Annotated in this window: 52 protein-coding genes (1 of these 52 cut by a window edge); 25 read left to right on the forward strand and 27 right to left on the reverse strand. The window is 71.7% G+C overall.

All coding sequences use genetic code 11. The features are described 5' to 3' along the window. Positions 1-1,032, forward strand: partial view of a bifunctional metallophosphatase/5'-nucleotidase gene (locus APR04_RS11205; RefSeq protein WP_253870203.1) — the 3' portion only. Its footprint begins 504 nt before the window's first position; only the last 1,032 of its 1,536 coding nucleotides appear in the window; its start codon lies beyond the left edge, outside the window; its stop codon occupies positions 1,030-1,032. A 78-nt stretch (positions 1,033-1,110) separates the two neighbouring features. Here APR04_RS11205 and APR04_RS11210 read toward each other — a convergent pair whose 3' ends face one another. Beyond that, positions 1,111-2,223, reverse strand: a complete 1,113-nt coding sequence (locus APR04_RS11210; RefSeq protein WP_253870205.1) for an LLM class F420-dependent oxidoreductase — start codon at positions 2,221-2,223, stop codon at positions 1,111-1,113. Positions 2,224-2,415: 192 nt separating this feature from the next. On the opposite strand from APR04_RS11210, the gene APR04_RS11215 reads away from it, so the two are divergent. Next, on the forward strand, positions 2,416-2,847 hold the full coding sequence (locus APR04_RS11215) for an MmcQ/YjbR family DNA-binding protein (protein ID WP_253870207.1): 432 nt from the start codon (positions 2,416-2,418) through the stop codon (positions 2,845-2,847). Between the two features lie 27 nt (positions 2,848-2,874). Here the strand turns inward: APR04_RS11215 and epsC are convergent, their stop codons facing one another. The 3 genes from epsC to APR04_RS11230 form a co-directional block, all read right to left on the reverse strand. Continuing rightward, positions 2,875-3,471 carry a serine O-acetyltransferase EpsC gene (gene epsC, locus APR04_RS11220; RefSeq protein WP_253870209.1) on the reverse strand — a complete coding sequence of 199 codons (597 nt, stop codon included), beginning with the start codon at positions 3,469-3,471 and terminating at the stop codon, positions 2,875-2,877. Further along, positions 3,471-4,406, reverse strand: a complete 936-nt coding sequence (gene cysK / locus APR04_RS11225) for a cysteine synthase A (protein ID WP_253870211.1) — start codon at positions 4,404-4,406, stop codon at positions 3,471-3,473. The genes epsC and cysK overlap by 1 nt, the downstream gene beginning before the upstream one ends. A gap of 566 nt (positions 4,407-4,972) precedes the next feature. Continuing rightward, the gene (locus APR04_RS11230; protein WP_253870214.1) at positions 4,973-5,737 is read right to left on the reverse strand and encodes a lytic polysaccharide monooxygenase auxiliary activity family 9 protein; all 765 of its coding nucleotides are present in this window, start codon (positions 5,735-5,737) and stop codon (positions 4,973-4,975) included. Positions 5,738-5,909: 172 nt separating this feature from the next. On the opposite strand from APR04_RS11230, the gene APR04_RS30485 reads away from it, so the two are divergent. After that, a complete protein-coding gene (locus APR04_RS30485) occupies positions 5,910-6,041 on the forward strand; it encodes a hypothetical protein (protein ID WP_301312357.1) in 132 nt (43 codons plus the stop codon). A gap of 180 nt (positions 6,042-6,221) precedes the next feature. Here APR04_RS30485 and APR04_RS11235 read toward each other — a convergent pair whose 3' ends face one another. The 3 genes from APR04_RS11235 to erm form a co-directional block, all read right to left on the reverse strand. Then, positions 6,222-6,620 (reverse strand): DUF4345 domain-containing protein, encoded by a 399-nt coding sequence (locus APR04_RS11235; RefSeq protein WP_253870217.1) that lies wholly within the window; start codon positions 6,618-6,620, stop codon positions 6,222-6,224. Positions 6,621-6,662: 42 nt separating this feature from the next. Further along, positions 6,663-7,259 carry a hypothetical protein gene (locus APR04_RS11240; RefSeq protein ID WP_253870220.1) on the reverse strand — a complete coding sequence of 199 codons (597 nt, stop codon included), beginning with the start codon at positions 7,257-7,259 and terminating at the stop codon, positions 6,663-6,665. Between the two features lie 73 nt (positions 7,260-7,332). Beyond that, the gene (erm, locus tag APR04_RS11245) at positions 7,333-8,193 is read right to left on the reverse strand and encodes a 23S ribosomal RNA methyltransferase Erm (RefSeq protein ID WP_253870223.1); all 861 of its coding nucleotides are present in this window, start codon (positions 8,191-8,193) and stop codon (positions 7,333-7,335) included. 321 nt (positions 8,194-8,514) lie between these two features. On the opposite strand from erm, the gene APR04_RS11250 reads away from it, so the two are divergent. Next, positions 8,515-12,075, forward strand: a complete 3,561-nt coding sequence (locus tag APR04_RS11250; RefSeq protein WP_253870226.1) for a family 43 glycosylhydrolase — start codon at positions 8,515-8,517, stop codon at positions 12,073-12,075. Between the two features lie 61 nt (positions 12,076-12,136). On the opposite strand, the gene APR04_RS11255 is transcribed toward APR04_RS11250, so the two are convergent. The 3 genes from APR04_RS11255 to APR04_RS11265 are packed head-to-tail and all read right to left on the reverse strand — an operon-like array spanning position 12,137 to position 15,687. Beyond that, a complete protein-coding gene (locus APR04_RS11255) occupies positions 12,137-14,437 on the reverse strand; it encodes an FtsX-like permease family protein (RefSeq protein ID WP_253870229.1) in 2,301 nt (766 codons plus the stop codon). Next, positions 14,434-15,117 (reverse strand): ABC transporter ATP-binding protein, encoded by a 684-nt coding sequence (locus APR04_RS11260; RefSeq protein WP_253870232.1) that lies wholly within the window; start codon positions 15,115-15,117, stop codon positions 14,434-14,436. The genes APR04_RS11255 and APR04_RS11260 overlap by 4 nt, the downstream gene beginning before the upstream one ends. A 48-nt stretch (positions 15,118-15,165) precedes the next feature. Then, positions 15,166-15,687: a PadR family transcriptional regulator gene (locus APR04_RS11265; protein ID WP_253870235.1), complete on the reverse strand. Its 522-nt coding sequence runs from the start codon at positions 15,685-15,687 to the stop codon at positions 15,166-15,168. A gap of 237 nt (positions 15,688-15,924) precedes the next feature. Here APR04_RS11265 and APR04_RS11270 point away from each other — a divergent pair, with 237 nt between their 5' ends. Further along, positions 15,925-17,517, forward strand: a complete 1,593-nt coding sequence (locus APR04_RS11270) for a peptide chain release factor 3 (protein WP_253870237.1) — start codon at positions 15,925-15,927, stop codon at positions 17,515-17,517. Between the two features lie 67 nt (positions 17,518-17,584). After that, positions 17,585-18,763: an AI-2E family transporter gene (locus APR04_RS11275; RefSeq protein ID WP_253870240.1), complete on the forward strand. Its 1,179-nt coding sequence runs from the start codon at positions 17,585-17,587 to the stop codon at positions 18,761-18,763. A 17-nt stretch (positions 18,764-18,780) separates the two neighbouring features. Here APR04_RS11275 and APR04_RS11280 read toward each other — a convergent pair whose 3' ends face one another. After that, complete coding sequence (locus APR04_RS11280) at positions 18,781-19,173, reverse strand: MerR family transcriptional regulator (protein WP_253870242.1); 393 nt, start codon at positions 19,171-19,173, stop codon at positions 18,781-18,783. A gap of 182 nt (positions 19,174-19,355) precedes the next feature. Between APR04_RS11280 and APR04_RS11285 the strand changes: the two genes are divergently transcribed. The 3 genes from APR04_RS11285 (at position 19,356) to APR04_RS11295 (ending at position 23,640) form a co-directional block, all read left to right on the forward strand. After that, a complete protein-coding gene (locus tag APR04_RS11285; protein WP_253870244.1) occupies positions 19,356-20,906 on the forward strand; it encodes a SulP family inorganic anion transporter in 1,551 nt (516 codons plus the stop codon). Between the two features lie 142 nt (positions 20,907-21,048). Continuing rightward, a complete protein-coding gene (locus APR04_RS11290) occupies positions 21,049-22,734 on the forward strand; it encodes a ribonuclease J (RefSeq protein WP_253870246.1) in 1,686 nt (561 codons plus the stop codon). 144 nt (positions 22,735-22,878) lie between these two features. Further along, positions 22,879-23,640 carry a DUF427 domain-containing protein gene (locus tag APR04_RS11295; protein ID WP_253870248.1) on the forward strand — a complete coding sequence of 254 codons (762 nt, stop codon included), beginning with the start codon at positions 22,879-22,881 and terminating at the stop codon, positions 23,638-23,640. A gap of 11 nt (positions 23,641-23,651) precedes the next feature. Here APR04_RS11295 and APR04_RS11300 read toward each other — a convergent pair whose 3' ends face one another. Then, complete coding sequence (locus APR04_RS11300; RefSeq protein ID WP_253870250.1) at positions 23,652-24,029, reverse strand: MerR family transcriptional regulator; 378 nt, start codon at positions 24,027-24,029, stop codon at positions 23,652-23,654. An 85-nt stretch (positions 24,030-24,114) separates the two neighbouring features. On the opposite strand from APR04_RS11300, the gene APR04_RS11305 reads away from it, so the two are divergent. Beyond that, positions 24,115-24,843 carry an SDR family oxidoreductase gene (locus APR04_RS11305; protein ID WP_253870252.1) on the forward strand — a complete coding sequence of 243 codons (729 nt, stop codon included), beginning with the start codon at positions 24,115-24,117 and terminating at the stop codon, positions 24,841-24,843. A 32-nt stretch (positions 24,844-24,875) separates the two neighbouring features. On the opposite strand, the gene APR04_RS11310 is transcribed toward APR04_RS11305, so the two are convergent. The 3 genes from APR04_RS11310 to APR04_RS11320 all read right to left on the reverse strand — a co-directional run bounded on the left by APR04_RS11310 (position 24,876) and on the right by APR04_RS11320 (position 26,938). Further along, positions 24,876-25,487 carry a class I SAM-dependent methyltransferase gene (locus tag APR04_RS11310; RefSeq protein ID WP_253870253.1) on the reverse strand — a complete coding sequence of 204 codons (612 nt, stop codon included), beginning with the start codon at positions 25,485-25,487 and terminating at the stop codon, positions 24,876-24,878. A gap of 71 nt (positions 25,488-25,558) precedes the next feature. After that, on the reverse strand, positions 25,559-26,182 hold the full coding sequence (locus APR04_RS11315; RefSeq protein WP_253870256.1) for a class I SAM-dependent methyltransferase: 624 nt from the start codon (positions 26,180-26,182) through the stop codon (positions 25,559-25,561). Positions 26,183-26,251: 69 nt separating this feature from the next. Beyond that, positions 26,252-26,938, reverse strand: a complete 687-nt coding sequence (locus APR04_RS11320) for an SDR family NAD(P)-dependent oxidoreductase (protein WP_253870259.1) — start codon at positions 26,936-26,938, stop codon at positions 26,252-26,254. 140 nt (positions 26,939-27,078) lie between these two features. Between APR04_RS11320 and APR04_RS11325 the strand changes: the two genes are divergently transcribed. Together APR04_RS11325 and APR04_RS11330 are read left to right on the forward strand one after the other, a co-directional pair. Then, positions 27,079-27,969 (forward strand): helix-turn-helix transcriptional regulator, encoded by an 891-nt coding sequence (locus APR04_RS11325; RefSeq protein WP_253870261.1) that lies wholly within the window; start codon positions 27,079-27,081, stop codon positions 27,967-27,969. A gap of 89 nt (positions 27,970-28,058) precedes the next feature. After that, a complete protein-coding gene (locus APR04_RS11330) occupies positions 28,059-28,622 on the forward strand; it encodes a hypothetical protein (RefSeq protein WP_253870263.1) in 564 nt (187 codons plus the stop codon). A gap of 138 nt (positions 28,623-28,760) precedes the next feature. Here the strand turns inward: APR04_RS11330 and APR04_RS11335 are convergent, their stop codons facing one another. Next, positions 28,761-29,747: an NAD(P)/FAD-dependent oxidoreductase gene (locus APR04_RS11335; RefSeq protein WP_253870265.1), complete on the reverse strand. Its 987-nt coding sequence runs from the start codon at positions 29,745-29,747 to the stop codon at positions 28,761-28,763. A gap of 91 nt (positions 29,748-29,838) precedes the next feature. On the opposite strand from APR04_RS11335, the gene APR04_RS11340 reads away from it, so the two are divergent. The 5 genes from APR04_RS11340 (at position 29,839) to APR04_RS11360 (ending at position 35,471) form a co-directional block, all read left to right on the forward strand. Beyond that, on the forward strand, positions 29,839-30,429 hold the full coding sequence (locus APR04_RS11340; RefSeq protein ID WP_253870267.1) for a helix-turn-helix domain-containing protein: 591 nt from the start codon (positions 29,839-29,841) through the stop codon (positions 30,427-30,429). Positions 30,430-30,544: 115 nt separating this feature from the next. Continuing rightward, entirely contained in the window at positions 30,545-31,828 is a 1,284-nt protein-coding gene (locus tag APR04_RS11345) for an MFS transporter (RefSeq protein ID WP_253870269.1), read from the forward strand. 48 nt (positions 31,829-31,876) lie between these two features. After that, positions 31,877-33,052, forward strand: coding sequence for a sensor histidine kinase (locus tag APR04_RS11350; RefSeq protein WP_253870271.1), 1,176 nt, complete (start codon positions 31,877-31,879; stop codon positions 33,050-33,052). Continuing rightward, the gene (locus APR04_RS11355; RefSeq protein WP_308292343.1) at positions 33,049-33,738 is read left to right on the forward strand and encodes a response regulator transcription factor; all 690 of its coding nucleotides are present in this window, start codon (positions 33,049-33,051) and stop codon (positions 33,736-33,738) included. The genes APR04_RS11350 and APR04_RS11355 overlap by 4 nt, the downstream gene beginning before the upstream one ends. Before the next feature lie 80 nt (positions 33,739-33,818). Beyond that, positions 33,819-35,471 (forward strand): alpha/beta hydrolase, encoded by a 1,653-nt coding sequence (locus tag APR04_RS11360; RefSeq protein ID WP_253870273.1) that lies wholly within the window; start codon positions 33,819-33,821, stop codon positions 35,469-35,471. 47 nt (positions 35,472-35,518) lie between these two features. Here APR04_RS11360 and APR04_RS11365 read toward each other — a convergent pair whose 3' ends face one another. Then, positions 35,519-36,118, reverse strand: coding sequence for a hypothetical protein (locus tag APR04_RS11365; RefSeq protein WP_253870275.1), 600 nt, complete (start codon positions 36,116-36,118; stop codon positions 35,519-35,521). Positions 36,119-36,482: 364 nt separating this feature from the next. On the opposite strand from APR04_RS11365, the gene APR04_RS11370 reads away from it, so the two are divergent. Continuing rightward, a complete protein-coding gene (locus APR04_RS11370) occupies positions 36,483-36,959 on the forward strand; it encodes a hypothetical protein (protein WP_253870277.1) in 477 nt (158 codons plus the stop codon). On the opposite strand, the gene APR04_RS11375 is transcribed toward APR04_RS11370, so the two are convergent. Together APR04_RS11375 and APR04_RS11380 are read right to left on the reverse strand one after the other, a co-directional pair. Next, positions 36,938-37,861 carry an NAD-dependent epimerase/dehydratase family protein gene (locus tag APR04_RS11375; RefSeq protein ID WP_253870280.1) on the reverse strand — a complete coding sequence of 308 codons (924 nt, stop codon included), beginning with the start codon at positions 37,859-37,861 and terminating at the stop codon, positions 36,938-36,940. The genes APR04_RS11370 and APR04_RS11375 overlap by 22 nt on opposite strands. A 1-nt stretch (position 37,862) precedes the next feature. After that, complete coding sequence (locus APR04_RS11380; protein ID WP_253870283.1) at positions 37,863-38,273, reverse strand: nitroreductase/quinone reductase family protein; 411 nt, start codon at positions 38,271-38,273, stop codon at positions 37,863-37,865. Between the two features lie 266 nt (positions 38,274-38,539). Between APR04_RS11380 and APR04_RS11385 the strand changes: the two genes are divergently transcribed. Further along, positions 38,540-42,535, forward strand: coding sequence for a S8 family serine peptidase (locus tag APR04_RS11385; protein ID WP_253870286.1), 3,996 nt, complete (start codon positions 38,540-38,542; stop codon positions 42,533-42,535). A 1,097-nt stretch (positions 42,536-43,632) separates the two neighbouring features. On the opposite strand, the gene APR04_RS11390 is transcribed toward APR04_RS11385, so the two are convergent. Continuing rightward, positions 43,633-44,361 (reverse strand): aminotransferase class IV, encoded by a 729-nt coding sequence (locus APR04_RS11390; protein ID WP_253870288.1) that lies wholly within the window; start codon positions 44,359-44,361, stop codon positions 43,633-43,635. A 107-nt stretch (positions 44,362-44,468) separates the two neighbouring features. Here APR04_RS11390 and APR04_RS11395 point away from each other — a divergent pair, with 107 nt between their 5' ends. Next, positions 44,469-45,488: a LacI family DNA-binding transcriptional regulator gene (locus APR04_RS11395; RefSeq protein ID WP_253870290.1), complete on the forward strand. Its 1,020-nt coding sequence runs from the start codon at positions 44,469-44,471 to the stop codon at positions 45,486-45,488. Between the two features lie 30 nt (positions 45,489-45,518). On the opposite strand, the gene APR04_RS11400 is transcribed toward APR04_RS11395, so the two are convergent. Both APR04_RS11400 and APR04_RS11405 read right to left on the reverse strand, forming a co-directional pair. Then, a complete protein-coding gene (locus tag APR04_RS11400; protein ID WP_253870292.1) occupies positions 45,519-46,163 on the reverse strand; it encodes a response regulator in 645 nt (214 codons plus the stop codon). Then, positions 46,160-47,311 carry a sensor histidine kinase gene (locus tag APR04_RS11405; RefSeq protein WP_253870295.1) on the reverse strand — a complete coding sequence of 384 codons (1,152 nt, stop codon included), beginning with the start codon at positions 47,309-47,311 and terminating at the stop codon, positions 46,160-46,162. Before APR04_RS11405 ends, APR04_RS11400 begins: the two co-directional genes overlap by 4 nt. A 62-nt stretch (positions 47,312-47,373) precedes the next feature. On the opposite strand from APR04_RS11405, the gene APR04_RS11410 reads away from it, so the two are divergent. Further along, the gene (locus tag APR04_RS11410) at positions 47,374-48,111 is read left to right on the forward strand and encodes an ABC transporter ATP-binding protein (RefSeq protein WP_253870298.1); all 738 of its coding nucleotides are present in this window, start codon (positions 47,374-47,376) and stop codon (positions 48,109-48,111) included. Continuing rightward, positions 48,108-48,875: an ABC transporter permease gene (locus tag APR04_RS11415; RefSeq protein ID WP_253870301.1), complete on the forward strand. Its 768-nt coding sequence runs from the start codon at positions 48,108-48,110 to the stop codon at positions 48,873-48,875. Before APR04_RS11410 ends, APR04_RS11415 begins: the two co-directional genes overlap by 4 nt. Before the next feature lie 23 nt (positions 48,876-48,898). Here the strand turns inward: APR04_RS11415 and APR04_RS11420 are convergent, their stop codons facing one another. Beyond that, positions 48,899-49,795 carry a helix-turn-helix transcriptional regulator gene (locus APR04_RS11420; protein ID WP_253870304.1) on the reverse strand — a complete coding sequence of 299 codons (897 nt, stop codon included), beginning with the start codon at positions 49,793-49,795 and terminating at the stop codon, positions 48,899-48,901. Continuing rightward, positions 49,792-51,039 (reverse strand): multidrug effflux MFS transporter, encoded by a 1,248-nt coding sequence (locus APR04_RS11425; protein WP_253870307.1) that lies wholly within the window; start codon positions 51,037-51,039, stop codon positions 49,792-49,794. Before APR04_RS11425 ends, APR04_RS11420 begins: the two co-directional genes overlap by 4 nt. A gap of 101 nt (positions 51,040-51,140) precedes the next feature. Here APR04_RS11425 and APR04_RS11430 point away from each other — a divergent pair, with 101 nt between their 5' ends. Further along, positions 51,141-52,034, forward strand: coding sequence for a helix-turn-helix transcriptional regulator (locus tag APR04_RS11430; RefSeq protein ID WP_253870310.1), 894 nt, complete (start codon positions 51,141-51,143; stop codon positions 52,032-52,034). Between the two features lie 52 nt (positions 52,035-52,086). Here APR04_RS11430 and APR04_RS11435 read toward each other — a convergent pair whose 3' ends face one another. Continuing rightward, entirely contained in the window at positions 52,087-53,109 is a 1,023-nt protein-coding gene (locus tag APR04_RS11435) for a zinc-dependent alcohol dehydrogenase family protein (RefSeq protein WP_253870313.1), read from the reverse strand. 179 nt (positions 53,110-53,288) lie between these two features. Here APR04_RS11435 and APR04_RS11440 point away from each other — a divergent pair, with 179 nt between their 5' ends. Continuing rightward, the gene (locus APR04_RS11440; RefSeq protein WP_253870316.1) at positions 53,289-53,993 is read left to right on the forward strand and encodes a sulfotransferase family protein; all 705 of its coding nucleotides are present in this window, start codon (positions 53,289-53,291) and stop codon (positions 53,991-53,993) included. 41 nt (positions 53,994-54,034) lie between these two features. On the opposite strand, the gene APR04_RS11445 is transcribed toward APR04_RS11440, so the two are convergent. Then, positions 54,035-54,376, reverse strand: coding sequence for a type II toxin-antitoxin system prevent-host-death family antitoxin (locus tag APR04_RS11445; protein ID WP_253870318.1), 342 nt, complete (start codon positions 54,374-54,376; stop codon positions 54,035-54,037). Beyond that, positions 54,373-54,717 carry a glycoside hydrolase family 125 protein gene (locus APR04_RS11450; protein WP_253870321.1) on the reverse strand — a complete coding sequence of 115 codons (345 nt, stop codon included), beginning with the start codon at positions 54,715-54,717 and terminating at the stop codon, positions 54,373-54,375. Before APR04_RS11450 ends, APR04_RS11445 begins: the two co-directional genes overlap by 4 nt. A gap of 10 nt (positions 54,718-54,727) precedes the next feature. Here APR04_RS11450 and APR04_RS11455 point away from each other — a divergent pair, with 10 nt between their 5' ends. Continuing rightward, on the forward strand, positions 54,728-55,171 hold the full coding sequence (locus tag APR04_RS11455; RefSeq protein WP_253870324.1) for an amidohydrolase family protein: 444 nt from the start codon (positions 54,728-54,730) through the stop codon (positions 55,169-55,171). The last annotated feature ends 270 nt before the right edge of the window (positions 55,172-55,441 follow it).

Here is a 55,441-nt window from a genome sequence, read left to right on the forward strand (position 1 = left end):
AAGGTCCGCGTCGGGTTCGTGGGCCTCACGGACGCGATCGAGACGACGTCGGCCGCCGGGGACCTCGTCGAGACGGACCCGGTCGAGGCGACGCGCGCCGCCGTCGCCGACCTGACGGCCCACGCCAAGGTGGACGTGGTCGTGGCCGTCACCCAGTACCCGCTGGACGAGAACCGCGAGCTCGTCCGGGCGGTTCCGGAGCTGGACGCCGTGTTCGGCGAGGAGATGGCGGAGTACGACTCGGTGATCGAGTACGAGGGCGACGTGCCGCTCATGGCGTCGGAGGGGAACATCGGCTCGCTCGTCCGCCTGGACATCACCAAGCGCCGCGGGGCGCACGTGGTGGCGCCGTCCGTGGTCGAGGTGGACCACACGGTCACGCCCGACCCGGAGCTGCGCCAGGTCGAGGAGCGCTACGCGGCCGAGATGGACGAACGGCTCTCCGAGGTCCTGGCCGACGTGCGGACGCCCCTGCTCAACCCGGGTCAGATCAGCCGGTCCCAGGAGACCGCGCTGGGCAACTTCGTCGCCGACGCGTTCAGGGAGCGGCACGGGGCCGACGTCGGCTGGGTGAACGGCGGCGGACTGCGGGCCGAGGCGCCCGGGCCCGTGTTCACGCTGCGCGACGCCTACTCGATCGCCCCGTTCGCCAACCGGGTGCTGAAGGTACGGGTCAGCGGAGCGGGCCTGCGCCAGTCCCTTGAGGACGCGGTCTCCCGCGTGCAGGACGCCGGCGGCGGGTTCCCGCAAGTCTCCGGCATGGTGTACTCCTACTCGCCGTCCGCCCCGGTGGGAGCGCGCGTGCGCGAGGTCAGCGTCGGCGGTGCTCCGCTCGACCTGGCCGCCACCTACACCGTCGCCGTGACCGCCTACGTGGCAGGGGGCGGCGACGGCGTCAGCGGGTTCGGCGACGCCGAGGTGCTCGTACCGCTCGGCGACGCTCCGGTCGACGCGGAGGTGATCGCGGGCCACGCCCGCACGCTGGCCACGATCGACGTCGCGACGGAGGGCCGCATCACCGTCCTGCCATAACCCTCGCTGAGTGCTGGCCATGTGTGGAGCCGACGGCCCTGGACGCACAGATACCCAGCACTCGACGGGGCCCGCGGGTCAGACCTTCTTCGGGGCGACCCTCGACAGGAGGGCGCCCGTCGTCGAGCGGACGCGGCCGCCGAGCGACGCGTCCTGCGACGCCGCGAGCAGCGCGAGCATCGAGGCAGGGTCGCCCTGCACGAGCAGGGTGGTGATCGCGGTGCGCTCCCAGGTGGGCAGCTCGCGGCGGATCTTGTCGATCGGCCCGACCAGCGCGATCTCCTCGACGAGCTGCGTCGGCACGGCAGCGGCCGCCTCCTCCTTGCGCCCGGCGAGGTACAGCTCCTGCACCTTGTCGAGCGGCTCCTTGTAGCCGAGCCGGTCGAGCGACTGCTTGTGGAAGTTCGCCTCCTTGGCCCCCATCCCGCCCGCGTACAGCGCGATGTGCGGGCGGATGACGTCGGCGGCGGCCTCGACGTCGTCCCGCACGACGACGGGGACGGTCGCCGCTACCTCGAACTCGTCGGCCGGTGAACGCTCCTCCGCGCGGGCGTCGAAACCCTCGGCGAGCAGCGCGCGGAACTCGTCGTCCATGCGGGGCGCGTAGAAGCCGGCCATCCAGCCGTCGGCGATCTCGGCGGCGAGGGCCACGTTCTTGGGGCCCTGCGCGGCCAGGACGATGGGGATCTCGGGGCGGAACGGGTGCACCGTCGGCTTGAGGGCCTTGCCCAGCCCCATCGCACCCGGTGTCTCCGTAGGCAGCGGCAGCTGGTAGAAGGAGCCGTCGTGGGCGACGGGCGCCTCGCGGCGCATCACCTGCCGGACGATGTCGACGTACTCGCGTGTGCGGGCCAGCGGCCGCTTGTACGGCTGGCCGTACCAGCCCTCGACGACCTGCGGACCCGAGGCGCCGAGCCCCAGCACGAACCGGCCCTTGGACAGGTGATCCATCGTGAGGGCCTGCATGGCGGTCGCCGTCGGCGTGCGGGCCGACAGCTGGGCGATGCCCGTGCCCAGGCGCACGTTCCTGGTGCGGGAGCCCCACCAGGCCAACGGGGAGAAGGCGTCGGACCCGTAGGCCTCGGCGGTCCAGACCGAGTCGAGGCCGAGCCGGTCGGCGGCCTGGATGAACTGCTGGATGCCCTTGGGGGGCTTGCGGGACCAGTAACCGGTCTGGAATCCGATGCGCATGGGGGTCACCTCGTCGTGGGAACGTCAGTATCTGAGACGTCACGTCCCAGGTACTGCCACACCCTACCGGTCTCCGCCGTGTGGTCGGCAGGTGGGCGGCAGACGGTCGGCAGAACGTCAGGAGATCGGCACCTTGGGCTGCCGATCTCCTGACGTACTACCGACCATCCGCACCCTGAGTACCGTGGGGGCGTGGCCATCTACGACGACGTCGCCCGGCTTGTCCTTGCGCTGCCCGAGACCACCGAGGGCACGAGCTACGGCCACCGCGCCTGGTCCGTGGCGGGGAAGAGGTTCGCGTGGGAGCGCCCGTTCAGCAAGGCCGACCTCAAGCGGTTCGGTGACGAGCCCGTCCCGGCGGGCCCGATCCTCGGCGTCGTGGTCGAGGACCTCGAGGAGAAGGAAGCCGTTCTGGCCGAGGCGCGGCCGGGATTCTTCACGATTCCGCACTTCGCCGAATTTCCGGCGGTGCTGGTGCAGCTCGACGTCGTGGGCGAGGACGAGCTGCGCGAGGCCCTGGTGGACGCCTGGCTCGCCAAGGCGCCCCGTGCGCTGGCGGAGGAGCAGAGCGGAGTGGTCGGCAAGAAGTCAGGAGATCGGCAGCCCGAGCCGCCGATCTCCTGACTTTCTACCGACCACACGGTCGCTGCGTCAGATCACGTACTCGATGAGCTCCGACGGGTCCTCGTTGCGGGGGCGCTCCGCCACGGGTGCGTCCGGGACGCGGATCCGCGCGGGGATCCCCACCGCGACGGCTCCAGCGGGTACGTCCTTCACGACGACGGCGTTGGCACCGATCTGCACGTCGTCACCGACCCACACCGGGCCCAGCACCTTCGCGCCGGCGCCGACGGTCACCCGGTCGCCGAGGGTCGGGTGCCGCTTGCCCCGGTTCAGCGACCGGCCGCCCAGCGTGACGCCGTGGTAGAGCATGACGTCGTCGCCCACCACCGTGGTCTCGCCGATCACCACACCCATGCCGTGGTCGATGAACAGCCGGTGCCCCAGCCGGGCGCCCGGGTGGATCTCGATCCCGGTCGCCGCCCGCGCGAGCTGCGAGAGCAGTCGCGCGGGCAGGCGCATCGGCGGCATCCGCCACAGGCGGTGCGCCGCGCGGTAGGCCCAGAGGGCGTGCACTCCCGGGTAGGCGAGGGCGACCTCCAGGCGGGACCGCGCGGCCGGGTCGTGGGCGCGCGCGGCGTCAAGATCCTCGGCGAGGACCTGGAACAGCCCGCGCACCCCCGTCATCAGTCGACCAGGCCCTCGAACAGCGGGGTGGACAGGTAGCGCTCGCCGAAGTCGGGGACGACCACGACGATCGTCTTGCCGGCGCTCTCCGGCCGCTTCGCGACCTCCAGGGCGGCGAACAGCGCCGCACCCGACGAGATGCCGACGAGCAGGCCCTCCTCCCGGGCGGCGCGGCGCGCGAACTCGAGGGCCGACGCGATGTTCACGTCGAGGACCTCGTCGTACACCTTGGTGTCGAGGATCTCGGGCACGAAGTTGGCGCCGAGACCCTGGATCTTGTGCGGGCCGGGGGCGCCGCCGTTCAGGATGGGCGACTCCTCCGGCTCGACCGCGACGATCTTGACGTCGGGGTTCCGCTCCTTGAGCACCTGGCCGACGCCGGAGATGGTGCCGCCCGTGCCGATGCCGGCCACGACGATGTCGACGGCGCCGTCCGTGTCGGCCCAGATCTCCTCGGCGGTGGTCTCGCGGTGGATCCGCACGTTCGCCTCGTTGGCGAACTGGCGGGCCAGGACGGCGCCCGGGCGGTCAGCGGCGATCTTCTCCGCTGCGGCCACCGCACCCTTCATCCCCTCGGCGCCCGGCGTCAGGATGAGCTCGGCGCCGTACGCGCGCAGCAGGGCGCGACGCTCCTTCGACGCCGTCTCCGGCATCGCAAGGACGACCTTGTAACCGCGGGCAGCGCCCACCCAGGCCAGGGCGATGCCCGTGTTGCCAGAGGTGCCCTCGACGATCGTGCCACCCTCCTCGAGCTCACCCGAGGCCACTGCGGCGTCGATGATGGACACGCCGATGCGGTCCTTCACGGAGTTGGCCGGGTTGTAGAACTCGAGCTTGGCCAGGACGGTGGCCTCGAGGCCTTCGGTCAGCTTGTTGAGCTTCACGAGCGGCGTGTTGCCGATCAGCTTGGTCGCGTCGTCGTAGATGCGGGCCATTGTTCTTCCTTCGCTGTGTGACGGGTGTGGCTGGTGCGGGTCGTGCTTGTCCGACGTCGTCGTCCCGGGGTCGCGCGAACGTGTGCCTCGGGACTGGCGTGGAGCGTCTGGGGCTGGGTCGGGGCCGGAGCATCGCGCTGGCGCCTGGCCACGCTCGGCGGTGCCGGCGCGGTCGGACGCGGAGACGGACGCTCTACAGACAGCCTCGGGTGCAGCGGGCTGCTACGCACATCCAGTGCGCGGTGACCCGGAAGGACGACGAGGTGGGGAGTGCGGAGCGCACGGTGCTCAAGACGTCCTCCCTGCGTGGGGCGGCCGAGTGGCCGCGCGGCTGCGTGTTCCGGGCGAGCGAGCCGCCCGCCTGGTGCAGATTACGTGCGTAACGACTCTGAGACAAGGTCTGTCTCAGGTATCGATCATGTCGATGCTTTGGGCTGGTCGCCGAGCGGCCAGGGACGGGTTCCGGACCGCGCCGGACACCGCCGGACACCGCGTCGGCCCCGGCCCATTGAAGGGCCGAGGCCGACGGGTGGCTCAAGGGTGCTGCTGGTCCTGCCGTGTTCCGATCAGAAGGCGAGCCGGCCGAGGCGACCGGCGGGGGACGCCGTCGTCCCGGCCGTCTCGACGGGTGCGTCGGCCGCGGCCGCACCACCGCCGATGTTGATGTCCGAGCACAGGTAGTAGGGCTGGTCGAGGTGGGAGGCCTGCCAGATCGTGTACAGGACGGCGCGGCCGCTGCGCCCGGACAGGTTGACGTCCGTCTCGTACGTGCCCTGCGCCGGGTACGAGCCGGTCTCCTTGACCAGGTCGACGTCGTCCCAGCCGAGCGCCTCCGTCGTCGGGTCGAAGCCCGGCTCCGAGACGTAGATGCGCAGGTAGTCGGCGCCGTGCTGCGCCTGGTCGGTCAGGGTGAGGTGGAACTGCTGCGGAACGTCCTTGGCGATCCACGCGCCGGGGGTGTCCATGTAGTCGTACCGGGGCGACTGGGTGCGTCCGCCCGAGCAGAGCTGACCGTTCGGGATGACCGCCTCGTGGTTGCCGCCCACGTTCTCCCGGTACAGGCCGTTCCAGTTCCACATGGCGTTGGGGTCGTGCTGCCAGGCTCCCCAGCACATCGGGTCGAGGTCGGCCATCTCGGGGTTCAGGTGGTCGCTGCCCCAGCGCTCGAGGCACCCGTAGTTGCGGGTAGGCGGGTCGGTCACCGACCCGTGGGCGGCTGCCGGGGGTGCGGTGACGGTGTCCGCGGCGACCGCCGCGACCATGGCGAGCGGAGCGACCAGCGCCGCGGTGACGGCCAGCGTGAGACTGCGCTTGTGCGCACGGATGGGCATGGGTTCCTCCAGGTGCTCGGGCGGGTGCGCCTGGCGGAGCCCGCCACAGCGCGTGCAGGAACACTGTGCGGAGGCCGGCCGGGCGAAAACTACCTGGTGAAACGATTAGGGTTTCGGCCACGGCCTGGAAAGGAACGCGCGTGCTGAACGAGCTCAGGATCCGCGAGGCGTCATGCGCGGGGCCCACCGGCTCTACGAGTCGTGCGGGTTCACGGAGCGCCCGCCCTACGACGGCTCCGAGATCCCCGCGGACCTGCAGCACCTCTGGCGGTTCTACGAGCTGCGGCTGCGGGGCGAGCCGTAGGGCCACTCGGTAGAGCCAGGTCACGAGCAACCGGTTCAACGGGAGCTCGAGCTGTGTGACGAGAAGATCGCGAGCCTGGTCCCCGGCTGAGGGGGCCGCCCGGAACTGACTCTCGTTCAGCAGGCTGCTGGCGACCGTTCACGAGGTCATTCCGGTCCGGATGCGCCTGCTGAACCAACCTCAGGAGCGGTCGCGGACCCGCCGCGGGAACGTGCGCACGTGCCACCAGATCACCAGCGGCACCACCAGCAGCTCCAGGACCAGCGCGCCGACGAACACCGGGTGCGGCCAGCCCGTCACGGCCACGGAGACGAGTCGCGGGACGGCGCCGAGCGACGCGATCGCGAGGATCACCCGTGTCACGTCGGCGCGCTGCTCGGGCCTGCGCAGGCTCCACCAGATGAGCAGCCCCGCGGCGAGCCAGAACACGTTGATGAACCGGTACTCGCTGTCGATCGTGGCGTTCACCGGCTCACCGCCGGGCAGCGCCCCCGGCCCGCCCACGATGCCCAGGAGCCCGCTCAGCACCGGCACCGTACCGAGCACGGCGATGACCACGAGCAGTGTTCGTCGACCCATGTGGGCAGTGTGGCACGCGCGCCCTCCGTGTCATCGCGTCGGTCACCACATAGCCACCTCGGCCCCCAGCTCCAGTCCCTCATCGGTTGCCTGCGCCGACGAGATCTCGACCGGGCTCTCGCCCTCGGGGAACTCCACGCCCTCGACGAGCTGGTCCAGCTCGGCGACGTCGAGCTGTTCCGCCAGCGTGTCCACCGGGAGGGTGAGCCCGCCGAGCCGGACGCTTTCAGCCCGCAGCACGGCTCGGCCACCCTCGGCCGCCACGGACAGCAGCACGTCGACGGTCTGCTCGCTCCCCGCGACGGACAGCGGCATCTGGGCGACCAGGCCGTCCGACGCCGACGTGACCTCCATGTCGGGCAGGTCGGTGGCCTCGCGCGCGGCGTCGCCGAGGGCCTGGGCCGGCACCTCGACCCGCAGCGTGGCTCGTCCGGTAGCCACCTGCCAGAGGGCCGGGGTGTCGTCCCGGGCGACCGACACTCCGGGTGGCAGCTCCGCCGCCGCGCTCTCGATCCGGTCATCGATGATGTAGCGCAGGACGAGCTCACCGATCACGCCGAGAACGACCAGCACACCGACCACCGAGGTGACAGCTACGATCCAGCGACGGCGGGGGCGGCGAGGTGCGCTCTCAGTCATGGGGACCATTCGACCGTACCGACATGACGATTCACTGAGGATCGCGTGACGGCCCTGGTCAGCTCGGTGCAGATCACCGGACGGCCAGGCGGTACGCCCCCACCCAGGCCCCCGCGTCCAGGTCGTGAGGCAGCGCGCTCGGCCCGACGCCGTGCTCGCGCGCCCACCGCCGGACGTCGCCCCGCGCGAGCCCGTGCCGCACGAGGATCTCCTGGAGGCCACGGCCACGTCCGTTGAACACGGCCGCGGCGAAGCGCTGATAGGCCCGCTGCTCTCGCACGGGCAGCAGTGGGTCAGCCCGGCGGTCGATCACGAGCAGGCCGGCGTCCACGCTCGGCCGTGGCCGGAACGCCCCGGCGGGGATGCGCCGGTCCAGGCGGGGCGCGAACCACGGCCACCACTGCACGGTAAGGAGCGTGGTGCCGCCGACGGCGGCGCGCTTGCGCGCGACCTCCCACTGCGTGATCAGTACGGCACGCTGCCAGCCGGTCAGGGTGAACAGGCGCCGCAGCACCGGGGTGGTCAGGTGGAACGGCACGTTGCACACGAGGTCGTAGTGAGCCGACGGCGGCGCGTGGCGCAGGATGTCGTCCCGCGTCACGGTGACGTTGCCCGGCGCGACCCGGCCCAGGCGACCGACCGAGCGCGGGTCGATCTCGACCGCCTCGAGCGGGCGGCCCAGCCGGGCGAGGGGCAGGGTCACGGCTCCGCGGCCGGCGGCCCATTCGACCAGGGGGCGGTCGCCGTCGGCGACGAGCGTGACCACCCGGTCGATGACCTGCCGGTCGACCAGGAGGTTCTGGCCGAGCTCGTGGGCGCCGCCGGGCAGGTGCCCGACGTCGGCGGTGCCGGGGGCACGGTCGGCCGAGGCCGTACGGGCGGGGGTTCGGGCAGTGCTGCTGGCATGGGTACGGGAGGAACGATTGCGCGACATGGTGTGCTCCGGAGGTCGTCGGTTTCTTGAGCTCCGGGCAGCACAAAGGCGCCGCCCGGCGGGAGCCGGCGGCGCGGGGCACGCGCTGGGTGTGAGGGTGCGTTCCGCGCCGCTAGCGGGCGGAACGCTCTCTGATCATCGCGTTCATGGTCGCGTTCATGGTCATGGCATTCATCGCGGCCGACCCTACGAACGAGCCCCCGGAGCGCGCCAGGGTTTTCTGCCCTGAGGTCGCCGCGGACTGTTGAGAGGGCTTGACAGGGCGATCCGCCGATGGTCGTATGGCGCCACTGTTAACGCTCACATTCTCGCGAGGTCACCGTGCAAAGAAGCACCAGTCCTTCCCGGCTGCCCCTCCGTACGGTCGCCGTGGGCGCCGTCGTGGCACTGCTCGGGAGTATCTTCCCGTTCCTTCCAGCCAGCGCCGCGACGTCCCAGGAGACGTCGGCCGCCCCGGAGCTCACGATGTCCGAGAGCACCACCTCCGCCGGCTCGGCCGCGCAGTCGGAGGCACAGTCCGAGGCACAGTCCGAGGCCGACGCCGCGGCGGCCGCGCTCGGCGTCGTCCACGCCGACGACGTCCGCGGGCACCTGACCCTGCCGTCGTCCGGTCTGAACGACGCGGCGGTCACCTGGACGTCGTCGGACCCCGCCGTCGTCGCCACGGACGGCGTGGTCGACCGCCCCGCGCACGGCACCGGGGATGCCGCGGTGACCCTGACCGCTACCGCCGACGTCGGCGGCGCGACCGCCACCCGCGAGATCCCCCTCACCGTGCGGGAGCAGCAGGCCGCCGCGCCGTACGAGGGCTACGCCTTCAGCTATTTCACCGGGAACTCGGTCGCCGGCGAGAAGATCTACTTCGCGGCGAGCCGCGGCAACGACGCCCTGACGTGGGACGAGCTGGGCGGGGGGCAGCCCACGCTCGAGTCGACCGAGGGCACCCTCGGGCTGCGTGACCCGTTCCTGATCCGCTCGCCCGAGGGCGACCGCTTCTTCCTGATCGCCACGGACCTGTCCATCGGTCGCAACGGCGACTGGGACGCCGCACAGCGGCAGGGCAGCAAGCACCTGGAGATCTGGGAGTCCACGGACCTGATCAGCTGGTCCGAGCAGCGGCACGTCAAGGTCTCGCCCGACAACGCAGGCAACACCTGGGCGCCCGAGGCGTACTGGGACGAGTCGCTCCAGCAGTACGTGGTGTTCTGGGCGTCGAAGCTGTACGCGGAGGACGACCCGGACCACACCGGGAGCGCGTACAACCGGATGCTCTACGCGACCACGCGCGACTTCGTGACGTTCAGCGAGGCGAAGATCTGGCAGGACCGCGGCGAGTCCCGGATCGACTCCACGGTCATCAAGGAGAACGACACCTACTACCGCTTCACCAAGGACGAGGGTGGCGGCGGCACCGGCTGCTCGGACATCATCCAGGAGAAGTCGCCGACCCTGACCGCCGTCGACCTGCCCGGTGACCCGGCGTGGGAGTTCATGGCCGGCTGCATCGGCCGCGACGCCGGCACCTCCGCCGTCGAGGGGCCGACCGTCTTCGAGGCCAACCCTGGCGACACCTCCGGCTCGCCGTACTACCTGTTCGTCGACGAGTACGGCGGCCGCGGCTACATCCCGCTCGGCACGGACGACCTGGAGAACCCGGACTGGCAGGTCGCCCCGGACTACGACCTGCCGGCCAGCCCGCGCCACGGCACCGTCATCCCCGTCACCGCGACCGAGCTCGCGGCGCTGCGCGAGGGCATCGTGCTCCCGGAGGAGCCCACGCCCGTCGTCGCCGACGAGAACGGCCTGGTCGCGCAGTACGACCTCGACGCGGACTCGGGCACCGTCGCGACGGACGCCACCGGCCACGGGTACGACGGCGCCGTCAGTGGCGACGCCACCTGGGCCGACGGCGCGCTGGACCTCGGCGGCACCGACGGCCACGTGAAGCTGCCGAACGACATGATGGCGGGGCTCGACGCGATCACCGTCTCGACGGAGGTCTGGCTGGACCCGGCTCAGGCGACGCCGTACTTCGTCTGGGGCCTCGGCAACACGGACGGCGCCGGCGTCGGTAACGGCTACCTGTTCACGACCGGCAACAGCTACCGGACGTCGATCGCCACCGGGAACTGGAGCACCGAACAGACTGTGACCTCCGGGTCGGCCCTGCCCCGCGGTGCCTGGAAGACGCTGACCTACACGCTCCAGGACGGCACCGCCACGCTCTACCTCGACGGCGTGCAGGTCGGCGAGAAGACCGGCGTCACGATCGAGCCCGGCGACATCGGGGACGGCCGGACCACCGCCAACTACATCGGCCGCTCCGTCTACGGCGCCGACAAGTACCTCAAGGGCAAGGTGCGCGACTTCCGCATCTACAACCGGGCCCTGCCGGCCGACGAGGTCCGGGAGCTCGGGGCGGACCCGACGGCCATCACCGGCGTGCAGCTCGACAGTCTCAAGGTCCCGGCGGTGATCGACGCCGCGACGTCGACGGTGACCCTGCCGGTCACGCCCGGCACCGACCGGACGGCGCTGGAGCCGGCCTTCGAGGTCGTGTCCACGTCGACGGTCTCGCCGGAGCCCGCTGGCCCGACCGACCTGTCGGCACCGACGACGTTCACGGTCACGGCCGAGGAGGGCACCACCCGGGACTGGACGGTGCGTGCTGTCGAGATGCGGTCGCCGGTGCTGCCCGGCCTGTACGCCGACCCGAACATCGCGAAGTTCGGCGACTACTACTACCTCTACGTGACCACCGACGGCGTCGCGGGCTGGGGTGGCAAGGACTTCTACGTCTGGAAGTCGAAGGACCTGGCCGACTGGGAGCGCTCGGACGAGCCGTTCCTGACCCTGGACGGCGAGAACGGCAACGTGCCGTGGGCCAGCGGCAACGCCTGGGCGCCCACCATCATCGAGCGCAACGGGAAGTACTACTTCTACTTCTCCGGCCACAACCCGACGTACAACCGCAAGACGCTGGGCGTCGCGGTGGCCGACAGCCCTGAGGGGCCGTTCACCGCGCAGCCGGAGGCGATGATCCTCAACAACGAGGCGGTGACGTCGGGCCAGGCGATCGACCCGGCCGCGTTCGAGGACCCGGAGACCGGGAAGTTCTACCTCTTCTGGGGCAACGGCGGGCCGTCGAACGGACCGGTCTACGCCGAGCTGAGCGACGACATGCTCTCGATCAAGCAGGACACGCTCGCGCGGATCAGCGGCCTCACCGACTTCCGCGAGGGCCTCTTCCTCAACCACCGCGACGGGCTCTACCACCTGACCTACTCGATCGACGACACCGGGTCGGCGAACTACCGGGTCGGCTACGCCACGTCCACCAGCATCCACGGACCGTGGACGTACCGCGGCGTCATCCTGGAGAAGGACCCGAGCCAGGGCATCCTCGGGACCGGGCACAGCTCGATCGTCCAGGTGCCGGGCACCGACGAGTGGTACATCGCGTACCACCGGTTCGGGATGCCGGGCGGCGACGGGACGCACCGGGAGACCACCATCGACCGGCTGACGTTCAACGACGACGGCACGATGAACGACGTGGTGCCGACGCTCACGAGCGTGGACCCGCTCACCTACGACGGCGAGCGGCCGGAGCCCGTGCGTCCGCCGAAGGTGCGGGGCAGGGCGGCTGTCGGCGGCACCCTGGCCGGGACGCCCGGCACGTGGGACAAGGACGGGCTGACGTTCAGCTACCAGTGGCTGCGGGACGGTGAGCCGGTGGTTGGTGCGACCCGCCAGACGCTGCGGGTGACGGCCGCCGACGTCGGGCACCGGATGTCCGTCGAGGTGACCGCGGCGCGGCCGGGCGCGTTCGCGGGAGTGGCGCTCTCTGCGGAGAGCGACACCGTGAGGGCGAAGAGGTAGCGAAGGCCTGCGGCCCTGACTGGTGTACCCGGTACGCCGAGTCAGGGCCGCAGACCAACTCCTACTCGCTGCGGAGACCCCCCGGACGGGTCAGGTGCCACAGCAGCGGCAGGCCCGCGGCCGTCGTCAGGAGCACCATGAGCGCGGCAGCCCCGGAGGTTACGCCCACGGTCAACCAGTCGAAGGCCAGCGGCGCGTCGACCGCCGCCTGCAGCGCCAGTGCGAGGACCGAGCCGGTGACCACCGCGATCGCCAACCCGAGTACCACGGGGATGGCCACCTGAAACAGCACCGAAGCGCCGAGCGTCCGGCGCCGCGTGCCGAACGCGACGAGCACCGCGAGCAGCTGACGGCGCTCTCGGAGCTGCTCGATGACGTTGACCAGCATGCTCGCCCCGATCAGCACCAGCAGGGCCACCGTGCCGACCAGGAGCGCGCTCTGGACGTTGCCCAGGATCAAGGTGGTGCGTTCCGGGGCGATCGGCGACTCGTAGGCGGCCGGGTCGACCTGGGCCGCCGCGGTCCGCATATGGTCCGCCGCGTCCAGGACGGCAGGATCGAGCGCGACGTAGACGGTCATCCCCTCCGGCTCGACGTCTATGCCGCCCAGCGCCCCAGGCGTGACCATGATCCGCGCGGACATGCCGCCCATCGAGCCGACGGTGCCCGGCGCCGGGCCCACGACCTCGGCAGATGCCGGCAGCGTCCACCGCGTGTCCTGGCCGGTGCCCAGCAGGTAGACGCTGCCCGACGCCGGGGTGGTCGTACCGTCCGGCGCGACGACGAACGCGTCGCCGTCGTCGCACGAGTCGAGCTGGGCCTCCTGGGCCAGCACCTCGCACGTGCCGATGTCGATCAGCGTCTCGTCGCTCGAGGCGGGCTGCCCCGCCGTTGCCGGCGTGGGCCGTGCCCACATCGAGGTCAGTAGACCGACCCTCGTCACCCCCTCGGCACGGGACAGCTCACGCTCCCACGTCTCCGCGGAGTCCGCTTCCGGATCGATGTCCAGCACGGTGGCCTGGAACGTGCTGGTGTCGGCCTGCGACCAGGGACTGAGCTCGCCGATCGTCGCGACCAGTCCCTGCATCGCGATCAGGCCGGCCACCGAGACGGCGATCCCGGAGACCGAGCGCACCGCCGTCCCGCTGTCGAGCTGCAGACGGCGTACCGCGAGATCCCACGCGACGCTGCACCCGTTCAACCGGTGCACCGTCGCCTCGACCAGCCACGGAAGGATCAGCGCCACACCCACCAGCACGAGGATCAGGCCCGCCACGACCATGACCTGGCTGCCCGGCGAGGTGTCGAGCCCATCGATCAGCGGGGTGAGCAGAGCCAGGCCCACCACCGGGACGACGAGCCGCCACCAGAACCGCCGCCGACGCTCGCTGCCGCGCCGAACGACACCCAGCGGCTCGACCAGCACCTGCTTGAGTGCCGACAGGGTGACCAGCACCGTCGTTGCCGGCACCAGCACCACCGTCAGCGCTGCGAGCACCGGGGCGGGGCGCAGGTCCTCCGGGTAGAAGCTCAGCTCCGCGGGCACGGCGTAGGCCGCCAGGCGCCCGATCGCAAGGAAGAGCAGCGTTCCGACGGCCAGCCCGCCCGCGGCACCGGCGAGGGTCTCACCCGCGGCGATCCGGCGCGTCATACCGACGTCCGCCCCGACCAGCCGCAGCGCCGCGAGCCGACGGTCCCGGTTCTCGCTGCCGAAGCGCACGGCCGTGCTGATGAAGATCGCGACGGGGAGCAGCAGCACGACCATGCCCACCAGGGCGAGCAGCAGAAGGACGGGGCCGAGGCCCGCGCTGCTCCCGTCGGCCCCGCCGAACGACTGGATGCGATCGACGTACTCCGATCCGGCGGTCAGCTGGTCGGTGCCCAGGTAGAACCTGAGCTCGTCAGGCCCGGTCAGGCCCTCGTCCCCGATGGTGCCGACGACGCGGTCGCCCCACCGGTCGCGCAGCGCGGCGCCGTTGTCGGAGGCAAGCAGGTCGCCGAGGGCGGGGGAGACGACGAGGTCGCCCGGCTCGAGCTGCCGGGGCACGCCCGGGGGCAGTGGCGCGTCGTCGTGCTCCGGCTGGAGCAGCAGCCCGACGACCGGGGCATCGCGGAACGACGACTTGACCTCCTGGGTCAGCATCGTCGGCTCGCCCGGGGTCAGCTGCTGGTCCCAGGTCACGGAGCGCGCGTCGGCCCGCTCGGTGCGGGCGTCGAGCACCGTGGGGATGCTGGCGGCGACCAGCAGCATCGTGACCCCGAGCCCCACGCCGACGGCGATCAGGGCCAGCCGGACCCAGCCGGACCGTCCGCCGCCGACGCTGAGCCGGATGCCGAGCGCCAGCTCGCTGATCCGCCTCATCGGACGTGCTCCCGTGCGCGCACGCGGCCGTCGCGCACGACTGCCTCGTGGTCGGAGTACGCGGCGACGCGCGGCTCATGGGTGACGAGCACGACGGCGGCCCCGGTCTCCCGGGCGGCCGCGACGAAGAGCTGCATGACCCGCTCGCCGTTCAGGGTGTCCAGCGCGCCGGTCGGCTCGTCGGCGAAGACGACCCTGGGCCGGGTCACGAGGGCACGGGCGACCGCCACCCGCTGCCCCTGTCCGCCGGACGCCTGGCCGGGGCGCTTGCCCGCGACGTCGGACACCTCGAGCCGCTCCAGCCACGCCGCGGCGCTGCGCAGCGCCGCGCGCCGGGGCGCACCGCCTAGCCGCAGCGGCAGGGCCACGTTCTCCAGGCAGGTGAGCTCGGGGACGAGCTGCCCGAACTGGAAGACGAACCCGAACTCGGTGCGCCGCAGGGCGCTGCGCTCGTCGTCGTGCATGGCGGTCAGGTCGCGCCCTGCGTAGGTCACGCGGCCCAGGTCGGGGTGGAGGATCCCGGCCAGGCAGTGCAGCAGGGTGGACTTGCCGGACCCGGACGGGCCCATCAGCGCGAGGATCTCCCCGGCGTGCACCTGCACGGAGGCCGAGTCCAGCGCCGTGGTGGCGCCGAAGCTGAGGTGCAGGCTCTCGGCGGTGAGCAGTGGTTCGGTGGGCATCGGGTCTCCAGGATTCGGGTCGCGTGGCGGGGGAGCTGGGGTGACGCGTTACGCGCGGACCTGCGCGGCGAGCTGCTGCATGCGCGCGGCGGTGAGCTCGAGCCAGCGCAGGTCGGCCTCGAGGTGGAACAGGGCGTGGTCGCAGACGAGCTGGTCGGCCAGGTCGCCGCCGTCCCTGCGGCGCGTGAGCTCACGCATGAGGCGCAGGTGCTCCGAGCGCTGCGTGTCGAGCACGTCGTTGGCGTCGTACCCGGTCAGCAGGGCGAGCACGACCTTCGTGTACAGCGTGCTCTGCAGGTACGGCTCGGGCTTCTCGGGCACGGCGAGCCAGCCGGCGACGTCGGACACGCCGGCGTCCGTGATCGCGTACTTCTTGCGCTCCGGACCCGCACCGGGCTCGGCCTCGACCTCGACGAGCCCGTTCTTCAGCAGCCGGGCGAGCGTCGAGTAGACCTGGCCGTAGTGCAGCGGCCGGTCGTGCCCGAAGCGCTCGTCGTAGGACCGCTTGAGGTCGTACCCGTGGCGCGGCCCGGCCTCGAGGAGCCCGAGCAGGGTATGTGCGACAGTCATGCTGGTAACTATACACACGCTGTATACACCGAAAGTCTAGCGGGTGGGTGCCGGTGCCGGCAGGCCCTGCCAGGTCGTCCGTTGCCCCGAGATCGGCCCAGGCCTGTGCCGACATCGAGGCAAGCTCACGACTCCGTGGCGCAAGCTGCCGACGGCGTGCGGGAAGATAGGGTGGAGGACTGTCGAACGAGAGATGGGCATGGCGTTGTTGCAGCACGAACAGATCGGTGAGTCTCGGTGACAGTTCTTACTTCCGACGCCCGCTCCGTCGAGGCACAGGCGGCGCGTCGACGCAGCATCGCCGTGATCTCCCACCCCGACGCCGGCAAGTCGACCCTGACCGAGGCGCTGGCGCTGCACGCGCACGCCATCGACGAGGCCGGGGCGGTGCACGGCAAGGGCAACCGCGCCGGCGTCGTCTCCGACTGGCTCGAGATGGAGCAGAAGCGCGGCATCTCCATCACGTCCGCGGCGCTGCAGTTCGCCTACGGCGACGTCGTGATCAACCTCCTGGACACGCCGGGCCACGCCGACTTCTCCGAGGACACCTACCGCGTCCTGACCGCGGTCGACGCCGCCGTCATGCTCCTCGACTCGGCCAAGGGCCTCGAGCCGCAGACGCTCAAGCTGTTCGAGGTGTGCCGCCGCCGTGGGGTGCCGGTCATCACGTTCGTCAACAAGTGGGACCGCCCCGGCCGCGAGGCGCTCGAGCTGTGCGACGAGCTCGGGGAGCGCATCAATCTGCGCCCGACTCCGCTCACCTGGCCCATCGGCGAGGCGGGCCGCTTCCTCGGCCTCCTGGACCGGGCCAACGGCGAGGTGCGCACCTACCGCCGCACCCCGGGTGGCGCGTCGATCGCCGAGGAGAGCCTCCTGACGCCCCAGGCCGCCGCCGACACCCTTGGCGACGACCACACCGAGGCCGTCGAGAGCGTCCAGCTGCTCGACGCCGTCGACCGCGCCTCGTTCCTCGCCGGCACCACGACGCCCATGCTCTTCGGCGCGGCGCTCGCGAACATCGGCGTCCGCCAGCTCCTCGACGCCGTCGTCGACCTCGCCCCCGCTCCGGGCGCGCGGCCCGACGTCGGCGACGGCGAGCGCGCCGTCGACCAGCCGTTCAGCGGGTTCGTGTTCAAGATGCAGGCAGGGATGGACCCGAACCACCGCGACCACGTCGCGTTCATCCGGGTGTGCTCCGGCCGCTTCGAGCGCGGCATGGTCGTCACGCACGAGCGCACCGGCAGGCCGTTCGCCACCAAGTACGCCCTGTCGGTCTTCGGCCGGGAGCGTTCGACGGTCGAGGACGCCTACCCCGGCGACGTCGTCGGCCTCGTCAACGCCAGCACGCTCGCGGTCGGCGACACGGTCTTCGACTCCTCGGGTCCGAAGGTGCGCTTCCCGCCGATGCCGGTGTTCGCGCCGGAGCACTTCGCCGCGGCTCGCGTTGCCGATCCCGGCCGCTCCAAGCAGTTCCGCAAGGGCATCACCCAGCTGGAGCAGGAGGGCGTCGTCCAGGTCCTGATCAACGAGGCGCGCGGCGACGGCAACCCGATCCTCGCCGCGGTCGGCCCGCTCCAGTTCGAGGTGGCGGCCTTCCGGATGGAGCACGAGTTCTCGGCGCCGATCCGCATGGAGACGCTCGGCCTCTCGCTCGCCCGTGAGGCGGCTCCCGGTGACCTCGACACCATCGGCGGCTACCCGGGCCTGGAGATCGCGCGGCGCGGCGACGGGACCCCGCTGGTCCTGCTCCGTGACGTCTGGCACGCGCGAGCGTTCGAACGTGCGCACCCCGACGTCCCGTTGATCCCGCTGGTCGCGAGCGGGGTCTGACACCCACGCGGGCACGACCGGCGTGGGAGTGCCGGCTCGGGGCCGGTCGGAGCACTACGGTCTTGGCATGACGTCGCCCAGCTCGTCCGAGACCGGCGAGGCCGGCCCCGGCTCGCCGACCGGGACCGCGCAGCCCCCTACGGACGAGCCCGTCGCGCCGCCCGGTGCGCACGACTCCCCACGCCCGCCGCGCTGGCTGCCCCGTGCGCTTGCCATGGCCGTGGCGGCCGTCTTCGTCGCGATCTTCGCGTGGAACGCGCTGGGAGACCTCGAAGGGCTCTTCGTGAACGTGCTCATCGCGTTCTTCATCGCCCTGGCGCTCGAACCGAGCACGGTCTGGCTCGTGCGGCACGGGTGGCGGAGAGGGCTGGCGGCGGCGGTCACGCTGCTGGGGTCGCTCGTCGTGGTTATCGTGCTCATGACGCTGTTCGGCAACCTGTTCGTGCAGCAGCTCGTCGAGCTCGCGCAGTCCGTCCCCCGGCTCTACGCGGGCCTGCAGGGCTTCCTCGTCGACCGCTTCGACGTCGTCGTCCCCGACACGCAGAACTTGCTGCGGCAGGCGCTGGACGAGTTCGGTGACGACGTCGCCTCCGGGGCGCTGCTGGTGGGCACCACCGTGGTGGGCGGGCTCCTCGCGACCCTGACGATCCTGCTCGTCGCCTACTACCTGCTCGCCGCGGGGCCCCGGTTCCGCGCCGCGGTGTGCGGCTGGCTGACGCCGGCGCGGCAGCAGGAGATGCTGCACCTGTGGGAGGTCACCCAGCGCAAGGTGTCGGACTACATCGGCTCCCGCGTGGTCCTGGCAGCGGTCTCGACGGCGGTCACCTTCGCGCTCCTGGCGTTCCTGCAGACGCCGTACGCCGTGCCGCTCGCCGTCTTCGTCGGCGTGGTGTCCCAGTTCGTGCCGACGATCGGCGCCTACCTCGGTGGCGCGCTGCCCACCATGGTGGCCCTGACCGCGCAGGGCTGGCCCCAGGCGCTGGGCGTGCTCGCCTTCGTGGTGGCCTACCAGCAGTTCGAGAACCTGTACCTGGCCCCGAAGGTGTCCGCCCGGGCGCTGGAGATGAACGCGGCGGTGAGCCTGCTGGTGGTGCTGGCGTTCGGCGCGGTCTTCGGGGTGCTCGGTGCGTTCCTGGCGTTGCCCGTCGCCGCGACCGTCCAGGCGGTGGCGACCACCTACTTCCGGCGCCACGAGCTCGTCGAGTCGCACATGCTGCGCGACCCGGAGTCCGCGGCCAGGGCGTGATCTGCCCGACGGTGCGGTCAGACCGCGCCGAGCAGGGTGATCAGCTCGTCGGCCATGTCGAGCTTGCGGGCCAGGTCGGCCCGGCGCGCGCGGGACGTGGTGGTGAACTCGTCCAGCCGAGCGCGCAGGTCGGCGCCGTCCGGGTCGGTGGTCTCGCCGGCGCCCAGGCGGTGGACGACGTCGAGCAGGTCGGCCATCTCGTCGAGCGAGAAGCCGAGCGGCTTCATGCGCCGCACCAGCAGGATGCGGTCGACGTCGGAGTCGGTGTAGAGCCGGAACCCGCCGTCGGTGCGCCCTGACGGGGTGACCAGGCCCACCTCGTCCCAGTGCCGCAGGGTGCGCAGGGACAGGCCGGCGCGCTCGGCGACCGCGCCGATGCGCATGGTGGTCGAGGTGCCGGGGGTGCCCATGTTGCAACTCTACCCTTACGTAAGGGTAGAGTTGTGCTCGGCGCACCACCGGTCTGCGGTGGATCGGCGCCGACCCTCATCTTCGTACGCAGCGTCGCGTGCTCAGTCCTGTCCGATCGGACCGGGTCCCGCGACCTCGGTCCTCGGGACGTGCCGCGTCCCAGAGCCCGAAGGAACACCGCGTGCCACAGCCTCCCGCCGGCCTGCCCGATCCCGCCCCGGCGCCGATTCCCGTCACGGGCGCCCCTGAGGCCACGGCCTCCGGCTCGTTCAGGGCCGCGTTCAGCTCGGTCCGGACGTTCCGCACCGAGGTCCTCGGCGGGCTCGTGGTGGCGCTGGCCCTGATCCCGGAGGCGATCGCCTTCTCGATCATCGCGGGCGTCGACCCGCGGATCGGACTGTTCGCGTCGTTCACGATGGCCGTCACCATCTCGTTCCTCGGCGGTCGCCCGGCCATGATCTCCGCCGCGACGGGCGCGATCGCCCTGGTCATCGCCCCGGTGGTGCGCGAGCACGGGCTCGACTACCTGATCGCCACCGTCATCCTCGGCGGGATCATCCAGGTGGTCCTCGGCCTGCTCGGCGTCGCGAAGATCATGCGGTTCATCCCGCGCTCGGTGATGGTCGGCTTCGTCAACGCGCTGGCCGTCCTCATCTTCCTGTCGCAGGTGCCGCACCTGATCGACGTGCCGTGGATCGTCTACCCGCTGGCCGCCGTCGGCATCGTGATCATGGTGCTGCTGCCCCGCTGGACCAAGGTGGTCCCGGCCCCGCTCGTCGCGATCGTCCTGCTGACCGCTGCCGTCGTCCTGGCGGGCATCAACGTGCCGACCGTCGGCGACGAGGGTGCGCTGCCCGACTCGCTGCCCAGCCTGTTCTTCCCCGACGTGCCGCTGAACCTCGAGACGCTGCAGATCATCGCGCCGTACGCGCTGGCGATGGCGCTGGTCGGCATCCTGGAGTCGCTGCTCACCGCCAAGCTGGTCGACGACGTCACCGACACCCACTCGAACAAGACCCGCGAGGCCTGGGGTCAGGGCACCGCGAACATCGTGACCGGGTTCTTCGGTGGCATGGGTGGCTGCGCGATGATCGGCCAGACCATGATCAACGTGAAGGCCTCGGGCGCACGCACCCGCCTGTCGACGTTCCTGGCCGGCGTGTTCCTGCTGGTCCTCGTGGTCGGCCTCGGCGACGTCGTGGCGATCATGCCGATGGCGGCCCTGGTCGCGGTGATGATCATGGTGTCGGTCGGCACGTTCGACTGGCACTCGATCCGCCCGGCGACCCTGCGGCGCATGCCGAAGTCGGAGACCACGGTCATGGTCGCGACGGTGGTGGTGACCGTGGCTACCCACAACCTGGCCTACGGTGTGATCGTGGGGGTGCTGGTCGCGATGGTGCTGTTCGCCCAGCGGGTCGCGCACTTCACCTCCGTCAAGCGCCTGGACGCATCCGACGCTGACGACCAGCGGGTGTACGCGGTGGAGGGTGAGCTCTTCTTCGCCTCGTCCAACGACCTGGTCTACCAGTTCGACTACGCGGGCGACCCCGAGAACATCGTGATCGACATGACCAAGGCCCACATCTGGGACGCCTCGACCGTCGCGACGCTTGACGCGATCACGACCAAGTACGAGGCCAAGGGCAAGACCGTGACGATCATCGGCATGAACGACGACTCCGCAGCGCGGCACGGGCGGCTCGCCGGCAACCTTGGCGCCGGCCACTGAGCCACCGACCGACGCAGCGACACCTACGTACTCACAGCGCCGCACCCGCGGCGTGACACGCTGAGCTCCGACCCCTCCTGGCGGCTGTCCCACGCCAGGAGGGGCCGGGCCTTTGCAGCTAACCTGTTCCGGAGGGACATCTATGCATACCGCACCACGAGACCTCGCCCGCCCGCCCGCCGCCCCGCGGCAGGGCCTGCGCATCACCCCGCTCGGCGGCATCGGCGAGATCGGCCGAAACATGACCGTCTTCGAGCACGAGGGCAAGCTGCTCGTCGTCGACTGCGGGGTCCTCTTCCCTGAGGACACCCAGCCGGGGATCGACGTCATCCTGCCCGACTTCACGAGCATCGAGGGCCGCCTCGACGACATCGAGGCCATCGTGCTCACGCACGGGCACGAGGACCACATCGGCGGGGTGCCCTACCTGCTCAAGCAGCGCCCGGACATCCCCGTCGTGGGGTCAGAGCTGACGCTGGCGTTCCTGTCCGCGAAGCTGGTCGAGCACGGCATCAAGCCAGTGCTCGCGCGGGTCGAGGCCGGCGACCGGCACACGACGGGTCCGTTCTCGCTCGAGTTCATCGCCGTCAACCACTCGATCCCCGACGGGCTCGCCGTCGCGATCCGGACCGCCGCAGGACTGGTGCTGCACACCGGCGACTTCCGGATGGACCAGTTCCCGCTCGACGGGCGCCTGACCGACCTGCGCGCCTTCGGCCGCCTGGGCGAGGAAGGCCTCGACCTGCTGCTGGTGGACTCCACCAACGCCGAGATCCCCGGCTTCAACATCTCCGAGACGGAGCTGACCTCGGCGATCGACCAGGTCTTCGCCACGACCCCGGGGCGGGTCATCGTCTCCAGCTTCGCCAGCCACGTCCACCGCATCCAGCAGACGCTCGACGCGTCGCACGCCCACGGGCGCAAGGTCGCGTTCGTCGGGCGGTCCATGGTGCGCAACATGCGCATCGCGCGTGAGCTCGGCTACCTCACCGTCCCGCGCGGGCTCGTGATCGACTACGCCAAGACGCGCAACCTCGCCCCGAACAAGGTGACGCTCATCTGCACCGGCTCCCAGGGCGAGCCCATGGCGGCGCTGGCCCGGATGGCCAACGAGACGCACGAGGTCCGCGTCAGCGACGGCGACACCGTCCTGCTGGCCAGCTCCCTGATCCCGGGCAACGAGAGCGCGATCTACGGCATCATCAACAAGCTCACCGACCTGGGCGCCAACGTCGTGCACAAGGGCAACGCGCGCGTCCACGTGTCCGGGCACGCCAGCGCCGGCGAGCTCGTCTACTGCTACAACATCCTGCGCCCGCGCAACGTCATGCCGGTCCACGGCGAGCCCAAGCACCTGCGTGCCAACGGCGCCCTCGCCGAGCGCACCGGTGTCCCCGCGGACAACGTCCTGATCACCCGCGACGGCGTCGTGGTCGACCTGGTCGACGGCGTCGCGCGCATCGTGGGACAGGTGGAGCACGACCTGGTCTTCGTCGACGGCCAGACCGTCGGCCACGTCACCGAGAACACCCTGGCCGACCGGCGCCAGCTCAGCGCGGCCGGCGTCCTGACCGTGCTGGCCTTCCTCAAGTCGGGCACGGCAGAGCTCGCCGAGCCGCTCGAGTACCTCCACCGCGGCTCCGTGCACGGCCAGGACAGCCTCGACAACGCCTCGCGCGCAGTCGAGAAGGCGCTGGCCGACGCGACCCGGAACAAGACCACCTCGGGTGAGCAGCTCGAAGAGATCATCGCCAAGGCGGTCGCACGGTCGCTGGCCCGCAGCTCGCGACGGGAACCGATGGTCATCGCCGTCGTCCTCGACGCCTGACGGTCTCCCGCCCGGGACGCGCGGTGCGACCGTCGTCCCGGGCGAGGAACAACCTCGGCCGCTCACCTGGTTGTCGACGGGTGAGACGTCCGGGGCCGTGGGTAGCGTGGTCCTGGTCGCGGCCCGCAACGAGAGGTGACCCAGATGCCTGAGATCGTCGAGAACCCGTTCGTGATCCCGCCTGGCACGGCCAGGCTCGGCCAGACGAGGATCCGTGCCTACAGTGCCGGCGAGCTCGTCGCAGACGCGGACGGTGCGCTGCTGGTCTGGGAGAACCCGTATTCTCCCCGGTACTTCTTCGCGCCAGGCGACCTCGAGGCCGAGCTGCGTCCAGCCGGGCAGGGCCGACGGTCCAGGTCGCTCGGTCCCAGCGAGGTGTTCGATGTCGTCGTGGGCGGCCGCGTGCTGGAGGGCGCCGCCCGGCGCTACCGCGAGGCGCCCGCCGAGGCGATGCGCGACTCGTTCACCCTCACCTGGTCGGCCTTCGACACCTGGCTCGAGGAGGACGAGGTGCTCCACACCCACCCGCGCAGCCCGTACGTGCGGATCGACGCACTGCCGTCGAGCCGGCACGTGCGCGTGGTGGCAGGGGGAGAGGTGGTCGCCGAGTCGCACCGGCCGGTCGTGCTGACCGAGACAGGCCTGGGCCCGCGCTACTACCTGCCGCGCGCCGACGTCCGGATGGACCTGCTGACGCCCACCGACACCGTGAGCCACTGCCCGTACAAGGGTTCGGCCTCGTACTGGACCCTGAACGCCGGGGAGGTCGAGCTGACCGACGTGGTCTGGGGCTACGACACTCCGCTGCGCGAGGCGCTGCGGGTGGCGGGGCTGGTCTGCTTCTGGCCGGAGAAGAGCGCCGACCTGGAGTTCTACGTCGACGGGGAGCGGGTCGGCCGGCCGTAGGTCTGGTCCGGCTACGGGTGGGTGCCGCTGATCTCGATGACCTCGTCGAGGCGGCCAAGGGCGGTCTGGAGGTCGTCGACCTTGGCCTGGATGCGGTCGCGCTCGGCGCGCAGCATGGCGCGCTGCTCGGCGTCGGTGTGCCCGGAGTCCCAGCACGGCATGAGCTCCGCGATGCTCCTGCTGTTCAGGCCTGCGGCGTACATCTGCTGGAAGAAGCGCACCCGCTCGATCGCCTCGTGCGCGTACAGGCGCTGGCCGGACGGGCTGCGCTCGGCCGCGAGCAGCCCCTGCTGCTCGTAGTACCGCACGGCGCGCACCGAGACGCCGGCGCCGCGGGCGACCTCGCCGATACGGATCAGCGGCTCGGTGGCCACCTCGGTGACGGGCATGCGGGCTCCCTGGTTGCCGGCTGCTTGCCGGCTCGAAAACTGATACTTGCCTCTGACGTCAGCGTCAGGTCTTAGCGTACCGGACATGGACATCAACAACTCAGTTGCCCTTGTCACCGGAGCCAACCGCGGGCTCGGTCGCGCCATCGCCCAGCGCCTGCTCGAACGGGGTGCGCGCAAGGTCTACGCGACGGCCCGCCGGCCCGAGGCCGTCGATCTGGCAGGGGTGGAGGTGCTCGCCCTCGACATCACCGACCCCGCGTCGGTGCACGCGGCGGCCGAGGCGGCCCCCGACGTCTCGCTGCTCGTCAACAACGCAGGCATCCAGACGGCGACCGACCTGGTGACCGGCTCGCTCGACCGCCTGCGCGACGAGCTGGAGACCAACCTGTTCGGTGGTCTGACGATGATCCGGGAGTTCGCCCCGGCCCTCGCCACGAACGGCGGAGGCGCGATCGTGAACGTCCTCTCCGCCATGTCGTGGTTCGGGACCCACGGCGGCACCAGCTATCACCTGACCAAGGGCGCGGCGTGGGCCATGACCAACGGCGTGCGCCTCGAGCTCGCCGAGCAGGGCACCCTCGTGACGGGCGTCCACCTGGGCCTCGCGGACACCGACATGGCGGCAGGGTGGCCGGTCGCGAAGATCACGCCGACCGAGCTGGCCGACGCCGTGCTCGACGGCGTCGAGCACGGCGCCGCCGAGGTGCTCGCCGACCAGTGGAGCCGTGACGTCAAGGCGCGGCTGCCGCTCGCGCCGGAGGAGTTCAACGCGGCGATGGGCCGAGCGCTGGCGGCGCTGACGGCGGCGTGAGCCGACGTCGGCGGGCCCGGGGTGCCTGCCCGTTACCGTAGGCGCCTGGCGTGCAGGACGGTGTCGTGGACGTGGTGCGTGCCCTCGGGCGGAGCGGTGGTGCGGAGCCTGCTCTCGTTGACCTGGACGGTCCAGTCGTCGCCGAGGAGCTGCGCGATGTCGTCGGGCGCGTAGTAGTCGGCGGGGTCGAAGTCCGGGTGCCGGTACGTGGCCAGGTCGGACATGTCGTGGCTGCCGACGAGCAGGGTGCCGCCGGGCGCCACCACGTCCAGGAGCCGGTGCAGCGCCGCGCGGCCCGACCGGGTCGGGAGCGGGAAGTACTGGAGGGAGACCAGGTCGAAGGGGCCGTCGGGCGGCGGCGTGGCGGTCAGGTCGGCCTGCTGCCACGTCACCAGCCCGGCGAGTCCCGCTCCGGCGGCTGCGGCCGCGCCACGGTCCAGCGCGACCTGGGAGATGTCGGCAGCCGTCACCTGCCACCCCTGCCCGGCCAGCCAGAGCGTGTCGCCGCCCTCGCCACAGCCGACATCGAGAGCCCGCCCCGGCGGCAGGCCGGCCACCTCGGTGACGAGCACGCCGTTCGGGTTTCCGCTGAAGAGCCGGTCCCGGCTGCTGTACCGCTCGTCCCAGTGCTGTGCGTCGTTCATGTGTCCTCGTGTCCTCATCCCGTCGGGCTGTCGTGTGCCCCTTCAGGATGCGACTTCAGGTCGACATGAGGTCAACTCGGCTTGCGGGCCGCGAGACGCTCGACGATCCCCTTCGTGAACCGGTCGTGCCGCTCGATGTCGAGCCCTGCGGCCCGGACGTGCTGGATCGGCCGACGGCGGAAGTGCTCGTTCTCGAACCGCACGCTGTACAGCTCTGCCGCGGCCTGCAGCATCCGGATCACCGGCGACGTGCTGACCACGTGGTCGGCGAGCAGCAGCAGGCCGCCCGGCCGGAGCACGCGTACCATCTCGTCGACGGCGCCGCGGTCGTCGGGCACTGCGCACAGCCCGAAGGTGCAGACCACCGTGTCGAAGGAGGCCTCGGCGAACTCGAGCCGCTGGGCGTCGCCGACCCGGAGATCGACCTCGCGGCCGAGCTCGGCGGCACGTTCGCGCGCACCGGCGAGCATGGCGGGGCTCAGGTCCATGCCGGTCAGCGTGACGTCGGCGGGATACCGGCCGAGGTTCAGGCCCGTCCCGACCGCGACCTCCAGGACCTGGCCGGTGGCCTGCCGGCACACCCAGTCGCGGGTGTCGCCGAACAGCCGCTCGGCGCGGTCCATCTTCTGGTCGTACCCCGCCGACTGCCGGTCCCAGTGCCGCCGCACCCGGTCGATGCTCGGCTGTCTCGCCATGCTTTCCGCCCGCCGCTCGTTGATGCCAATGGCGACACGGTATCGCCGACGACATGGTCCGGTGGGCAGCTACCAGGGCAGCGTGCCGTTCTCGTCCTGGAGAGTCCCGGTCGGGCCGTCCGCATCGAGCGTGGCCAGCCGCACGACGACGCGGGCGCTCTCCTCGGGTGCCCTGCCGATCCCGAAGGCCGCCGTCATGTCGGTGGCCGTGGTGCCGGGCTCGAGGGCGTTGAACCTGATGCCCGGCTGGGACTTCGCGTACTGGACCGTCAGCATGGTGGCTGCCGCCTTGGACGCCGCGTAGAGCGCGAGCGGCATCTGGGACTCCGGCCGGCCGGGGTTGGTCACCGCCCAGAACGACCCGAGGCTGCTCGAGATGGTCACGACGTTGGGGTTCGAGGACTCGCGCAGCAGCGGGAGCGCCGCCTCCGTGACGCGCACGATGCCCACGGCGTTGGTGTCGAAGGCGTGCAGAGCCGCGGGGCCGTCCACGGCGCCGTTCGCCAGGATCCCCGCGTTGTGCACCAGCACGTCGAGCCGGCCCTCGGCGGAACCGATGGCCGCCAGCGCGCCGGTGACCGAGGCGTCGTCGGTCACGTCGAGCTGCACGAACCGCGCACCGAGCTCGGCCGCGGCCTTCTCGCCGCGCTCGATGTCGCGCGCGCCGAGGTAGACGACGTGCCCCAGTGCCAGAAGCTGCTTGGCCGTCTCGTAGCCGATGCCCTTGTTGGCCCCGGTGATCAGTGCGATGGTCATGTCTCTCCTTCACGAAATATGTGGCCCCAGCGAGCCGTTGCAGACGCTATGCGCGGCCACTTCTCCGGACCAGAGCCCTCTCGAGCCCGGGGTGTGACAGGGCCCCCTCTGTCCGCCTCGCAGAACGGCGGGCAGATCGCATGAGCGGGTCGACCAACGCCCTTGGCACGTACCTGCGCGCTCGGCGCGAGCTGGTGACCCCTGCGCAGGCGGGCATCCCCGACGGCGGTGTGCGGCGGGTGCCAGGGCTGCGGCGCGAGGAGGTCGCCATGCTGGCCGGCATCAGCGCCGACTACTACCTCCGGCTGGAGCGGGGTCGCGACCGCAACCCGTCCGGGCAGGTCCTCGAGTCGCTCGCCCGCGTGCTCCAGCTCGACGACGCCCACGTGGCGCACCTGCAGACGCTGGTCGCAGAGGCGCCCCGGCAGCGCGGACGTCGACCGCGCGAGGAGACCCCACCGCCCGGGGCGCTCAAGCTGCTGGACTCCCTGGTCCAGCCCGCCATCATCGAAGGGCCGTACTTCGACGTCCTGGCCTCGAACAGTCTCGCCCGAGCGCTCTCTCCTGGCCTCGCCGTAGGCGGCAACCAGCTGAGAGACCTGTTCCTGGACGAGGACCAGCAGAACCTCCACCCGGACTGGCGGGACGTCACCGAGTGCTTCGTGGCGAACCTGCGGCAGGTCGTGGGCAATGCCGTCGACGATCCTCGCCTCATCGAGCTCACCGAAGAGCTGTCCCTGGCCAGCCCACGATTTCGCCAGCTGTGGGCCCGCCATGAGGTGCGGGGGCAGCGCGGGACGCCGATCCGGTTCGACCACCCGCAGGTCGGGGAGCTCACCCTCAACCGGGAACGGCTGGAGATCGGTGGAGCCGAGGGGCTCATGCTCGTCGTGTTCCACCCTGACGCCGGGTCCAGCGACGCCGACAAGCTCGCTCTCCTGGCCTCGGCCGACCTGCCCACCTCGGACAGGGGCACGGTGGAAACCGGTGGCGCGGCCAAGAATCGGGTGGTCGCCCCCGGACTCGCGTGACGCACGGTTCGCACGGACGGCGGGGCCGCGCCGGGAACGGCTGAAAACTGGTGTCCCCACAGGCGACTTTCAGGGGCGATACTGGGTAGGTGACTACGTCCAGCGAGACCCCTGCGGTGGCAGGAGCGAAGATCCCGGTAGAACTACTCTTCCGGGTCCCCTACGGCAAGGTCCTGCACGGCAGGAACTGCACGCACCTGACCGCGGACCGCCTGGCTTCCCTGCAGCCCGCGACCGAGCTCGACAGGCAGAAGTTCAAGGTGTGCAAGACGTGCCTCGTGGCGCTCGCCGGCGCAGGCCCCGATGACTTCGACTCGTTCGAGGCCGCGCTCGAGGCGTTGCCGATCCCGCTGGCGCACCGGCCGGCCATGCGCGAGATCGCCGAGGGGCTCGACAAGAGCCGGATCTGGATCCCGTCGTCGCGCTCGTACGTCGCGGTGTCGCCCGGCGCGGGGCACGAGGTGACCGCCTACTTCAACAAGGGCTTCGTCGACGTCCATCAGGACGGCGGCGGGTACAAGCGCGTCCTGATGGCCGGGTTCTCGGGAACGCAGACCAACACCTTCGCGCATGCGCCCGACGCCGCTCCGGCGAGCTGCCCCGGCTGCTACATGCAGCTGCCCGCGACCGGTCGGTGCGACGCCTGCGACTGACCGTCGCGAACGATGTCCTGACCGAGCCGGTGGGCCCGCACAGTGTTCTGTGGGGCCCACCGGCTTTTGTCCGTCCGGTGTCGGGCCCGGTGGCGTCCGTCGGGCTCAGCCCGGTCGTACCGGCCCGGCCCGGTCAGGTCACGCCAGGGCCGCCGCGGTGTCGGCGGTGACCAGGTCGGCGTTGAGGTGGGCGCCGGCCAGTGCCCCTGCGGCCGCTGACGCGCCGACCTGGGCGGACGGGTCGCTGGCGTTGCCGGCCACCCACACGCCCGGCACGTCGGTGGTACCGGCCGTGCCCGTGGTGATGTGGCGGCCCATCCCGTGGGGCAGGTCCGCCGTCGGCAGCCCGAGGTCTTCCAGCCCTTCGGTGCGCGGCAGCATGGTGGTCGCTACCGTGAGCACCCGCCGGGCCACGAGCTGTCCGTCCGTGAGGCGCACGCCCGCGACGGCGCCGTCGTCGGTCGCCACGACCTGCTCGACGGCGGTCTCGACCACGCGGATGTCACGGGCGGCAAAGCGCGCCCGGGTGTCGTCGTCGAGCTGCGTGCCGCGCGTGAAGTAGACGAGGTCGTCGGTCAACTGGCGGAACAGCAGCGCCTGGTGCACCGAGGCCGGGCCAGTGGCGAGGATGCCGATCGGCTCGTCGCGCACCTCCCACCCGTGGCAGTAGGGGCAGTGCACCACGCTGCGCCCCCAGTGCTCGGCCAGGCCGGGCACGTCGGGCAGGACGTCGCGCAGGCCGGTGGCGACGAGGAGGCGGCGAGCGTGCAGCGTGGCGCCGTCGGCCAGGGTGACGGTGAAGCGCGGGTCGCCGGCCGCGGACGGCTCGGCAGGGGCGGCCTTGATCACCTCACCGGTCATGACCGTGGCGCCGTACCGGCGGACCTCCGCGCGGCCCCGCTCCAGCAGCTCGGCCGGGGGAGTGCCGTCAAGGGCGAGCAGCCCGTGCACACCCTCGGCAGGGGCGTTGCGCGGGGTACCGCTGTCGATCACGACCACCGAGCGGCGCGAGCGGGCGAGCATCAGCGTGCCGTTCAGACCGGCGGCGCCACCGCCGATCACCACGGCGTCGAGGGTCTCGGTCGGCAGTCCGCCGGTGGTGGACGCGGTGCTGGTCGCAGGCATGGGGTTGTTCCTTTCCGTGGCGGCCCCTGGTTGAGGGCCGGACACCGACGAGGCTAACCACGGCTTGCAGCGAGAGCATAGTATCTTGCCTATGACGCAAGAAGATGGCGAGCTGGACAGCCTGGTACGCAAACGCATCCGTGCGCTGCGCGTGGCGCAGGGCTGGTCCCTGGAGGAGCTGGCGACCCGCGCCCGGGTCAGCCAGTCCACGCTCAGCCGCATCGAGAACGGCCAGCGCCGCCTGGCGCTGGACCAGCTCGTCGTCCTGGCGCGTGCCCTCGACACGTCGCTGGACCAGCTGGTCGAGACCGCTGCCGACGACGTGATCTCCAACCCCACGATCGACGGGTCGCACGAGGTGATGCGCTGGCCGCTCAAGGCCGAGCCGGGAATGAGCGTGGTGCGGCAGCGCATGACCAGCCCGGTGCCCGACAGCCCGTCGCGCCTGCGGGCGCATCCCGGCCGAGAATGGCTGGTCGTCATCTCCGGTACCGCGACCCTGCTCCTGGGCAACCGGCGCTTCCGGATCGAGACCAACCAGGCGGCGGAGTTCCCCACGATGCTCCCGCACGCGATCGGCGCCGAGGGCGGGCCGTGCGAGATCATCGGCATCTTCGACCGCGACGCACGCCGCGGCCACCAGCGTGGACAGGACGCGGAAAAAGCTGGTCGTCCGGACTGAGCCGTACCTGGTACGGCGAGTCGGCCAGCCGGTGTCGCGCGCACCACAGTGTCCGATATCCGCAGTGTCCGATATCCGCTTTCCGTACCCGGACCTCGCGGGCGAGGATCAGGCTGTGACATCCTCTCCACGCTCCGGCGCGCTCGGTTTCTGGTCGGAGCTGCCCCGTGACGGCCGCTGGCTGCTGTCCACCGTGGTGGTGCAGTTCTTCGGCCGCGGCCTGACGCTCCCGTTCACGATCATCTACCTGCACGAGGTGCGGGGCTTCTCCCTCGGGCTGTCCGGCACGCTCATGGGGCTCATCGCCGTGGTCGGCCTGCTCGTGACCGGTCCGGCCGGGGCGCTCGTCGACAGGTACGGGGCCCGGCGGATCATGCTCACCGGCCTGTTCTTCGCCGTCGCGGGGTACGCGGTGCTCGCGTTCGCCACCGTCCCGGCGATGGCCGCGCTCGGGCTGGCGCTCTTCGGCGTTCAGCTCGGCGTCGGGTGGCCGTCGGTCAACGCGCTCGTCGCAACGGTCGTCGAGGGCGACCTGCGGCAGCGGTACTACGGCGTGAACTTCGCGCTGCTCAACCTCGGCGTCGGCGTGGGCGGCGTGGTGGGCGGGCTCGTGGTCGACGTCGAACGGCCCGGCACCTTCGTCATGGCGTTCCTGGTCAACGCGGCGACGTTCATCGTGCCCGTCTTCGTGCTCACGGGGCCGCTTCGACACCTGCACGGGCGGGTCGACCGGCCGGTGGACGACGGCGCCGCGGACGGCTACCTCGCCATCCTGCGCCGGCCCGAGGTGCTCTGGCTCTCCGCGCTCGGGCTGCTCGCGGCCTTCGTGGGCTACGGGCAGATGGAGGGCGGCTTCCCTGCCTTCGCCCGGCTGGTGGCCGAGGTGTCGACCCGCGCGATCGGCTTCGCGTTCGTGGTCAACACGGTGGTGATCGTGGCGCTGCAGTTCTGGGTGATGAACCGGGTCCGCGGCCGGCGTCGCACACGGGCGCTCGCGCTGATGGCTGTGGTGTGGGTGGTGGCGTGGCTCCTGCTGGGGCTCGCCGGCCTGGTGCCCGGCGGCACGGCGGCCGTCGTGATCGTCCTGGTGTTCCACGCCTTCTTCGGGCTGGGGGAGACCCTGATGCAGTCCGCCCTGCCCGCACTGACGAACGAGATGGCACCCGCGCACCTGCGCGGCCGCTACAACGCCATCGGCTCCGGTGCGTTCCAGGGCGGCACCATCGCCGGTCCCGTGGTCGCGGGCCTGCTGCTGGAGCGCGGATGGGCCGGCGGGTTCATCGGCGTGATGGTGGCCGGCTGCCTCGGGATCGTGGCCGTGGCGTTCGCCCTGGGGCGGCGGGTGACGCCCGTGGTCGACGGCGTGGAGCGCGTGCCGGTGGAGTCGACGCAGGCCTGAGGTGCGCGTGCCGTCTGCTCGTGGTCCGGTCGTTCTAGGCTCGGGGTGATGAGCGGATCGACGGGCACCCGGGCGCGGCCACCGGGGCAGGCAGGGCGGGACCGGCTGGCCGACGGCGTCCTGATCCTGGTGGCGGCCTCGCTGGGGCTCGTGGCGGTGATCCTCCAGGTGAACGAGCCCTGGCCGGGACCCGCCTGGCTCCTGTTCGCGGACCGGTCCGCGGGAGTGCTCGGCTGCCTCGCGCTGTGGTGGCGGCGCCGGTTCCCGCTGGTGCTCGGCATCGCGCTGCCGGTCGCGAGCTCGTTCTCCGAGACCGTAGCGGGGGCGGCGATCGTCGCCCTGTTCACCGTGGCGGTGCATCGCTCGGCCCGGGCCACGGCCGTCGTGTGCGCCCTCAGCCTGGCGGCGCTCAGCACGTACCAGCTGCTGTGGCCCGAGCCGTCGACCCCGCCGCTCACGGTGTTCACCATCATCGGCCTGGGGCACCTCGCCGTCGTCGCGTGGGGCATGTCCCTGCGCAACCGCAGGGCGCTGGTCACGTCGTTGCGGGAGCGGGCGGTCGCGGCCGAGGTCGAGGCGCGGCTGCGCGCCGAACGCTCTGAGCACGAGGCGCGTGAGGCTCTCGCGCGGGAGATGCATGACGTCCTCGGGCACCGGCTGTCGCTGCTCAGCGTCCACGCCGGCGCTCTCGCCTACTCCCGCGACGCGTCGGCCGCGGACAGGGCGCGGGCGGCCGAGGTGGTCCGCGAGAACGCGCACCGGGCCCTGCAGGATCTCCGCGAGGTGATCGGGGTGCTCCGGGCCCCCGTGGGGGAGCTGCCGCTGCCAGGCGTCGAGGACGTGCTCGAGCTGATCGACGAGGCGCGCCAGGCCGGGACGCCGGTCGAGCTGCGGGACGACGCCGGAGTCACCACCCGCGACCGGACCCTGCCGGACACGCAGGGCCGCACGCTCTACCGCGTCGTGCAGGAGTGCCTGACCAACGTGCGCAAGCACGCCCCGGGCGCGTCGGTCGTCGTGCGGATCGCGGGGCGACCGGGCGGCCACGTGACCGCCGAGGTGGTCAACGCGTCACCGACCGATCCGCCTGCGCATCCCCAGGGTTCCGGCGCGGGGCTGCGTGGGCTGGGGGAGCGAGCCCGGCTCGTCGGCGGGCAGCTCGACCACGGCCCGACGGGCTCGGGCGGCTGGCAGGTCCGGATACGTCTACCGTGGCCGCCGTGACTCACCCCACGCCCGCCTTACCCACCGACGTCCTGCTCGCCGACGACGACCCGGTCGTCCGGTTCGGGCTGAAGATGATGCTGAGCGGCGCGGCCGACCTCCGGGTGGTGGCCGAGGCGAGCGACGGCGCCGAAGCGGTAGAGCTGGCCCGGCGCCACCACCCGGACGTCGTGCTGATGGACATCCGGATGCCCGGCACCGACGGGCTCACCGCCACCGAGACGCTGCGGAGCCGGACGCCCGCCCCGCAGGTCATCGTGCTCACCACCTTCGACGCCGACGCCCACGTGCTGCGCGCTCTCCGTGCCGGTGCGGCCGGGTTCCTCCTCAAGGACACCCCGCCTGACGAGCTCGTCGTAGCGATCCGGCACGCCGCCCAAGGCCGTCCCGTGCTCTCGCCCGAGGTGACCCGGAGGCTCATCGCCCGGGTAGCGGGCTCCGACCAGGACACCCGTCGGGTCGCAGCCCGCCGTCGGCTCGACGCGCTCGGCGACCGGGAGCGGGCCGTCGCCGTGGAGATCGGGGCCGGGCGCTCCAACGCCGAGATCGCCGCCCGGCACCATCTCGGCCTGACCACGGTCAAGACCCATGTGTCGGCGATCCTGGCCAAGCTCGACCTCAACAACCGAGTGCAGGTGGCCCTGCTCGTGCACGACGCCGGGCTCGCCCAGCCCGACCAGGACTGAGCGACGCTCCGACTTTGGTCGGGAGGTCCGGACCCTTCGGCCGATCCGGCCCACCGGGCGGCCCGCATAACGTCGGCGGCATGCCACTCTCACCCGGACAAGCCCGCCCGTCACCGATCCCCCTCCGGATCGCCGCAGTGCTGGCCGCCGCCGCGCTGGCCCTGACCGGATGCGCCGGCGGGGCAGGTGCCGCGGCGACGGCCGCGGCGGGCAGCCCCGCCGAGCCCCCGGTCCCGACCACGCATGTGCCCACCCCTGACCCCATCGAGTGGGAGGAGTGCGGGCAGGACCTCGACTGTGCCACCGTCGAGGTGCCGCTGGAGTACACCGACCCTGCCGGCGAGCAGATCCCGCTCGCCGTCACCCGCCACCGCGCGACCGGCCCGGAGCAGCGCATCGGCAGCCTGTTCATCAACCCGGGCGGTCCGGGTGTGCCGGCCACCGAGATGGTGCGGTCCATCGACCCGGACAGTGCCACCAGCCCGTTCTCGCCCGACGTCGTGGCCCGGTTCGACGTCGTCGGCATGGACCCGCGCGGTGTCGGTGAGTCGGGCGCCGTGCGCTGTCTCACCGACGAGCAGCGCGCGGAGCAGGCGGCCGAGGACCGCGACCCGAACATTCCCGGTGGGAAGCGGTTCGGGAAGCTGCTCGCCGACGCCAAGACCTTCACTGAGGGCTGCCTGGACCACCAGAGCCCCCAGTTCCTGGCGAGCTTGTCCACCGACAACGTCGCCCGCGACCTGGACCAGGTGCGCGCGGCCCTCGGTGAGGAGCAGATCACCTTCTACGGCGCCTCCTACGGCACGGTGGTCGGCCCGATGTACGCCACGCTGTTCCCCGAGCGGGTGCGACAGATGGTGATCGACGCCCCCGTCGACACCAGCCTGTGGCTCAACGACCCGCTCCGGCTCCTGGACGAGGTCGCCGTGTCCAACGAGGAGACGCTCGACGCGTGGTTCGAGACGTGCCGCGCCGAGGGTGTGGACGTGTGCCCGTTCGGCGACGGCGACCCGGAGGCCGCCTTCGACGCCCTGATCACCGAGCTAGAGGCGGAGCCGCTGCAGGTCCCGCCGACCGAGGGCCTCACACCGGGCGGCACGCTCGACGGCGCCATGACGCTCGAGAGCGTGCGGGCCGCCGCGGGCAACCGCAACCTCTGGCCCCTGCTCACCGCGGGCCTGGCCGCCGCGCAGCAGGGCAACGGCACGCCGCTGCACTACCTGGTCTCCATGGTCACGGTCGCGCCGTTCGGCGGTCCCTTCGCGACGCTCCAGGAACCGCACACCGGCGTCCGCTGCGCCGACTGGCCGGCACTGGACAAGCTGTCCGAGCACCATGCCGCGGCGAAGCGGATCACCGCGCGCGACGATCGCCTGGGGAGCCGTGCCGCCTACAGCGCGCTGAACTGCGCGCTGTGGCCGGTCGAGAACGAGGACCGGTTCACCGGCGAGCTCACGGGCGCCGGCGCCCCGCCGATCCTGGTGGTCGGCGGCCGCCTGGACAACGTCTCCCCGTACCACTGGGCCCAGACCATGACCGAGCGCCTGGAGGACGCCGTGCTGCTCACCCGCGAGGGCGTGGCCCACACCTCCTACCGCACCAGCGGCCCGTGCATCGACGACGCGGTGGACGCGGCGCTGATCGACGGGGTGCTCCCCGCGGACGGCACGGTCTGCGACGTCGCGCCGGCCACCACCCGGCCGCCGTCCGCATCGGCGGGCGCCGGCGAGTAACAGCCGACGGCCCGCGTGCTACCTGTCTCCCCGGCGCCGCAGGAGACCTACCGCCCGCCGGAGATCCCGAACGCCGAGACCACCTCCTGCGTGACGCTGTTCCCGGCGTCGTCCCGGGCGCTCGCCCGGAGCGAGACCAGGTCGGCGCCGCGTGGCGGGATCCGCAGGCGTGCCTCCCAGCGCTCGTCGTCCTTGCGCAGCTTCACCGGCGACCAGGTGGCACCGCCGTCGTAGCTGACCTCCAGCGTCGCCCCGGCCACAGAGCCCGCGCGGGGTGCGCCGGGCACCGTGTACGGCGCCACCGAGAGCGGGACGACGGACCCGGCCCGAACGGTGCCGTCGAGCGCGGTGTCGACGTCGTAGTCGAGCTGGACCAGCGGTAGCGGCGTGCCCGTGTGGCCGGGGACCGCTGCGTCTGCCTGGTCCGCCACGAACGTCTGGACGGCCTGGTCGATGTTCTCCCGGACCAGGGTGTCTCCCTGGTAGAGCCGGGAGGTCACCGGGGTCTCGCCCCAGGGGAAGGACCCGGTGAGGCCGTTCTGGCCGCCCGCCGCGGCGACGTTGACCGCGAACCAGTCGCCACCGTGCCACGGGCCCCAGTAGCCGTCGCCCCGTCCGGGGCGCCGTGACCGGTGCGAACCAGTCACGCACCGTGGTGCTCCGGGGCTCGTAGGCCTGCTGGACACCGCGCTGCTCCCACCCGCTCTCGTGGGTCACACCCTCGTACCAGGTGACGTCGTCATAGGTGGAGACGTAGTCGGTCCGCTCCGTCACGGTGCCCTGCAGGGTGGGCACCCCGAGGCTGGGCGGCCACTGGTAGTCGCGGCAGTCGGAGCGGTTCTCGACGGACCGAGCCGAGCACCGTGGACGCGACGTGCGTTCCGTGGCCCTGGACGTCCCGGTCACGCGTTCGTCCGCCCGCCGGTGATCGTGACCTCCAGCTAGGAGACCTCCGCCGAGGACCAGGCCGCCGCACGGGGCGTGCAGTACCGCGTGGTCGTCGAGCGGGGCATGCTCGAGAGCCAGGCGGTGACGGTCGAGGAGGCCGTCGACGCCACGGAGGCGGGGGAGGAGGTGTGGTTCGTCCAGAGCGTCCCGCTCAAGCTCATCATCATCGACCGCCGCCTCGCCCTCATGCCCCTCACGTCGTCGGGCGACGTCGTCGGCGCCCTGCTGGTGCGGGAGAGCACCCTGCTCGACACCCTGCTCGCACTCTTCGAGAACCTGTGGGACCGGGCGACGCCGCTGCTCCTCGGCACATCCGGGCTGACCGGCGACGTCGCGCACCAGGTCGACGACGACGACAATGCGCGGGTCCTGGGCCTGATGCTCGCCGGTCTCACCGACCAGGCGGTGGCCACGCCGCGCTCAACGGCTGGGTGCGTCCCCGGGCCGGGCGGGGCGAGCAGGATACTGCGGCGGCCGGCAGCCCGGAGCCGGTTCCGTCGCGGGCCTGACCCGTCGGCCTACGGGGCCCCGACCACGTGATGCCGTGCGCGGAACCCGAGCACCCGCTCGGCGGCCGTGAGGTCGTACGGCACCGCGCGTCCCTCGATCGGCCGGCGCACCGGGGTGCTCGGGTGGTACCGCCTCAGCAGGTCGAGGGTGGGCACGGGTACCAGCGTCTCGGGCGCGGCGACGTGGATGACGACGGCGCCGTCGGCGGGACACCCGAGCGCGAGCCACGCCGCCTCCGCCGCGTCCCGGGTCTCCAGGTACGCCCACAGGCTGCGCGCACCGAGGGCAGGGTCCCGGGCGACGGCGTCCGCGTGGTCGCGCAGCCGTTCGTCCATGCCGCCGACGAACGGGAACCGCAGCGCGACGACCGGCATCCCGTAGCGCCGGGCCATCGCGTCCGCAGTCAGCTCGTCCACCCGTTTGGACAGCGCGTACGGGTCGGCGGCCTGGTCCGGGGTGTCGTCGTCGACCGGCACGTGGACCGGGTGCTGCTCGTGAGCCGCGAACGGGATGCCTGAAGCGGCCTGGCTGCTCGCGATCACCGCGCGGCGGACGCCGGCCCGCCCCGCCGCGTCGAGCACGGTGAAGGTCGACAGGGTGTTGGTCCCGAAGACGACCTCCGGCGGGTCGTCGAGGGGCGTCGGGATGGCGGCGAGGTGGATGACGCCGTCGGCCCCCTCCATCGCCCGCGCCGCCACCTCCGGTGACCGGGCGTCGCCCACGACCACGCGGTCCGCGCCGAGATCGCCCGGGTCCTCCAGGACGAGCGCGGTGGCTGCCACCGACTCGCGGGCGAGCACGTCGAGGACCCCGCGGCCGATGCGCCCCGCGGCGCCGGTGACCAGTACTCGCTGATGACGGGTGATGAGGTCTCCCTGGGTCGCGGTCGAGGGTGCGTGGGGAGCGGCCGGCGCCGGCCGCTCCCCGAGCATGTCAGGCCGTCAGGCGGAAGATCGGGAAGGCGCGGCCCTCAGCGGTCTTCTCGTACTCGGCGAACCCGCTGGAGAACGCCTTGAAACGCTCCCACATGGCGTCGCGCTCGTTCCCGGTGAGCTCCTCGACCTTGGTCTGCACCTTCTTGACGGGCTCTCCCGGGATCTCGAGGTCCACCTGCTCGGTGCGGCGCAGGCCGTAGACCCAGGCGGGGTGCTTGGGCGAGCCGCCGGCCGAGCCGACGATGTGCCAGGCGCCGTCGTCGTGGATCGCGGCGAGGGGCGCGATTCGGATGGCGCCGTCCTTCTTCGGCACGTGCACGAGCACGAGCGACTTGCCGAACTGCATGGGCTCGTTGACCTCACCGGCGTTGGCCCGGAAGGTGTCGATGATCTGCTGATTGAAGTCCATGTCCGGAGCAACACGGCAGGTGGCGTGCAGAATTCCGCAGTCCGGGAAGTGGACCAGCACCTGGCCCCCGCCCGGCGAGTCTTTGCCGACTTTCGTTGCACATTTCACCTACCCTCTCCCAGAGTGTGACCTGGCACACGCTCGTGGGCCAGTGGTCGTGCCCCGCACGGGGCGCTTGCACCTCGGAGGCAACAATGCACAGTCGCATGCCACGTCGACGCGCTCCTATCGCTCTCGCAGCGGTCGGAGCGCTTCTGGCAACAGCGGTGAGCGGTACACCTGCGCTCGCGAGTACGCCAGCTCCAGCCGACACACCACCCGCCGTCACCACCGACGTCCCGGAGAACGCGGCGGACAAGATCACGCCCGCCGTGCAGACCCGGCTCGACGCCAAGGAGTCCGCCGACTTCTGGATCCGGTTCGCCGACATGCCCGACCTGGAGCCGGCCAAGGACATCGCTGACTGGGCCGAGCGTGGTCAGTACGTCTACGACGCGCTGACCAGCACGGCGAAGGCGGCACAGGCCGACGTCGTCGCCGACCTCGAGGCCGAGGGCGTTGACTACGAGTCCTACTGGATCAGCAACGCGGTCCTCGTCGAGGACGGCACGGCGGAGCTGGCGAAGCAGGTGGCCGCCAGCAGCGAAGTGAAGCAGGTCCACGAGCGGTTCTCCGCCCAGCCCATCGAGCCGGTCGAGCGCAAGGCACCGACCCGCAACGCGCCGCTCGCCACCGAGTGGGGCCTGGACGCCATCGGCGTCCCGGAGGTGTGGGACCAGGGGTACACGGGTGAGGGCATCACCGTGGCCAACATCGACTCCGGCGTCGACGTCGAGCACCCGGCGCTGCTGCAGCACTACCGCGGCTACCTGGGCTCCGACGGCCTGGACAACGACTACAACTGGTTCGACGCCAGCGGCGCCTGCGACGGAGCCCCCTGCGACGGCGACGCCCACGGCACGCACGTCATGGGCACCATGGTGGGCGACGACGGCGCGGGCAACCAGATCGGTGTCGCACCGGACGCCGACTGGATCGCGGCCAACGGCTGCGCCACCTGCTCCGACGCGGACCTGCTCGCCTCCGGCCAGTGGATCCTCGCGCCGACCCGGGCCGACGGTTCGGACCCCGACCCGGCTCAGCGCCCGCACATCGTGAACAACTCGTGGGGCCAGCAGGCGCCCGGCGCGATCGACGACTTCATGTCCGACGAGATCGCGGCCTGGGAGGCGGCAGGCATCTTCGGCGCGTGGGCGGCGGGCAACGCGGGCGAGGCGGGCTGCCAGTCGACGTCGTCCCCCGGGGCGAACGTGGCCACCTACGCGGCCGGCGCGTTCGGGGAGAGCGGAGACATCGCGGTGTTCTCCTCGCGCGGACCTGGCGCGGACGGCGAGACCAAGCCGAACCTGGCCGCGCCCGGTGACGAGGTGCGGTCCTCCGTGCCCGGCGGCGACTACGCGGAGTTCAGCGGGACGTCCATGGCGTCCCCGCACCTCGCGGGCGCTGTCGCGCTCCTGTGGAGCGCCGCACCGGTCCTGGTCGGCGACATCGAGGCCACCGAGGAGCTCCTGAACCAGACCTCCGCCGACGTGGCCGACGACTCGTGCGGCGGCACCACCGCAGACAACAACGTGTGGGGCGAGGGCAAGCTTGACGTGCCCGCCCTGGTCGGGAACGCGCCGATCGACGGCTACGGCTTCCTCGCGGGCACGGTCACCGGACCGGACGGCGAGCCCGTCGCGGGCGCGCGCGTCACGGCAGGCGAGCGCTCCGACACCGCCGACGCCGAGGGCGCCTACCGCCTGGGTCTGGCGGAGGGCTCGCACGAGCTGACCGTCTCCGCCTTCGGCTTCCTCGACGCGGCCGCGCAGGCCGACATCGTCGAGGGCGAGACCACCACGCTGGACATCTCCCTGGAGGTCGCGCCGACCACGACCGTGAGCGGCACCGTCACCGACGGTTCCGGGCACGGCTGGCCGCTCGACGCCCACGTCACCGTGCAGGGCGCTCCGAGCAGCGTCTCGGCATGGACCGACCCGTTCACGGGTGAGTACTCGTTCGAGGTACCGCAGTCGGCCCCGCACACGCTGGTGGTCGATCCGTCGGTGCTCGGCTACGGGACGCTCACGCAGGTCGTCGAGGTGGGCGCCGGGCCGGCGAGCGCCGACGTCGCGCCGACGGCGCTCAACGAGTGCACGGCTCCCGGCTACGCCCTCGCCGGGGCGGGCGCGGGGGTCGAGGAGTTCGAGTCCGGTGGCGTGCCCGAGGGCTGGACCGTCGAGGACCTCGCGGGCACCGAGCAGGTCTGGACGTTCGACGACGGAGCGGGCGCGGGGAACCAGACCGGCGGTGAGGGGCTGTTCGCCGAGGTGAACAGCGACGCCTACGGTCCGGAGGGGACGCAGGACACGATCCTCACCTCACCTGCCTTCGACCTGAGCGACGTCGAGGCACCGCTCCTGACGTTCGACCAGAGCTACGTCGCGCTGGCCGACTACGCCGACGTCGACCTCAGCCTCGACGGCGGGGAGACGTGGGAGACCGTGCTGCACCAGACCTCCGAGGCAGGGGGCCGCACGGTCGTCGCTCTCGCGGGTGCGGGCGGTCAGTCCGACGTACGGGTCCGGTTCCACTACGGCGACGGCGCGTGGGCCCTGTGGTGGCAGGTGGACAACGTGTCCATCGGTGAGTGCCTGCCCGTCGACGGTGGCCTCGTGGCCGGGTTCGTGAACGACCTCAACACGGGCGACGGCGTGAACGGCGCGACGGCGACCGTCGCTTCCGCGGAGAGCACCAGCTCCGCCGACCTGGAGAACCCCACGGTGGCCACCGGCTACTACTCGCTGTTCACTGCCCGCACGGGCGAGCAGCAGGTCGCCTACACGGCCAAGGACTACGCGGGCACCGAGGCGGCGGTGACCGTCGTCGCCGACGAGATCACCCGGCAGGACGCTGAGCTGGCGGCCCCGCTGCTCACCGTCTCCCCGGAGGACCTGTCGCGGCAGGTGCGGCTGGGCGGCACCAGGTCCGGCAGCTTCACCGTGACGAACGAGGGCACCGCGTCCGCGGACGTCGAGGTGGCTCCCGCGTCGTCCGACTTCGAGATCCTCGGGTCGGCGTCCGGCAGCAGCGTCATCAAGGGCGCCACCGAGGACGTGACCGAGGTGAGCACGGCGTCGTCGTCGGACGCCGAGGGTGCGCGCCGTACGGCCGCGGCGGACGACGGCGACGGCCTGGCCCGGAACGGGAAGCGTCCCGGGGAGACCGTGACGCCGTCGGCCCCGCCGTCCCTCCTCGCGGAGGGGACCACGATCACCCACTCCTCGTCGCAGGACATCACCCTGGACAACTCGGTCGCCTGCGTCGGAAGCCAGACGCAGTGGCTGCGTACGTTCACGCTGGAGGACTTCGAGATCGAGGGCGAGCTCGCCGTGACGAACGTGTCCTTCGGCGTGGAGGTCGCCGGAGCGGACACCGACGTGACCGTCAACCTGTACGAGCTCGACGGGGACTTCGTGTACGAGAACATGACCGAGATCGGCACGGCCGACGTGACCCTCGAGGCACAGGAGCTCACGATGGTGGACGTACCGGTCACCGGCACGGCATCGGGCACGCTCGTGGTCGAGGTCGTCAGCTCCGGCGACTTCTTCATCGGGTCCAACGCCGAGCCGGAGACGGCGCCGTCGTACCTCGCCTCCGAGGAGTGCGGAAACCCGGAGCCCACCGCCGTCGAGGAGCTCGGCTTCCCCGACATGCACACCGTGCTGAACGTGACCGGCCAGACCACGGTCGACGTGCCGTGGCTCGACGTCCAGCCGCCGGCGTTCACGCTGGAGCCGGGCGAGTCCACGAAGGTGTACGTCGACATGGACAGCAGCCGCGTGGACCAGCCGGGGACCTACACCTCGGCCGTCGTGGCCGACGGCAGCACGCCGTACGACGAGCCGCGGGCACAGGTGTCGCTGAAGGTCACCCCGCCCGCGAGCTGGGGCAAGATCGCCGGCACGGTGACGGGCGCTACCTGTGCCGACGAGACGGTCCCGCTCGAGGGTGCCTTCGTGGTCGTCGACGGGTCTGAGTACGACGTCACGCTCGTGACCGGCCCAGAGGGTGGGTACGCCCGCTGGATGGGGGTCTCGAACAACCGGCTGACGCTGCTGAGCTCGGCCAACGGGTACCCGCCGGAGATGAGGTCCGCACGCATCATCAGGGGGCAGACGGTGGTGCACGACTTCGAGCTGAACGAGTTCTGCGGCTAAAGCGTGTTTCAGAAGTCGTACGACTTGTGGAACACCGCCCTTCTCGGGCGTCCAACCCTCAGACCGCGGGTGCGGTCTGAGGGTTGGTTCCCACGTCGTCCAGTCCCCCGCCGCCACGCCCCGGTGGGGTGTGGCGGGTGGGGGTGTCCTGTCGGTAGGCTTTCGGTTCTTCGATCCCTTCCTCTTCCGTGACACCGCTTTGGAGAGGCGCCGTAGACGCGGCAGGCCACGCCGTAGAGCGCATGGGTTGTCCAGCCGGAGCACCTCGATGCCGTTGGAAGTACCGGCGACGGCCAGGGCGTGCAGGCCACGATCCACACCTACCCAGGCCTGCTCGTCGTGCTCCGGGTCGTGTGTTGTTCCGTCCGACTGCGTGGCCCGGTCGCCCGGCTGGGGTGTGTGCCGTGCCGCGGGGTGCAGGTCAGCGGCCTCGACGATGATGGAGATCCACCACCGGTTCGCGCCCCGGGACACCGTGACGAACACAATCCGGGCGCGGTCCTTGGCGATCATCCGGCGTAACCGCCGCGTGTCCTCCCGCAGCCGCAACGTCCCGATCTTCGGCAGGCTCACCGACCTGACGTGCTCCCCATCGCCGACCCGGATACTCGACCGGCCCTTGCTGGCCTTGTTCCGGATGCGGAACGATCCTCCGGTCGGGCTCTTTTTCTTGAAGCGGGGGAACCCGACGCGTGGCCCTTTCCGGGCACCAGCGAGAGATTCAGTGGCCGCATTCAGTCCTCGGCCGAGGTCCACGGCGGCTTCCTCGAACACCTGCGCCAGCACCTCATCACGCCAGACCAGACCCGTCACGTGGACCTGTGTCTGCCCAGCGGCGTCGACCAGGAACCGGCGCCCGGCGGCCTCGGACCGCTTCCACGCGTTGAACGCGTTGATCAGATCAAACCCCGACCACGGCACCCGAACACCCGTGTCCCCGCCGGTCCCCGCCGGTCCCCGGCTGCTCAGCGTCAGGCCCCATCCCTGTCGTTCCTGGCAGCCCGGGGTAGGCCGCCGAGTGTGCGTCCTTGTGCAGGCGCAGGGCTTGATTGAACGCGAACCTCGAGCACCGACGACTTCCGAAGCCCCCACCGCGCTCAGACCCGTTCCCACGGGACGGCCGCGAGGCGCTCGACGAGGCCGGCGAGGAGCGGTCCGGCGTCGGGCAGCCTGACGTGGTCGATCGACGCGACGGCGACGACGCCCAGCGAGCTGACCAGGAAGGCGCCGGCGAATCCCGTGACGTCGTCCGCGCGGACCGGTCGACGGATCGACGGTGTCGTGGCCTCGACCAGCTGCATCGCCGTGCCGTGCAGGTGGGGTGCGTCCGGCCAGACGACGGCGCCGTCGGGCGCGAAGAACCCGAGGTTCGCGGTCGACGACTCGGCGACGGCGCCGTCGGGTGCGGTGAGCAGGGCGTCGTCGTACCCGTCGAGCCGTACCCGGCGAGCCCACTCGAGCTGTGCGAACCCGCCCAGGTGCTTGAGGTGGGCGAACGGGCGCAGGTAGGGGACCGAACGGAGCCGCTGCGGAGTGGCGGGTGGGTAGTGCGGATCGTCGACGGACACGACGATCCGCTCGGCGTCGCGGAGCATCACCCGCACGGAGGCGTCGGCCGTCCCGGCCAGGGCGTGCCGCACCAGGTCGCGCACCCGGTCGCCCGGGAGCGGCCGTCCGAACAGCTCGCGGTGCGCGGCGTCGAGCCGGTCGAGGTGGTTCGTCAGTCCCTGCACCCCGGCGCTGCGCACCTGCATGGCGGTGAAGTGGCCGTAGGTGCTGAACAGCTCAGGCGCCGCTGCTGGGCGGCCGTCGGTCTCGATACGCACCCTGGGACCCTAGTGAACAGCCGCCGGTGTCGCTGACCGGGCCGCCGACCGGGCCGGTCTGCGCAAGATCACCCCGCTCTCGGGCACCGTTCGTGATGAGATGTGATGTGAGCCGGTACAACGATGAAGCAGGCCCCGTCACGATCTATGACGTCGCGCGCCGCGCGAACGTGTCCGTGGCCTCCGTATCCAACTTCCTCAACTGGCCCGAACGAGTCTCCGTGGCGATGAAGGGCCGCATCGGGGAGGCCGTCAGCGAGCTCGGTTTTGTGCCCAGCCTGGCCGCGCGACAGCTGCGGGGCCGGCGGAGCGGGATCGTGGGTGCCTCCTTCGTCAACGCGTCCAATCCCTACTTCGCGGGCATCACCACGGCGGTCGAGAAGCTCACGGCGAACAATGGGCTCGCGGTGGTGGTGGGCAGCTCGCACGAGTCGGCGGCCCACCAGAAGCGTCTTCTCGACCTCTTCGAGCAGCTTCGGTTCGACGGCGTGGTCGTGGCACCGTCCGACGACGACCTCGAGCCGCTGCGCCGGCGGCGCGACCACGGCACCCCGATCGTCCTCGTGGACCACGAGGACCCGGAGCACCGGTTGTCGTCCGTGTCGCTCGAGCACCGGGAGGGTGGCCGGCTCGCCGCACAGCACGTGCTCGACGCCGGACGACGGCGCCTGCTCTTCGCCGCCGGACCCGAGGGGGTGCGGCAGGTCGAGCGCCGCATCGACGGCTGCCGGGACGCCGTGGGGCAGGCGGAGGGCATCTCGCTGGAGGTCGTCCGCGCACCCGACCTCGACGTCGCCGACGGCACCGCCGTGGGACGCCGGATCGCCGAGCTCCCGCCCGCCGAGCGGCCCGACGCCGTCCTGGCGGGCAACGACCTGCACGCGATAGGCATCGTCGCGGCGTTGATGACCGCGGGCGTCCGTGTACCCGACGACGTCGCGGTCGTCGGGTACGACGACATCCCGTTCGCGGCCGTCGCCGCCGTGCCGCTGACGACCGTGCGCCAGCCGATCGCGGAGATCGGGACCGCCGCGGCGCAGCTCCTGGTGGACGAGATCGCGCAGGCGGGCAGGGCGCCCCGCGAGGTCGTCCTGGCGCCCGAGCTGGTGGTGCGCGCCAGCGCCTGACCGGTCGGGCGATCCGGCACCGACGTGTCCTCAACCGAGGATCCCCAGCCGGAGCGCGCGGAGCACGGCGTTGGTGCGGTCCCGGGCCGAGAGCTTGAGCAGGATGGTCGAGACGTGGTTCTTCACCGTGCCCTCGACCAGGGACAGCGCGCGGGAGATCTCGCGGTTCGTGTAGCCCTCCGCCATGAGCCGGAGCACCTCGAGCTCGCGCCCGGTCAGGTCCTGGACGGGTGGCGCGTCGTCACCGGCCGTGGCCGGGAGCGAGCGGATGGCGCGCAGCATCCGGTCGGTGATCGACGGGGCGACCAGCGTCCCGCCGTCGGCCAGGGTGCGCACCGCGCGGGTCAGCTGCTCGACCGTCACGTCCTTGAGGAGGTACCCGCGCGCGCCGGCGCGCAGGGCGTCGAGCACGAGGGTGTCGTCGTCGAAGGTGGTGAGCACGAGAACGGGGATGTCGATGCCGTGCTCGCCGAGCCGGCGGAGGGTCCACAGGCCGTCGTAACGGGGCATCCGGAGGTCGAGCAGGATCACGTCGGGCCGCGTGGCCGTGACGACCTCGAGCGCGGCCTGCCCGTCGTCGGCCTCCCCGACGACGTCGACGGCGGCGATCTCCAGCAGCGTGCGGATGCCGTGCCGCACCAGCGTCTGGTCGTCGACGATGACTACCCGGGTCATGCCGGAACCCTCGCCGTGACCCGGAACCCGTCGCCGCCGTCGAACTCCACGCCGCCGCCGAGCGCCTCGAAACGTTCGGCGAGCCCGCGCAGCCCGTTGCCCGGCACCAGCTCGCGGTACCCGCGGCCGTCGTCGACGGCGGTCAGGACGACGCCGTGCGGGCGTGCGGCCACCTCGATCCACAGCGCCTTGGCGTCGGCGTGCCGCATGGTGTTGGTGGCGATCTCCTGCACCGCCCGCACGAGAGCCGCCGCCTGCTCCTCGTCGACCTGGACGTCGGGCTCGACGTCGACGGTCACTTCAAGGTCGGGCAGGTCGCGCACCACCTGACGGAGGGTCTCGCTCAGGTCCGACGACGCCGTCCGCAGCTCGCTCACCGTCAGGCGCACGTCGGCGAGGAGGTCACGGGCCACCCGGTTCGCACGCTCCACGTGCTCGCGCGCCTGTTCGCCCTCGCGGTGCCTTGCTGCCTCCAGCTCCAGCGTGAGCACGGTGAGCTGGTGGCCGATCAGGTCGTGCAGGTCCCGCGAGATCCGCAGGCGCTCGGCGGTGCGGGCCGACTCGGACAGGAGCGCCGACGCCGCGCGCAGGTCGATGTGCGCCTGGCTCAGCTCCCGGCGCAGCCGCTGCTCGCGGATGAGGGCTGCCGAGCTCAGCATGCTCGCCACCTGGATCAGCAGGTAGAAGCCGAGGGTGATCAGGGCGTCGAGGGGATCTCGGGGCGAGAAGGCCATGACGATCGCGAGGACCGCGGTGTTGAGGCCGACGACGACGAACCCTGCCCAGAGCGGTACGACGTAGACGCTCACGGCAGCGACGATGACGAGCAGGACCGGCAGGAGGCCCAGGTGCGGGGTGGTCAGCACCGCTGCCCAGGAGGCCACGACCGCCGTGGCGTACAGGCAGTTCCGGAGCAGGTCCGCCCGTTCGCGGACGATGGCGAGCAGCAGGGTCACGAACAGGACCACGAACAGCGCGACCCACCAGGGCCGCGGGATGGTCGGGTCCACCGGGCCGAACAGCACTGGTCCGCCCACCGCGACCGCCACGGCCAGCATCACCAGCCCCGACCACTCGTCCGTCCCCAGCCGCCGCATGCGAACCACCCTATGGGCCCGGTGCAGGCCCTGGCCGGTGCCGAAAGTCATGGATCACATCCCTGACCATCGGCACGCGCGGTCGCTGGGACCGCCCGCCTAGCGTCGTCGCCATGACCACTGAAGAGCCGGCGATCCACGCCGAGCACCTGCACAAACGCTATGGCGACAAGATAGCGGTCGACGACGTGAGCCTGCGGATCGACCCCGGCGAGGTTTTCGGCATCCTCGGCACCAACGGTGCGGGCAAGACCACCACCGTCGAGATGATCGCGGGGCTGCGCAAGCCCGACGGCGGGCGCGTCACGCTCCTGGGCCTCGACCCGCGGCACGACCGCGGCAAGGTGCGCCAGGTGCTGGGCGTCCAGCTGCAGCAGGCCTACCTGCACGGCGCGCTCACGGTGGCGGAGCTCATGGGTCTCTACCGCAGCTTCTACCCGGACCCCCGCTCGTCCGGTGAGCTCCTCGAGCTGGTCGGCCTGGAGGAGAAGCGCGGTGTGCGCTTCGAGAAGCTGTCCGGCGGCCAGCAGCAGCGGCTCTCGATCGCCCTGGCCCTCGCCGGGCGTCCCCGCGTGCTGATCCTGGACGAGCTCACCACGGGCCTCGATCCCCGGGCCCGGCGGCAGATGTGGGCGACGATCGAGCACCTCCGCGACGAGGGCGTCACCATCGTGCTCGTCAGCCACGCGATGGAGGAGGTCGAGCGGCTCTGCGACCGCGTGGCGCTGCTCGACGCCGGGCGCGTGCTCGCCGTCGAACCACCGGCCGGCCTGGTCGCGCTGGCGGGCGCGCAGAACCTCGACGACGCGTTCGTCGCCCTCACCGGAAAGCAGCTGGAGGAAGCCGAATGAGCACCGTGATCGAAACCCGCCGACCGGGCGTCAACGCCTGGCTGACCCTCGTCGTGTGCGAGGCCAAGATGGTCGTGCGGGACACGTCCGGGCTGGTGGTTCCGATCCTCCTGCCCCTATTGATCCTCGTGATGAGTGCACCGTCGGCCGGCGACCAGGTGGTGGACGGAGGCCTCACCGCCCTCGAGGTCTACGTCCTGCCGCTGGTGCTGACCATGGTCCTGGCCAGCATCGGCGTCATCAACATGCCCAGCTTCCTCGCCTACTACCGGCGTACCGGCATCCTGCGCCGGCTCGCGGTCACCCCGGCCTCGCCTGCCATGGTCCTGGTCGCCCAGGTCGTCGTGAGCGTGCTGCAGGCCCTCGTCGGGCTCGCGGTAGCGCTGGCCGTGGCGTTCCTTGCCTTCGGCGCGCGTCCCCCGACGGACCTCGGGGCGGCCTTTGCGGTCTACGCGCTCGCGATGGCGGCGATGTACGCCGTCGGGATGATCGTCGCCGCAGTCGCGCCGACGCCGAACTCCGCGGTGGCGATCGGGCTCATCACCTTCTTCGCCCTCGGCGCCCTCGGCGGTATGTTCGGCGGCTCCGGCAGCCTGCCCGACGCCGTCGCGGCGGTCGGCGAACGGCTGCCCTTCGGAGCCGCGGTCGCGGCGCTGTCCGCCGCCTGGGTCGGCGCCGCGGTCGATCCGGCCCACCTCATCAGCCTCGGTGTCGCGACCGTCATCGGAGTCGCGACGGCGGCCCTGCTGTTCCGCTGGGACTGACCGACGCTCAGCGTCCACAACGGTCAGCCGTGCACGGGGTCGACGACGCGGGAGCGCTCGGCCCCCTGGGTGGCGGTCTCCTGCGTGGCGGCCCAGCTCGCGAGCAGTGCGAACTTCTCGGCGGAGTCGGTGTTCGGGGGAGGGCTGTAGGTGACGATCTGCAGCCCTGCCTCACCGGGCATCGCGAAGACGTCGAAGGCGACCGTGATCCGGCCGACCTCGGGGTGGCGGAACGACTTGACCCCCGTGCGGTGCTCGTGGACGTCGTGCCCCGCCCAGTCCGCACGGAACTGCGGGCTGCGGGTGGACAGCTCGCCGATCAGGGCGGTGAGCTCCCGGTTGAGCGGGTCGCGCCCGGCCTCCAGCCGCATGATCGCCGCGGCGGTGCGCCGGGCCGTGGCCCAGTCGACGTAGTAGTCCTCGGCGCGGTGGTCGAGAAAGATGAACCGGGCGACGTTCGGCGTGCCGTCGGTGTCGAAGTGCGGCGCGTACAGGGCCCGGCCCATGAGGTTCGCGGCAATGAGGTCCTGGTTCGAGCTGTGCACGATCGCGGGGATCGTCAGGTTGTCCAGCACGCGCTGCACCGAGGTGCGTACGGACTGCGCGACGGGCTTGCGGTCACGGGCCGCCGCCGTCGCGGGCGCGGTGCGGGCCAGGTCGAAGAGGTACTCGCGTTCAGCGTCGTTCAGCTGGAGGGCCCGCGCGATGGCGCTCAGCACGCTCTCGGACGCCCCGCGGATGTTCCCGCGCTCCAGCCTGGTGTAGTAGTCGGGGCTGACGCCCGCGAGCATCGCGACCTCCTCGCGGCGCAGCCCGGGCACGCGCCGCTCCCCGCCGAAGTCGGGGATGCCCGCCTGCCGCGGGGTGACGTTCGCGCGGCGGGAGACCAGGAACTCCCGCACCTCGTCCTTGGTGCTCATGGATTCCACCGTATGGGTGACCTCGCCGGCGTGGGAGGTTCTGACAGGGGACCCCGGGCGGCCAGCGCGAGGTAGGCCACCGCGGCGAGCACTATCGATGCGGTGGTCACGATGCCGAGGGGGAGGATCGTCGCCGCGCCGGCGACGCCGACCAGTGGCGCGGTGACGCCGCCGAACCCGAACCTGACCATGCCCAGCAGCGACGAGGCGGTGCCGGCCAGGTGCGGGTACTCGACCAGCGCGAGCGTCGTCGCCGGGGGCGAGGTGATCGCGACGCCGCTGGCCAGCGCCAGGAGCGACACGATCACGACCCACAGCGGCATGGTGGTCAGGCCGGCCGCGAGCAGGCCGAGGGCGCCAAGACCCGCCACGACGATGCCGAGCGTGAGCGTCCCGGCCAGGCTCCACCGCTCGGCGGCGCGGCCTGCGAGGTATCCGAAGAGCATGAAACCGGCCGAGTTGAGGCCGAACGCGAGGGCGTAGCCCTGCGGGGAGAGCCCGTAGACGCCCTGCAGCACGAAGGTCGAACCCGAGAGGTACGCGAACAGTGCCGCGTACATGAAGCCCTGGCTCAGCACCGCGCCCAGGAACACGCGGTCGGCCAGCAGCACCCGGAAGTCCCGCCCGGTCTGCGCGAACCCGCCCGTGGTGCGGCGCTCGACGGGCAGGGTCTCGGGGAACGCCATGGCTGCGGTCATCAGGAGCACGGCCCCCACGACGGCGAGGAAGACGAACAGGCCGCGCCAGTCGGTGAACGTGTTCAGCTGGCCACCCAGCAGCGGGCCGACGACGGCGGCGAGCCCGCCGACCACGGTCAGCCGTCCGTAGAACCAGATCAGCGCACTGCCGGAGAAGACGTCCCGCCCGGCGGCCTGGGCGATGACGATCCCGACCCCGCCGGCGAGGCCCTGCACCAGCCGCGCGACGATCAGCAGGTCCACGGTGGGGCTGACGGCGCACAGGGCCGACGTCGCGACGTATGCGGCGACGCCGACCAGGAGGATCCCGCGTCGCCCGAACCGGTCGGACAACGGCCCGGCGACCAGCTGCCCGACCGCGAGACCGACGAGGCAGGCGGTCACGGTCAGCTGCGCGACCGACGTCGCCGCGCCGAGCTCGGCGGTCAGCGCAGGGAGCGCCGGCAGGTACAGGTCCATGGAGATCGGCCCGAACACGGTCAGCAGCAACAGCAGGGTGGGCAGGAAGCGGCTGAACCGGGTTCGCGTCGAGGGGGTATCAAGCATGGTTCCGAGCCTCCACGACCGCGCCGGGCGGCGGGAGTCCCCGACGAGGGGTGTACCGCCAGGGCACCTCTCGTCGCGATGGCGCGGCATAGCCTGGCTGGATGGACAACCGAGCCGAGGTGCGTGAGTTCCTCATGTCGCGCCGTGCGAAGGTCACGCCGGAGGCGGCGGGTCTGCCGGCGGGGTTGAGCACTCGCCGGGTGCCGGGGCTGCGGCGTAGCGAGGTCGCGATGCTCGCCGGGGTGAGCGTCGAGTACTACGCGAAGCTGGAGCGGGGCGCGATCGGCGGGGCGTCCGCGTCGGTGCTGGACGCGGTGGCGAACGCGCTGGCGCTCGACGACGCGGAGCGGGCTCACCTGCTGGACCTGGCGCGTGCCGCGGACGGCATCCCCACCTCTGGCCGGGGCCGTGGCCGTCCGGCCAGGCCGTCGGCACCCAGGGTGAGCCTGGAGTGGGTGATGACGGCGATCACGGGCGCTGTCGCGGTCGTCCGGGACCCGCGACAGAACCTCCTGGCCTTCAATGCGTTGGGCCGGGCGTTCTACTCGCCCTTGATCGGCGATGGTGGCCGGACCCCGAACTTCGCCAGGTTCCAGTTCCTCGATCCGGCGGCCGAGGACTTCTATCCGGACTGGGACGTGTTCGCGAACATGTGCGTGGCGGTCATGCGTGCCGAGGCCGGGCGCAACCCGCACGACAGGGGTCTGCAGGACCTGGTCGGTGAGCTGTCCACGCGGAGCGACGTCTTCCGCACCCTGTGGGCGGGGCACGACGTCCGTACCCATGGGGCGGGCACCAAGCGCTTCCGGCACCCCGTCGTCGGTGAGGTGGTGCTCTCCTACGAAGAGCTCGCGATCACGGCCGAGCCGGGGAACGTGCTGCTGGTCTACACCGCGGAACCCGGGTCGCCGTCGGCCGAGCGGCTGGGGCTCCTGGCGTCGTGGAGCGCCGATGCCGCTGCCGATGCCGTCGCTGCCGACGGCCGACGGCGGTGAGACCCGCTCCCCGCCGTCGGCCGGATGGCTCGAGCGCGTTCCGGGCGGGGCCTCAGAGAGTGAGCAACACCTTCGTCGCGCGGCGCTCGTCCATCGCCCGGTATCCCTCGGCCGCCTCGTCGAGCGGCAGGGTGAGGTCGAAGACCTTCCCCGGGTCGATGGTGCGGTCCCAGATGAGCTGGATCAGCTCGGGCAGGAACCGGCGCACCGGCGCGGGGCCGCCGTGCAGGTGCACGCTCGTGAAGAACAGGTCTAGCCCGTTGAGCTCCACGCCGTGCGTGACGCCGACGTAGCCGACATAACCGCCGGGCCGGGCCGAGTGGATGGCCTGCCACATCGACTCCTGCGTGCCCACCGCCTCGACGACGCCGTGGGCGCCGTACCCGCCGGTGAGCTCCTTGACCTTCGCCGCGCCGGCGTCACCGCGCTCCTCGATGATGTCGGTCGCGCCGAACTCGCGGGCCAGGGCCTGCCGCTCGGGGTGGCGGCTGAACGCGATGATGCGCTCCGCGCCGAGCTGCTTCGCGGCCAGCACTGCCGAGAGGCCCACGGCGCCGTCACCGACCACCGCGATGGTCTTGCCGGGACCGGCCTCGGCGGCCACGGCGGCGAACCAGCCGGTGCCCAGCACGTCGGAGGCGGCCAGCAGCGACGGGACGAGGTCGGCGTCGGGCGGGCCGGGCGTGGCGACGAGGGTGCCGTCGGCCAGCGGGATGCGGGCGAGCTCGGCCTGAGTGCCCACCGATCCCATCATCACGTTGTGGATGCAGCGGGACTGGTAGCCCGCCTGGCAGATCTCGCAGGTGTTGTCCGAGGCCACGAACGAGCCGACGACGTAGTCGCCGACCTTGATGTTCCGCACCTCGTCACCGACCCGCTCGACGATGCCGATGTACTCGTGGCCCATCGGGGTGGGGCCGGTCAGGGCTTCGATCCCGCGGTAGGGCCACAGGTCGGACCCGCAGATGCAGGCGGCGGTCACCCGGATCACCGCGTCGGTCGGCTCGATGATCTTCGCGTCCTCGCGCTCCTCGACGCGAACGTCGCCGGGCGCGTACATGACAACTCCACGCATGGGTGTCTCTCCTTGCTTCGTGCCAGTGCCGAGCAGTACGACACGGGCTCAGTGCTCCTATCGGAACCCATCCAACGCCCGCCCGCCTCCGGGGTGGGAGGCCCGGCCAGTACCCCTCAGTGCATAGGATCCAGGCGATCGACTCGGTGAAAGACCACGACGAATCGGGAGCCTCACGTATGAAGATCATCGGCGCCGGCCTGCCCCGCACGGGTACGAGCTCGCTCAAGTCAGCGTTGGAACGACTCGGCTTCGGGCCCACGTACCACATGTTCGAGCTGATGCAGAATCCCGAGCACGCCGAGCGATGGCGTCCGGTGCTGAGCGGCGAGCCCGCGGACTGGGACCACGTCTTCGCCGGGTACGACTCGGCGGTGGACTTTCCCGCCTCCGTCTACTGGCGGGAGCTGGCCGAGTCCTATCCCGAGGCCAAGGTCATCCTCACGGTGCGTGATCCACGCCGCTGGCACGCGAGCATCAGCAGCATGGCGCAGCCCGACGACGCCACCGGCGAAACCAGGTTGCCAGTCCTCGAACGGATGCCGGAACGGATGCGGAAGGTCTTCGAGGTGATGCCGCTGATGGACGAGGCAGCCCAGCGGATGCTCGGGGACGGCTTCTCCATCGGCAGCCCGATGGAGGAGGAGACGGCGGTCGAGATCTTCGAGCGGCACATCGCGACCGTGCGCTCGGCCCTGCCCGCGGAACGGCTCCTGGTCTTCCAGGCCAGCGACGGCTGGGGCCCGCTGTGCGAGTTCCTCGGCGTCGAGGCTCCGCTCGACGAGCCCTACCCGCACCTGAACGACGCCGAGACGCTCAAGCGGATGTTCTCGACTCTGCTTGAGTCGGACGAGCTGGTCACGCCGTTCGAAGCCAGGAGCTAGGCCTCGACCCGGACGCTGGACCCTGCGGTGCGCTCCTGGGACTACCAGGCGGTGCGCACCGCGGGGAGGGTGTCGAATGCGGGGTCCCTGGTCACGAGGACCACGTTCTCGACGACTGCCTGGGCGGCGAGCAATCGATCGAACGGATCTCGATGGGCCCACTCCCATGCGGCGAGCTCCTCGTCGTCGATCGGCTCGAAGAAGAACCCGTCCGGGATGGCGACCGGCACGGTGCCGAACGTGCGCTGAGCAACGGGCTCCACCGGGACCAGGCGGACAGCGGGCTTGCCGGAGCGTGCGACGACGATTTCTTCGCCGTGCTGGGCGCGGGAGATCAGCCGGGAGAGGTGCGTTTTTGCTTCCTGGACGTTCACGACGGTCATAGGTTCATGGTCGCCTGGATACCTGGTCTGGTCACGATGACCAGACCAACCGCCGGGGCTGGTCGGGCGGAGCTCCGGGGTGGGCCGACGGCGGCCGCCTCGGCGGCGACGGTGAGCGCGAGCTCGCAGAACATCGAGTCGGCCCACGAGAACCACGGGCGCGAGAACGTGGTGGGGTCCGACGCGTCGAACGCCTCGACCGCGAGCGCGATCGGCCAGACGCGGCCAGGCAGGGTGTGCGGGCTGCCGATGCCGCTCGCCGCCGTGCCGCTGAAGTAGTACGGGTTGGCGGGGCTCAGCACGACGTCGCGGGTCTTGCGCCACACGGCCTCGTCGAACACGTCGGGCGCGATGAGCGGGCGCGGAGAAGCGGGGCCGGATCGCGCACCAGGTCGAGGCGGACGGCAGCGACGGCGGCGGCCGCCGGCCGAGGTCTTCTTCGACCTGCTGGTCGCCGACCGGCTCCGCACGAGCATCCTGCAGCACGTCGGCGACGAGCAGAACGTCCGCGAGGAGGGCGTGCTGTCCCTCGCGGAGATGATCGTCCACCTCGCTGCGCGGCCTGCCGCACGGCTCGGCCTGCACGACAGGGGCCGAATCGTCGAGGGCTTCGTGGCCGACGTCGTCGTCTTCGATCCCGCGACCGTCGCCGACCGCGCGACGCCGGACGAGCCGCGGCTGACGGCCGCGGGCATCCCGTGGGTCCTGGTGGGCGGGACCCCCATGATCGAGGACGGCGAGCGCACCGGCTCGCGGCCCGGCAGGGCGCTGCGGCACGGCTCGCGGTCGCGCTGACAGGGCGGCTGGTTCGTTGGGCTCCGCGGTGGTCGTGGTGACGGGGGCGGCGTGGTTCGTTGGGCTTCGCGGTGATCGCGCTGACTGGGACGGCGCCATTGGCTGGGCCTCGCCGCGGTCGACCGACGCCTGTGGCGGGTGCCAGCTGGGCTGAACTTCGTTCACGTGGGCCCCGCATGGTTCACGTCTGCTGAATTGTTCGGCACAGCACGCATCGGCAGGGCTGAGATGAACGAAGTTCAGCCCAGCCGGCACCTCGCCAAGGGTCGT

It is taken from the genome of Promicromonospora umidemergens (genome assembly GCF_024171995.1).
GTDB classification, from domain to species: Bacteria; Actinomycetota; Actinomycetes; order Actinomycetales; family Cellulomonadaceae; genus Promicromonospora; species Promicromonospora umidemergens.

Excerpts from the sequence above, each read along its gene's own strand:
- APR04_RS11210 (WP_253870205.1), bottom strand. The coding sequence starts at position 2,223 with ATGCGCATCGGATTCCAGACCGGTTACTGGTCCCGCAAGCCCCCCAAG.
- epsC (WP_253870209.1), bottom strand. The coding sequence starts at position 3,471 with ATGACGGGGGTGCGCGGGCTGTTCCAGGTCCTCGCCGAGGATCTTGAC.
- cysK (WP_253870211.1), bottom strand. The coding sequence starts at position 4,406 with ATGGCCCGCATCTACGACGACGCGACCAAGCTGATCGGCAACACGCCG.
- APR04_RS11230 (WP_253870214.1), bottom strand. The coding sequence starts at position 5,737 with ATGCCCATCCGTGCGCACAAGCGCAGTCTCACGCTGGCCGTCACCGCG.
- APR04_RS30485 (WP_301312357.1), top strand. The coding sequence starts at position 5,910 with ATGCGCGGGGCCCACCGGCTCTACGAGTCGTGCGGGTTCACGGAGCGC.
- APR04_RS11235 (WP_253870217.1), bottom strand. The coding sequence starts at position 6,620 with ATGGGTCGACGAACACTGCTCGTGGTCATCGCCGTGCTCGGTACGGTG.
- APR04_RS11240 (WP_253870220.1), bottom strand. The coding sequence starts at position 7,259 with ATGACTGAGAGCGCACCTCGCCGCCCCCGCCGTCGCTGGATCGTAGCT.
- erm (WP_253870223.1), bottom strand. The coding sequence starts at position 8,193 with ATGTCGCGCAATCGTTCCTCCCGTACCCATGCCAGCAGCACTGCCCGA.
- APR04_RS11255 (WP_253870229.1), bottom strand. The coding sequence starts at position 14,437 with ATGAGGCGGATCAGCGAGCTGGCGCTCGGCATCCGGCTCAGCGTCGGC.
- APR04_RS11260 (WP_253870232.1), bottom strand. The coding sequence starts at position 15,117 with ATGCCCACCGAACCACTGCTCACCGCCGAGAGCCTGCACCTCAGCTTC.
- APR04_RS11265 (WP_253870235.1), bottom strand. The coding sequence starts at position 15,687 with ATGACTGTCGCACATACCCTGCTCGGGCTCCTCGAGGCCGGGCCGCGC.
- APR04_RS11275 (WP_253870240.1), top strand. The coding sequence starts at position 17,585 with ATGACGTCGCCCAGCTCGTCCGAGACCGGCGAGGCCGGCCCCGGCTCG.
- APR04_RS11280 (WP_253870242.1), bottom strand. The coding sequence starts at position 19,173 with ATGGGCACCCCCGGCACCTCGACCACCATGCGCATCGGCGCGGTCGCC.
- APR04_RS11290 (WP_253870246.1), top strand. The coding sequence starts at position 21,049 with ATGCATACCGCACCACGAGACCTCGCCCGCCCGCCCGCCGCCCCGCGG.
- APR04_RS11295 (WP_253870248.1), top strand. The coding sequence starts at position 22,879 with ATGCCTGAGATCGTCGAGAACCCGTTCGTGATCCCGCCTGGCACGGCC.
- APR04_RS11300 (WP_253870250.1), bottom strand. The coding sequence starts at position 24,029 with ATGCCCGTCACCGAGGTGGCCACCGAGCCGCTGATCCGTATCGGCGAG.
- APR04_RS11305 (WP_253870252.1), top strand. The coding sequence starts at position 24,115 with ATGGACATCAACAACTCAGTTGCCCTTGTCACCGGAGCCAACCGCGGG.
- APR04_RS11310 (WP_253870253.1), bottom strand. The coding sequence starts at position 25,487 with ATGAACGACGCACAGCACTGGGACGAGCGGTACAGCAGCCGGGACCGG.
- APR04_RS11315 (WP_253870256.1), bottom strand. The coding sequence starts at position 26,182 with ATGGCGAGACAGCCGAGCATCGACCGGGTGCGGCGGCACTGGGACCGG.
- APR04_RS11320 (WP_253870259.1), bottom strand. The coding sequence starts at position 26,938 with ATGACCATCGCACTGATCACCGGGGCCAACAAGGGCATCGGCTACGAG.
- APR04_RS11325 (WP_253870261.1), top strand. The coding sequence starts at position 27,079 with ATGAGCGGGTCGACCAACGCCCTTGGCACGTACCTGCGCGCTCGGCGC.
- APR04_RS11335 (WP_253870265.1), bottom strand. The coding sequence starts at position 29,747 with ATGCCTGCGACCAGCACCGCGTCCACCACCGGCGGACTGCCGACCGAG.
- APR04_RS11340 (WP_253870267.1), top strand. The coding sequence starts at position 29,839 with ATGACGCAAGAAGATGGCGAGCTGGACAGCCTGGTACGCAAACGCATC.
- APR04_RS11350 (WP_253870271.1), top strand. The coding sequence starts at position 31,877 with ATGAGCGGATCGACGGGCACCCGGGCGCGGCCACCGGGGCAGGCAGGG.
- APR04_RS11360 (WP_253870273.1), top strand. The coding sequence starts at position 33,819 with ATGCCACTCTCACCCGGACAAGCCCGCCCGTCACCGATCCCCCTCCGG.
- APR04_RS11370 (WP_253870277.1), top strand. The coding sequence starts at position 36,483 with ATGCTCGAGAGCCAGGCGGTGACGGTCGAGGAGGCCGTCGACGCCACG.
- APR04_RS11375 (WP_253870280.1), bottom strand. The coding sequence starts at position 37,861 with ATGCTCGGGGAGCGGCCGGCGCCGGCCGCTCCCCACGCACCCTCGACC.
- APR04_RS11380 (WP_253870283.1), bottom strand. The coding sequence starts at position 38,273 with ATGGACTTCAATCAGCAGATCATCGACACCTTCCGGGCCAACGCCGGT.
- APR04_RS11400 (WP_253870292.1), bottom strand. The coding sequence starts at position 46,163 with ATGACCCGGGTAGTCATCGTCGACGACCAGACGCTGGTGCGGCACGGC.
- APR04_RS11405 (WP_253870295.1), bottom strand. The coding sequence starts at position 47,311 with ATGACTTTCGGCACCGGCCAGGGCCTGCACCGGGCCCATAGGGTGGTT.
- APR04_RS11410 (WP_253870298.1), top strand. The coding sequence starts at position 47,374 with ATGACCACTGAAGAGCCGGCGATCCACGCCGAGCACCTGCACAAACGC.
- APR04_RS11415 (WP_253870301.1), top strand. The coding sequence starts at position 48,108 with ATGAGCACCGTGATCGAAACCCGCCGACCGGGCGTCAACGCCTGGCTG.
- APR04_RS11420 (WP_253870304.1), bottom strand. The coding sequence starts at position 49,795 with ATGAGCACCAAGGACGAGGTGCGGGAGTTCCTGGTCTCCCGCCGCGCG.
- APR04_RS11425 (WP_253870307.1), bottom strand. The coding sequence starts at position 51,039 with ATGCTTGATACCCCCTCGACGCGAACCCGGTTCAGCCGCTTCCTGCCC.
- APR04_RS11430 (WP_253870310.1), top strand. The coding sequence starts at position 51,141 with ATGGACAACCGAGCCGAGGTGCGTGAGTTCCTCATGTCGCGCCGTGCG.
- APR04_RS11435 (WP_253870313.1), bottom strand. The coding sequence starts at position 53,109 with ATGCGTGGAGTTGTCATGTACGCGCCCGGCGACGTTCGCGTCGAGGAG.
- APR04_RS11440 (WP_253870316.1), top strand. The coding sequence starts at position 53,289 with ATGAAGATCATCGGCGCCGGCCTGCCCCGCACGGGTACGAGCTCGCTC.
- APR04_RS11445 (WP_253870318.1), bottom strand. The coding sequence starts at position 54,376 with ATGACCGTCGTGAACGTCCAGGAAGCAAAAACGCACCTCTCCCGGCTG.
- APR04_RS11455 (WP_253870324.1), top strand. The coding sequence starts at position 54,728 with ATGAGCGGGCGCGGAGAAGCGGGGCCGGATCGCGCACCAGGTCGAGGC.